Origin of the sequence: Vibrio tapetis subsp. quintayensis (assembly GCF_030409945.1) — a bacterium.
In the GTDB taxonomy this organism is placed as follows: Bacteria; Pseudomonadota; Gammaproteobacteria; order Enterobacterales; family Vibrionaceae; genus Vibrio; species Vibrio quintayensis.
The window spans coordinates 1-57671 of sequence record NZ_JAUFQV010000001.1; the positions used below are offsets into that span (position 1 = coordinate 1).

Annotated in this window: 52 protein-coding genes, 1 tRNA gene and 1 pseudogene (1 of these 54 running past the window's edge); 25 read left to right on the forward strand and 29 right to left on the reverse strand. The window is 44.1% G+C overall.

Annotation, left to right across the window (positions count from 1 at the left end):
• Together QWZ04_RS00005 and QWZ04_RS00010 are read right to left on the reverse strand one after the other, a co-directional pair.
• Nucleotides 1-1651, reverse strand: a 1651-nt coding sequence (locus tag QWZ04_RS00005) for a cadherin-like domain-containing protein (protein WP_290323782.1), incomplete at its 3' end; no start/stop codon positions are given.
• 701 nt (nucleotides 1652-2352) lie between these two features.
• Nucleotides 2353-3396, reverse strand: coding sequence for a GMP reductase (locus tag QWZ04_RS00010; protein ID WP_290323784.1), 1044 nt, complete (start codon nucleotides 3394-3396; stop codon nucleotides 2353-2355).
• Between the two features lie 808 nt (nucleotides 3397-4204).
• On the opposite strand from QWZ04_RS00010, the gene QWZ04_RS00015 reads away from it, so the two are divergent.
• On the forward strand, nucleotides 4205-4744 hold the full coding sequence (locus tag QWZ04_RS00015; protein WP_290323786.1) for a hypothetical protein: 540 nt from the start codon (nucleotides 4205-4207) through the stop codon (nucleotides 4742-4744).
• Nucleotides 4745-4830: 86 nt separating this feature from the next.
• Complete coding sequence (locus tag QWZ04_RS00020) at nucleotides 4831-5388, forward strand: hypothetical protein (RefSeq protein ID WP_290323788.1); 558 nt, start codon at nucleotides 4831-4833, stop codon at nucleotides 5386-5388.
• Between the two features lie 79 nt (nucleotides 5389-5467).
• On the opposite strand, the gene QWZ04_RS00025 is transcribed toward QWZ04_RS00020, so the two are convergent.
• The 4 genes from QWZ04_RS00025 to QWZ04_RS00040 form a co-directional block, all read right to left on the reverse strand.
• Nucleotides 5468-5914, reverse strand: a complete 447-nt coding sequence (locus QWZ04_RS00025) for a PAS domain-containing protein (RefSeq protein WP_290323790.1) — start codon at nucleotides 5912-5914, stop codon at nucleotides 5468-5470.
• Complete coding sequence (locus tag QWZ04_RS00030) at nucleotides 5914-6921, reverse strand: response regulator (RefSeq protein WP_290323792.1); 1008 nt, start codon at nucleotides 6919-6921, stop codon at nucleotides 5914-5916. The genes QWZ04_RS00025 and QWZ04_RS00030 overlap by 1 nt, the downstream gene beginning before the upstream one ends.
• Before the next feature lie 180 nt (nucleotides 6922-7101).
• Nucleotides 7102-7335 (reverse strand): hypothetical protein, encoded by a 234-nt coding sequence (locus QWZ04_RS00035; protein WP_290323794.1) that lies wholly within the window; start codon nucleotides 7333-7335, stop codon nucleotides 7102-7104.
• Nucleotides 7336-7570: 235 nt separating this feature from the next.
• Nucleotides 7571-7933, reverse strand: a complete 363-nt coding sequence (locus QWZ04_RS00040) for an NADH:ubiquinone oxidoreductase (protein WP_290323797.1) — start codon at nucleotides 7931-7933, stop codon at nucleotides 7571-7573.
• A 622-nt stretch (nucleotides 7934-8555) separates the two neighbouring features.
• Here QWZ04_RS00040 and QWZ04_RS00045 point away from each other — a divergent pair.
• From QWZ04_RS00045 to QWZ04_RS00055, 3 genes are all read left to right on the forward strand, one after another.
• The gene (locus QWZ04_RS00045; RefSeq protein WP_290323799.1) at nucleotides 8556-9791 is read left to right on the forward strand and encodes an L-lactate MFS transporter; all 1236 of its coding nucleotides are present in this window, start codon (nucleotides 8556-8558) and stop codon (nucleotides 9789-9791) included.
• Between the two features lie 90 nt (nucleotides 9792-9881).
• Nucleotides 9882-10121, forward strand: a complete 240-nt coding sequence (locus tag QWZ04_RS00050) for a fatty acid cis/trans isomerase (protein WP_290323967.1) — start codon at nucleotides 9882-9884, stop codon at nucleotides 10119-10121.
• A 15-nt stretch (nucleotides 10122-10136) separates the two neighbouring features.
• Nucleotides 10137-10319 (forward strand): hypothetical protein, encoded by a 183-nt coding sequence (locus QWZ04_RS00055; protein WP_290323801.1) that lies wholly within the window; start codon nucleotides 10137-10139, stop codon nucleotides 10317-10319.
• Nucleotides 10320-10471: 152 nt separating this feature from the next.
• On the opposite strand, the gene torS is transcribed toward QWZ04_RS00055, so the two are convergent.
• Nucleotides 10472-13450 (reverse strand): TMAO reductase system sensor histidine kinase/response regulator TorS, encoded by a 2979-nt coding sequence (gene torS / locus QWZ04_RS00060; RefSeq protein WP_290323803.1) that lies wholly within the window; start codon nucleotides 13448-13450, stop codon nucleotides 10472-10474.
• 156 nt (nucleotides 13451-13606) lie between these two features.
• On the opposite strand from torS, the gene torT reads away from it, so the two are divergent.
• Nucleotides 13607-14563, forward strand: coding sequence for a TMAO reductase system periplasmic protein TorT (gene torT, locus QWZ04_RS00065; protein WP_290323968.1), 957 nt, complete (start codon nucleotides 13607-13609; stop codon nucleotides 14561-14563).
• Nucleotides 14564-14747: 184 nt separating this feature from the next.
• Nucleotides 14748-15203: a methylglyoxal synthase gene (locus tag QWZ04_RS00070; protein ID WP_290323806.1), complete on the forward strand. Its 456-nt coding sequence runs from the start codon at nucleotides 14748-14750 to the stop codon at nucleotides 15201-15203.
• 125 nt (nucleotides 15204-15328) lie between these two features.
• Here the strand turns inward: QWZ04_RS00070 and QWZ04_RS00075 are convergent, their stop codons facing one another.
• On the reverse strand, nucleotides 15329-15928 hold the full coding sequence (locus tag QWZ04_RS00075; RefSeq protein ID WP_290323808.1) for a DJ-1/PfpI family protein: 600 nt from the start codon (nucleotides 15926-15928) through the stop codon (nucleotides 15329-15331).
• Nucleotides 15929-15944: 16 nt separating this feature from the next.
• Nucleotides 15945-18011 carry a DNA helicase IV gene (gene helD, locus QWZ04_RS00080; protein ID WP_290323810.1) on the reverse strand — a complete coding sequence of 689 codons (2067 nt, stop codon included), beginning with the start codon at nucleotides 18009-18011 and terminating at the stop codon, nucleotides 15945-15947.
• A 221-nt stretch (nucleotides 18012-18232) separates the two neighbouring features.
• On the opposite strand from helD, the gene yccS reads away from it, so the two are divergent.
• From yccS to QWZ04_RS00095, 3 genes are all read left to right on the forward strand, one after another.
• Nucleotides 18233-20410 carry a YccS family putative transporter gene (gene yccS, locus QWZ04_RS00085; RefSeq protein ID WP_290323812.1) on the forward strand — a complete coding sequence of 726 codons (2178 nt, stop codon included), beginning with the start codon at nucleotides 18233-18235 and terminating at the stop codon, nucleotides 20408-20410.
• A gap of 193 nt (nucleotides 20411-20603) precedes the next feature.
• Nucleotides 20604-20828 (forward strand): sigma-70 family RNA polymerase sigma factor, encoded by a 225-nt coding sequence (locus QWZ04_RS00090; protein ID WP_290323814.1) that lies wholly within the window; start codon nucleotides 20604-20606, stop codon nucleotides 20826-20828.
• A gap of 120 nt (nucleotides 20829-20948) precedes the next feature.
• Nucleotides 20949-21419 carry a hypothetical protein gene (locus tag QWZ04_RS00095; RefSeq protein WP_290323816.1) on the forward strand — a complete coding sequence of 157 codons (471 nt, stop codon included), beginning with the start codon at nucleotides 20949-20951 and terminating at the stop codon, nucleotides 21417-21419.
• Here QWZ04_RS00095 and QWZ04_RS00100 read toward each other — a convergent pair.
• Nucleotides 21412-22362, reverse strand: coding sequence for a TerC/Alx family metal homeostasis membrane protein (locus tag QWZ04_RS00100; RefSeq protein ID WP_290323818.1), 951 nt, complete (start codon nucleotides 22360-22362; stop codon nucleotides 21412-21414). The two genes, QWZ04_RS00095 and QWZ04_RS00100, sit on opposite strands and share 8 nt — an antisense overlap.
• Nucleotides 22363-22717: 355 nt before the next feature.
• Nucleotides 22718-22909, reverse strand: a complete 192-nt coding sequence (locus tag QWZ04_RS00105) for a hypothetical protein (RefSeq protein WP_290323820.1) — start codon at nucleotides 22907-22909, stop codon at nucleotides 22718-22720.
• A gap of 785 nt (nucleotides 22910-23694) precedes the next feature.
• On the opposite strand from QWZ04_RS00105, the gene QWZ04_RS00110 reads away from it, so the two are divergent.
• Both QWZ04_RS00110 and QWZ04_RS00115 read left to right on the forward strand, forming a co-directional pair.
• Complete coding sequence (locus QWZ04_RS00110) at nucleotides 23695-24621, forward strand: cache domain-containing protein (protein ID WP_290323822.1); 927 nt, start codon at nucleotides 23695-23697, stop codon at nucleotides 24619-24621.
• A gap of 201 nt (nucleotides 24622-24822) precedes the next feature.
• Nucleotides 24823-25347 (forward strand): annotated as a pseudogene (locus QWZ04_RS00115) (methyl-accepting chemotaxis protein); the annotation flags it as partial.
• A 229-nt stretch (nucleotides 25348-25576) separates the two neighbouring features.
• Here the strand turns inward: QWZ04_RS00115 and QWZ04_RS00120 are convergent.
• Nucleotides 25577-27511: a DEAD/DEAH box helicase gene (locus tag QWZ04_RS00120; RefSeq protein WP_494338491.1), complete on the reverse strand. Its 1935-nt coding sequence runs from the start codon at nucleotides 27509-27511 to the stop codon at nucleotides 25577-25579.
• A gap of 368 nt (nucleotides 27512-27879) precedes the next feature.
• Here QWZ04_RS00120 and rnb point away from each other — a divergent pair, with 368 nt between their 5' ends.
• Both rnb and QWZ04_RS00130 read left to right on the forward strand, forming a co-directional pair.
• Nucleotides 27880-29874, forward strand: a complete 1995-nt coding sequence (rnb, locus tag QWZ04_RS00125) for an exoribonuclease II (RefSeq protein WP_290323970.1) — start codon at nucleotides 27880-27882, stop codon at nucleotides 29872-29874.
• A gap of 219 nt (nucleotides 29875-30093) precedes the next feature.
• Entirely contained in the window at nucleotides 30094-30930 is an 837-nt protein-coding gene (locus tag QWZ04_RS00130) for an AraC family transcriptional regulator (RefSeq protein ID WP_290323827.1), read from the forward strand.
• Nucleotides 30931-31015: 85 nt separating this feature from the next.
• On the opposite strand, the gene QWZ04_RS00135 is transcribed toward QWZ04_RS00130, so the two are convergent.
• Nucleotides 31016-31375, reverse strand: a complete 360-nt coding sequence (locus QWZ04_RS00135) for a DUF3024 domain-containing protein (RefSeq protein WP_290323829.1) — start codon at nucleotides 31373-31375, stop codon at nucleotides 31016-31018.
• A gap of 179 nt (nucleotides 31376-31554) precedes the next feature.
• Between QWZ04_RS00135 and QWZ04_RS00140 the strand changes: the two genes are divergently transcribed.
• Entirely contained in the window at nucleotides 31555-32367 is an 813-nt protein-coding gene (locus QWZ04_RS00140; RefSeq protein WP_290323831.1) for a phosphate ABC transporter substrate-binding protein, read from the forward strand.
• Between the two features lie 63 nt (nucleotides 32368-32430).
• Here the strand turns inward: QWZ04_RS00140 and QWZ04_RS00145 are convergent, their stop codons facing one another.
• Entirely contained in the window at nucleotides 32431-33111 is a 681-nt protein-coding gene (locus tag QWZ04_RS00145; RefSeq protein WP_290323833.1) for a MaoC family dehydratase, read from the reverse strand.
• A 349-nt stretch (nucleotides 33112-33460) separates the two neighbouring features.
• Here QWZ04_RS00145 and QWZ04_RS00150 point away from each other — a divergent pair.
• Nucleotides 33461-33551 (forward strand) — tRNA-Ser (locus QWZ04_RS00150).
• Nucleotides 33552-33739: 188 nt separating this feature from the next.
• Entirely contained in the window at nucleotides 33740-34699 is a 960-nt protein-coding gene (locus QWZ04_RS00155; protein ID WP_290323834.1) for a transposase, read from the forward strand.
• Between the two features lie 213 nt (nucleotides 34700-34912).
• Here QWZ04_RS00155 and QWZ04_RS00160 read toward each other — a convergent pair whose 3' ends face one another.
• The 7 genes from QWZ04_RS00160 to QWZ04_RS00190 form a co-directional block, all read right to left on the reverse strand.
• Complete coding sequence (locus QWZ04_RS00160; RefSeq protein ID WP_290323836.1) at nucleotides 34913-35563, reverse strand: glutathione S-transferase family protein; 651 nt, start codon at nucleotides 35561-35563, stop codon at nucleotides 34913-34915.
• An 18-nt stretch (nucleotides 35564-35581) separates the two neighbouring features.
• Nucleotides 35582-36781, reverse strand: a complete 1200-nt coding sequence (locus tag QWZ04_RS00165; RefSeq protein WP_290323838.1) for a YbfB/YjiJ family MFS transporter — start codon at nucleotides 36779-36781, stop codon at nucleotides 35582-35584.
• A gap of 117 nt (nucleotides 36782-36898) precedes the next feature.
• Nucleotides 36899-37657, reverse strand: coding sequence for an SDR family oxidoreductase (locus QWZ04_RS00170; RefSeq protein WP_290323840.1), 759 nt, complete (start codon nucleotides 37655-37657; stop codon nucleotides 36899-36901).
• A gap of 38 nt (nucleotides 37658-37695) precedes the next feature.
• On the reverse strand, nucleotides 37696-38880 hold the full coding sequence (locus tag QWZ04_RS00175; protein ID WP_290323841.1) for an enoyl-CoA hydratase/isomerase family protein: 1185 nt from the start codon (nucleotides 38878-38880) through the stop codon (nucleotides 37696-37698).
• Nucleotides 38881-38904: 24 nt separating this feature from the next.
• A complete protein-coding gene (locus QWZ04_RS00180; RefSeq protein WP_290323843.1) occupies nucleotides 38905-39693 on the reverse strand; it encodes an enoyl-CoA hydratase in 789 nt (262 codons plus the stop codon).
• Nucleotides 39694-39722: 29 nt separating this feature from the next.
• Nucleotides 39723-40877, reverse strand: coding sequence for an acyl-CoA dehydrogenase family protein (locus QWZ04_RS00185; protein ID WP_290323844.1), 1155 nt, complete (start codon nucleotides 40875-40877; stop codon nucleotides 39723-39725).
• A gap of 1 nt (nucleotide 40878) precedes the next feature.
• Nucleotides 40879-42153 (reverse strand): thiolase family protein, encoded by a 1275-nt coding sequence (locus tag QWZ04_RS00190; RefSeq protein WP_290323847.1) that lies wholly within the window; start codon nucleotides 42151-42153, stop codon nucleotides 40879-40881.
• A gap of 144 nt (nucleotides 42154-42297) precedes the next feature.
• Between QWZ04_RS00190 and QWZ04_RS00195 the strand changes: the two genes are divergently transcribed.
• The 6 genes from QWZ04_RS00195 to QWZ04_RS00220 all read left to right on the forward strand — a co-directional run bounded on the left by QWZ04_RS00195 (nucleotide 42298) and on the right by QWZ04_RS00220 (nucleotide 47829).
• Nucleotides 42298-42663 carry a MerR family transcriptional regulator gene (locus QWZ04_RS00195; RefSeq protein ID WP_290323848.1) on the forward strand — a complete coding sequence of 122 codons (366 nt, stop codon included), beginning with the start codon at nucleotides 42298-42300 and terminating at the stop codon, nucleotides 42661-42663.
• Nucleotides 42664-42671: 8 nt separating this feature from the next.
• Nucleotides 42672-43841, forward strand: coding sequence for an isovaleryl-CoA dehydrogenase (locus QWZ04_RS00200; protein WP_290323850.1), 1170 nt, complete (start codon nucleotides 42672-42674; stop codon nucleotides 43839-43841).
• A gap of 57 nt (nucleotides 43842-43898) precedes the next feature.
• On the forward strand, nucleotides 43899-45521 hold the full coding sequence (locus QWZ04_RS00205; RefSeq protein WP_290323852.1) for a carboxyl transferase domain-containing protein: 1623 nt from the start codon (nucleotides 43899-43901) through the stop codon (nucleotides 45519-45521).
• Between the two features lie 60 nt (nucleotides 45522-45581).
• Nucleotides 45582-46415 (forward strand): enoyl-CoA hydratase-related protein, encoded by an 834-nt coding sequence (locus tag QWZ04_RS00210; RefSeq protein WP_290323854.1) that lies wholly within the window; start codon nucleotides 45582-45584, stop codon nucleotides 46413-46415.
• Complete coding sequence (locus QWZ04_RS00215; protein WP_290323856.1) at nucleotides 46408-47379, forward strand: hydroxymethylglutaryl-CoA lyase; 972 nt, start codon at nucleotides 46408-46410, stop codon at nucleotides 47377-47379. The genes QWZ04_RS00210 and QWZ04_RS00215 overlap by 8 nt, the downstream gene beginning before the upstream one ends.
• Before the next feature lie 66 nt (nucleotides 47380-47445).
• Nucleotides 47446-47829 carry an acyl-CoA thioesterase gene (locus tag QWZ04_RS00220; RefSeq protein WP_290323858.1) on the forward strand — a complete coding sequence of 128 codons (384 nt, stop codon included), beginning with the start codon at nucleotides 47446-47448 and terminating at the stop codon, nucleotides 47827-47829.
• 8 nt (nucleotides 47830-47837) lie between these two features.
• On the opposite strand, the gene QWZ04_RS00225 is transcribed toward QWZ04_RS00220, so the two are convergent.
• The 3 genes from QWZ04_RS00225 to QWZ04_RS00235 all read right to left on the reverse strand — a co-directional run bounded on the left by QWZ04_RS00225 (nucleotide 47838) and on the right by QWZ04_RS00235 (nucleotide 50340).
• Nucleotides 47838-48062, reverse strand: a complete 225-nt coding sequence (locus tag QWZ04_RS00225) for a hypothetical protein (protein WP_290323859.1) — start codon at nucleotides 48060-48062, stop codon at nucleotides 47838-47840.
• Nucleotides 48063-48159: 97 nt separating this feature from the next.
• Nucleotides 48160-48843 (reverse strand): MOSC domain-containing protein, encoded by a 684-nt coding sequence (locus QWZ04_RS00230; protein WP_290323861.1) that lies wholly within the window; start codon nucleotides 48841-48843, stop codon nucleotides 48160-48162.
• Nucleotides 48844-48909: 66 nt separating this feature from the next.
• The gene (locus QWZ04_RS00235) at nucleotides 48910-50340 is read right to left on the reverse strand and encodes an aminotransferase-like domain-containing protein (protein ID WP_290323972.1); all 1431 of its coding nucleotides are present in this window, start codon (nucleotides 50338-50340) and stop codon (nucleotides 48910-48912) included.
• A gap of 253 nt (nucleotides 50341-50593) precedes the next feature.
• Here QWZ04_RS00235 and QWZ04_RS00240 point away from each other — a divergent pair, with 253 nt between their 5' ends.
• On the forward strand, nucleotides 50594-51463 hold the full coding sequence (locus tag QWZ04_RS00240; RefSeq protein WP_290323863.1) for a DMT family transporter: 870 nt from the start codon (nucleotides 50594-50596) through the stop codon (nucleotides 51461-51463).
• A 220-nt stretch (nucleotides 51464-51683) separates the two neighbouring features.
• Entirely contained in the window at nucleotides 51684-52433 is a 750-nt protein-coding gene (locus QWZ04_RS00245; protein ID WP_290323864.1) for a TetR/AcrR family transcriptional regulator, read from the forward strand.
• Between the two features lie 94 nt (nucleotides 52434-52527).
• Here QWZ04_RS00245 and QWZ04_RS00250 read toward each other — a convergent pair whose 3' ends face one another.
• From QWZ04_RS00250 to QWZ04_RS00270, 5 genes are all read right to left on the reverse strand, one after another.
• The gene (locus QWZ04_RS00250; protein ID WP_290323865.1) at nucleotides 52528-52869 is read right to left on the reverse strand and encodes a hydrogenase maturation nickel metallochaperone HypA/HybF; all 342 of its coding nucleotides are present in this window, start codon (nucleotides 52867-52869) and stop codon (nucleotides 52528-52530) included.
• Between the two features lie 26 nt (nucleotides 52870-52895).
• On the reverse strand, nucleotides 52896-55703 hold the full coding sequence (locus tag QWZ04_RS00255) for an FAD-dependent oxidoreductase (RefSeq protein WP_290323867.1): 2808 nt from the start codon (nucleotides 55701-55703) through the stop codon (nucleotides 52896-52898).
• Between the two features lie 3 nt (nucleotides 55704-55706).
• Nucleotides 55707-56387: a hydrogenase nickel incorporation protein HypB gene (hypB, locus tag QWZ04_RS00260; protein WP_290323869.1), complete on the reverse strand. Its 681-nt coding sequence runs from the start codon at nucleotides 56385-56387 to the stop codon at nucleotides 55707-55709.
• A 25-nt stretch (nucleotides 56388-56412) separates the two neighbouring features.
• Nucleotides 56413-56988, reverse strand: a complete 576-nt coding sequence (locus QWZ04_RS00265) for a HupE/UreJ family protein (protein ID WP_290323871.1) — start codon at nucleotides 56986-56988, stop codon at nucleotides 56413-56415.
• Nucleotides 56989-57199: 211 nt separating this feature from the next.
• Nucleotides 57200-57671, reverse strand: partial view of a chalcone isomerase family protein gene (locus QWZ04_RS00270; RefSeq protein WP_290323873.1) — the 3' portion only. The gene runs 110 nt beyond the window's last position; 472 of the gene's 582 nt are visible here — the last part of the coding sequence; its start codon lies off the right edge, out of view; it ends in the stop codon at nucleotides 57200-57202.

Sequence of the window (57671 nt, forward strand, 5' to 3'; positions counted from 1 at the left end):
CGTTTGTGCCCGTAATGGTAATGGTCAATGTTGTGGTGTCTGTCCCACCAACTTCATCCGTAACCGTCACAGGAACGACGATATCTAGCGTTTCGTCTTTGGATAAACTGTCGTAACTAGACGCATCAAATGTATAGGTTCCATCAGAATTGAGGGTTAACCCTGTAGCCGTACTGGTAGTGGTAAAACTCAACGAGCTACCAGAAGGTAAATCAACGTCCGTTGCCGCGAGTTGACCCGATATACTGGCGTCTTCAGTCACCGCATCGGTTTTTGATACAGCGACCGGATCGTCATTTGTACCAGTGACAGTAATGGTCAGTGTTGTAGTGTCTATCCCGCCAACTTCATCGGTAACCGTCACAGGTATGACGATATCTAGTGTTTCGTCTTTGGATAAGCTGTCGTAGCTAGAAGCATCAAAACTATAGGTTCCATCAGAATTAAACGTTAACCCTGTGGCTGTCGATGTGGTTGAGAACGTGAGGTTACTGCTTGATGGCAGATCAACATCCGATGCCGTGACAACACCCGTTAAATTCGAATCTTCAAGCACATCAGCGGTGGCGATGTTAGCGACCGGATCGTCGTTTGTGCCCGTAATGGTAATGGTCAATGTTGTGATGTCTGTCCCACCAACTTCATCGGTAACCGTCACAGGAACGACGATATCTAATGTTTCGTCTTTGGATAAACTGTCGTAACTAGATGCATCAAATGTATAGGTTCCATCAGAATTGAGGGTTAACCCTGTAGCCGTACTGGTAGTGGTAAAACTCAACGAGCTACCAGAAGGTAAATCAACGTCCGTTGCTGTTAGTTGATCCGATATACTGGCATCTTCAGTCACCGCATCGGTTTTTGATACGGCGACCGGGTCATCATTGGTTCCAGTGACAGTAATGGTCAGTGTTGTGGTGTCTGTCTCGCCAACTTCATCGGTAACCGTCACAGGCACAACAATATCGAGCGTTTCGTCTTTGGATAAACTGTCGTAGCTAGACGCATCAAAAGTATAGCTTCCATCAGAGTCAAACGTTAACCCGGTGGCTGTCGATGTAGTTGTAAACGTCAAGCTGCTGCCTGATGATAAATCTAGATCTGATGCAATAATGTTTCCAGAAATTACATTGTCTTCGAGCACCCTTTCTGATGAGGCTAGCGCACTAGGACTAAGGTTTGTATTGGCCACAGAACGTAACGCATTCAATAGCGCGACACTTTGAATTTCGGATAGCCCCTGCGTTTGCACTCCATCAGTATCAAAAAAAGTACTTGCAAGAACTTGAACACCCGTTCGCTCTATCTCTCCAACAGCTCCAATGCTTGAGCCTTGTGGACCATCGCCAGCAGCAGGTGCGAATTCCTCTGCTAGAGTCGGATCATCTCCCGCCTCTAATGCTGCGAAAATTTGGCCTATTTCATCATCCACTTTAAGGGCATCTAGTTCGCTGTCTTCATCAATCAACCCGCCAGGAAGCACATCTGTATCATTTAACCAAATTGGAGAATCTCCAGAAGTTAAAACTAACTCTCCCGGAAGCAACGTATAATCCAGATCAACAAGTTTAGTATTCCCGTTAGCATCTAGGATAATGATTCGACCTGGTCCTGTAGCGCCCAAATTTAAAAGCAAACGAATAGAACTCATACTTTTCAACTCCATAAAGTACAACAAACCGAGTTAACATTGGCACTTCTCAACAGCGCGACACCAGCACAAAGCGCTCTATTATTATTTAAACAAATTAGCGTGCGTTCATATGCAGGAGCTTGTTACGGTGATGAAATAACACGAACATGTCTTCAATACATGCCAACTATTTCTAAACCACCATAGCGTAACAACTTGTCAATGGTAAATTGTAAGTATATGTATTCACGGGCAAGAATCTATGTCAAAAGTAAGAATCGGAGGATTTAGTTGATATTTTTGTTAATAACAATGGCAAATTAACAACAATGAGACGATTAACTCGAACGTGCACTGATGCAGATGGACTAGACTTTGTGCGTAATTCGGACAGAACAAACTCATGACTATCAAATTGAACTAGAAAGTTGGAGACGCCGGTGCTTACCATTAATAAAATGTGACTATTTTTTATACATACAACGTGGTGATGTTCTTTCCTCGAGGATTAGTTAGGTTGCGAACTGGAGTATAAAAAGCATGCTCGAGAGCCATGAGAGAGGGTGCATGAGATGACAGGTAGAGCAAACATAAAAAACTGCCTCTCATAAAAATGTCGTAGACTTACTTAAGTTTAGACTATGAAGAGGCAGTATCAATTTATCGTCGTAATTGTCGCTTTACGGTTATTTCAGCAACATAATTCAAAACACTAAACGTTACTCTTTACCAAACACATTATTCTCTTGCTCTTGGACGCGGATGAACGTAGTTCGTTTAGTCAACTCTTTAAGCTTTGCTGCGCCTACGTAAGTACACGTTGAACGTACGCCACCAAGAATGTCTGAAATAGTGTCGTGCACGCTACCACGGAATGGCAATAATACTGTTTTACCTTCAGCTGCGCGGTACTTCGCTACGCCACCAGAGTGTTTTGCCATTGCGCTTTCTGAAGACATGCCATAGAACTTCATGAAGCTTTTACCATCTTGCACAACAACCTCACCGCCTGACTCTTCATGACCAGCTAACATACCGCCAAGCATCACGAAGTCTGCACCGCCGCCGAACGCTTTGGATACATCACCCGCACATGAACAACCGCCGTCTCCGATGATCATGCCACCTAAGCCATGTGCTGCGTCTGCACATTCAATAATGGCAGAAAGTTGCGGGTAACCAACGCCTGTCTTAACACGCGTGGTACAGACCGAGCCAGGACCAATGCCGACTTTAACGATGTCGGCACCTGCTAAGATAAGCTCTTCACACATATCGCCCGTTACCACGTTACCAGCAGAAATGGTTTTAGTTGGAAATTCAGCGCGTACTTTTTCTACGTACTCAACCAAATGTTCAGAATAACCGTTAGCGATATCGATACAGATAAAGGCAAGATCATCACTAAATGCCATGATATTTTGCAGCTTTTCAAAGTCTGCGTCTGACGTACCTGAGGATACAAACACGTTGCGAAGAGTTTGGTCATTTGCATTTTTAACAAACTCGCCCCATTGCTCAACCGTGTAATGTTTATGGATTGCGCTCATTACGCCGTGTTCAGCAAGTGCTGCAGCCATTTCGAATGTCGCCACCGAATCCATATTTGCCGCGATAACAGGAACGCCTGACCATTGACGACCGCTATGCTTGAATGTAAACTCGCGGGTTAAATTTACTTGAGAACGGCTTTTTAGAGTTGAACGTTTCGGGCGAAATAGTACATCTTTAAAACCTAACTTGAGTTCTTGTTCGATACGCATGGTATGCAATTTCCTTTTTAACTTGATTGCTTGCCCTAGAAAGCGACTGGCAGGTCTATTTCTAGCGTAATTTTACTTTGGCAAAAGTAAGATCACGATTTTCGGGCACAAAAAAACCGGAGCGTTGGCAGACGCTCCGGTTTTCAGCATTATAGGCACTAAAATTTTCTAAGCAAGACTGATATTTCCATTTTTTTTGTGATACCTTTGAACAGATTACAAGTTCAAAAAGTTCTATCCCCTCCCTATACACCTCAGGGCCTCTTTACTTTGACATAAGATACAAATACCCAAATAAAAACAATACGTTAAGAAATACCATCGTATTACTTTATCCATCAGGTTAATCACCTCCCATCAGATTTCCACCAACCTCAGCACTCCAAACCCAAACATCATTCGGTTAATCAGCAAGCAAACGTTTATATTTGTGATCTCAGCCTTGTCTTTTTCTCTCTTTTTTACGCAATAAACACCGCTGTTTTTGTAATTATTTTCCTCGTTTATTACAAAATTGTCGTATTAAGAGGGTTGGTTTTCGGTGCCCCATTAGCAATGACTTTTCTTGTACGGTTTTAATTCAATCACTAGCCGACTTTTTATGCACATTACTCATCCCAAAACACCTAAAAGTTCGCGTACATATAAAGAAAAGATATGATAAAAAACATTCAATTAGCTGCATTTAGCCAACTTATTGACTATCTTTGTACTATTAACAGAAAATAACGCAGCAAATATCTCTCGATGGCCTTTCGATATGCTTTGCTGATGCACGTTGAGAATGGGGAGCTAGGAAGGGAATCCGATGAAAACAAAACTCATATTAGTCGCAACAACCGTATTATTGTCTCCTCTTTGTTTTGCCGATTCAGGGCCTTACTTAAGCGCGGGGTTTACTGAGATACATGACGGAGATACCAAACAGCCAGCGGCCACCGCTACGCTTGGATATAGTCACCCGGTATCTCCATTTATCTCAGCTGATGTGAGTTACACCACCACACTCTCTGGCGGTGCAACATTTGACAATTCAGATGGCAGCAGCACGGTACTTAAATACAACACTTACAATATCGGAATTAAGCTTGAGCAAGACTTAGGTGGCTATGTATTTGTTAACGGTCGGGCTGGTGGTAGCTATAGCCAACTGGAGAAGACTACAATTACCAGTTCCTCACAAAACACTAACACTGACTCTAGTTTTAGGCCATACGCCAGTATCGGCGCTGATATTCCATCGCCAGTACAAGAAAATTTAAGGCTAAAAGCCGACGTAATTTACCAACAGTTAGCTGTTGGTTACTACACCATTAATTATGTGCTCGGTGCGAGTTTACTTTTCTAATTTATTTATAAAATCTTCTAGACATTGTGTTCATTCAAATTTATCATCCTGGCGATCTTTTAATCAATACGTACCAGGTATTAATTATGGATAAACGCCTCTCTCTACCACTTACGCTCATCATTGCTGTTAGCTCTTCAGGTGTAAGCGCTAAGCAATCAGAATTATATGGTCTTTCTGGATTCGCTGACTTCTCTAATGGACATTCGAGTGAGAGTACCTGGATTACAACATTTGGTTATAGCTACTACTTAAGTTCTTTTTTGGCGCTTGATGTCGGTTACAACTCGACAGTTTTGGGGAAAAAAACGTTTGAAAATAGTGATGTAACCCGTACCCACGCAACGTACAGCGGATGGCGAGCAGGGATAAAAGTTCAACAAGATTTTACCAACTTCTCAGTATTTTCCAGAGCAGCGGCATCCTATAATACCCTTGAAAAATCAAACTATGGCAATAACGATAATACCTTGAGATCCTACAGTGGCTTAAACCCATACTTTTCATTGGGTGCCTCTATGCCTGCTTTTGTAAGAAAGGATCTATTCATTAGTTTCGAATTGAGTCATGAAACGTTGGAACAAGGGTTCAGTGCTAATGGTTTAGCTATTGGGCGACCTATTTCTTCTGATTGTGTTTGCTAGCTTGAAAAATAGGGTAGCCAGTGAATTACTGGCTACCCTATAAAGCTAGAACAAGAATCATCATCCGAGATTATTGTACTTATGATTGCTCCGTGTCACCGGCGATGACCGCTTCAGCTGTGGCATCTTGGATCGACAAGAACAGTGACTTAATTTCCCCTGTTGGCGTTCGCATTGGGTTTAGAGATACGTTCTGGTACATAAAACTTGCTTGTTGAGTAATAGGACGGACGTTTCTACACTTAAACAAATACGGTCTTTGACGCCAAGTAATAAAGCTACGACACCCTAACCCATATACCGGTTTTGCCTTAAGAACAAACCATTCACGGGGGATCTCTGGAAATACGTCAAATAGGGATTTACCCATCACTTCATGGCTCTGTTTGCCACTGTGGTGAGTCATAAATCCATTCCAAACTTGGATATTGTAATCTCGGTCTAACACCACTAAGCCCAAGTCCACATTTTGTACCATATCCACCATCCAGTGGAACTGTTCGAATTCAGCAGGCATATTCAACATTAGAATTCGTCCTCCATAAGGTACGCTAACTTGTTATCCAATAGCGGAAGCGATTCATCAACAAACATAAATAACAAATCACACTTAATACTGGTGCCATCAATATGGTAACTCACCTCGAATGTCATCGTTTTATGGAACGAACCCGTTGTTGATTGGATAACAGAATCAATTGGAATATGTTGACCCAGCAGCACTGGTGAACTTTGGAAGAAACGTACTTCACACTGCTCCCCAAGCCCATTCAAGAATGAACCAACCAAGATATTCGACACATCCATAAGAAGTTCGAGTTCTTCATGGCGAGCGTTTTCTTCGGTCACTTTCATGAACTTGTGTAAGTCAGTTACCGAAGAGTCGCTCAATAATACAAGCGCTTCGCCAGCAATACCCTCACCGCTGAATCCTTGGCATACGCCGGATACCTGATCATTATCGGCTAAATCTCGCAATGCCATGTGAAGTTCACTGACTTCAAAAATATTGACGTTAGGTAAAGGAAGGTGCACGAACACATCGAAATGCCTGGCTAATGCGTCGGCTGCACGACCAATGGCAACGTTTGCGACTTCCATGTAGATATCGCGACGTTTTAGAATAGGAAGCTCAACACTTGATGGCGTATAAAGCTTAGGCTGGGTTACAGGCTCGATTAAATCACGTAGAACCTGCTTCAAAATCTCTTTGTCGATGGGTTTTTGAATGAATGCCTTTGCACCCAAGTCCATCACTTTTTGTTTTGCTTTTGGCTGAATATCACCAGAAACAACCACAACGTTAATATCAATACCGCGTTTTTTAATTTCTTCTAACGTTCCATAACCATCGAGTTCAGGCATCGTTAAGTCGAGGAACATCAGTTTAAATGAGTTCTGAGCAAGCTGCTCAAGCGCATCCAAACCATGGACGGCGAACGTGATATCCGCGCCGATCGAAGCGGGCAAAGATCTTGCCATTTGCTTTCGAGCTAAAGCGGAGTCATCACATATTAGAACGGGAAGAGACATTTATTCACCATAAACCAGATGGGGTTAACAACTACGTTGGGATACGATGAAAGTATTTAAAAGAATTAGAAAAGTTAAGTTCACCATACCTTAATATACAATATAGGAGAAAAATCGACTTAGGAATGGGAATATCGAGCAATCGCTTAATTAATATACTGTTATGCCTAAATAAAGCTCCTAAGGCCAAAATATCAATCCAGCGGTGCGAATGATAACCGCGAAGACCAACAACGCGATGCCGAGTCGATACCACTTGAATTCTGATATCGACATAGGGATTCGCTTATAAAACATGGTTACTACACCTTTCCAATCTTGGCTTCGACGCCCATATTGAAATACACCCATGGTGACAAACAAAATACCCGTTAAAAGAATGCTCTTTTCAATCCAAAAAACTGCGACTTCCATGCCTAACCCTTACTTCGTTGAATTAAGCCTATTTTACTGTGTAAGCCAGTGCATTTCAGTTATACCTTGGTCGTAGTGTTACAAGTCTAAACCCAATGGTCGAATTCAGAGATCTAAGGCTTGCTAAACGCAACCGTCAGACGAATAACCAATCAACAGGCGGACAAAAAGCTTTGCCGCACAAAAAAGCCTTCGACTTCGAAGGCTTTTTAAAAAATTCAGTAACAATGAAAACTTAGACGTTGGCTTCAACAAGTTTTTTTGGTTTTTCTGTTATCGCATCACGGTACGTGAACCATAGGTAAGTAACGACCAAAGAGAAAAACAGATAAGAGAGTGCAAATACAATAGGTGACGTAATAATAGCCGCTTTGATACCGACCATCACGCCTAGCACAGTAATTGTTAATTTTGCAAGTAAGCCACAAACCAGTAAAAAAGCCGCGACTTCTGGAAAACGCGAACTTCTGAACGCAAACCAGTAACAGCTACCAACCGCTAATGCCGCGACGGTTAGCCCTAACATAAAGGAGTTAATGTGGTCTGAAGAAGCCACACCTGCAGAAATAGAAGCAATTATTATCAATAGTAATTTCATAGTCGCGCCTCACTAAAACTCAAAGAAAAGCATCCTTTCATATTTGAAAACTCAGATTCCACGCCATTATGCGCATTTTACGGACACTTTCAAGCTCAAATTTTAACCAAAAATCGTTACTATTCAGAATTAGTTACAGTTTTTACAAGTTTATTACATTTAATAACGAACATCATCTTAAAACCTTTTTAATTACAATCAGTTCAGTCTTGCAATAATGATAGTTAACACATTTATAACAAGCCAAGTTATTTCCACAAGTTTTGGCTAATGTGATGTGCATCAAAATGACCATCACTCGCCTTTTTTTGCATTTAACTCCTATGTAACCTGAGACTACTGATAATTATGTGACTACCAAAAATCTCGCCTCAAATTCCACCACATGCTTAGACATTAAAGTCACTTCAAAACAAAAAAATATGCACTCTAGCCCCTATAAGTTAGCACCTACGTACATCTTGTTACATTTAGTTACACTTATAATTGAAAATGAGATTTCCATCACATAACAATTGGATATAATCCGCGCGACATTTTTTATTGTTTTTGTTGATGAAAGACAAATAAATTTGAATACCCCTAATTTTAACTCCCGTCAGGGAACACACCGAGATCAATAATGAATAAGATTGATAAAGCTATGCGAATTCTGCTTGCAGGATTTTGTATCAACCTTTGTTTAGGTATTTTGTACGCATGGAGCGTATTCAATAAAGCACTCGTGAGTGACTTAGGTTGGAGCGCAGCAGACGCATCTCAGCCATACGCGGTAGCAACTATCACCTTCTCAGTGTGTCTTCTTATTGCTGGAATACTTCAAGACCGTATGGGTCCGCGTAAGATTCTTATCTTGGGTACATCACTTACAGGCTTAGGCATGATCGCTTCAAGCTTTGCAGATTCAGTATTAATGCTTAACCTTACTTTTGGTGTTATGACTGGCGCTGGTATTGGTTTTGGTTACGCTTGTTTGTCTCCTGCGGCAATGAAATGGTTCCATGTTTCAAAAAAAGGTTTAGTGAATGGCCTTATCGCTGCGGGCTTTGGATTGGCTGCTGTTTATTTGGCACCACTAACATCGACACTTATCGCGACTTACGGCATCAACCATAGCTTCATGATGCTTGGCATCGGTGTTCTTGTTATTGCTGTACCACTGGCTTGTACTATCAATAACCCACCATCAGACTACACGCCAGAAGAGCCAAAGGTAAAAGAGGGTCAAACAAAACCTGTGACCGTTAAGCCTGCGGATATTACTTGGCGTAACATGCTTAAAACGCCGCAGTTCTACTCTCTTTGGGTAATGTACGCGTTCGCGGCATCGGCGGGCCTTATGATTATCGGTAACATCACTAACATTGCGAGCATGCAAGCAAACCTACCAAATGCGGTATACCTTGCTTCTATCCTGGCAATTTTCAACTCTGGTGGCCGTGTTGCTGCAGGTATCCTGTCAGACAAAATTGGTGGTGTTCGCACGCTACTTCTAGCATTCGTCTTGCAAGGCGTTAACATGGTGCTATTCGCAACGTTTACTTCAGAGTTCACGCTAATCATCGGCACTGCAATGGCTGCTCTGGGTTACGGTACTCTACTGGCGGTATTCCCATCTATCACTGCGGAATATTACGGCCTGAAAAACTACGGTACTAACTACGGTGTTCTTTACACTTCATGGGGTATCGGTGGCGCAATCGGCGCAGCAGTAGTCGGTTACTCAATGACTCAAGGTGGTGGTTACAACCTTGCGTACACAATCTCAGCGGTAATGATGGGTGTGTGTATTGTTCTAGCGCTTGTTACTAAGCCAATCTCTCAAGAAAAATCAGCAGAACTTAAAGCAACCGCTTAATCTTCGCCTGCAGAATCAACATCTAAAAGCTCGCTTATTCAGCGAGCTTTTTTATTTACGCCATAAATGCCCCCACAACCAAACGCGTTCATGGTGATGATGGAAACCACATCCCAAAAATTCCCCTTCATTAAAAAAAGTACCAAAGAAATCTATTTCGTTAAGTTATTGGATCAATTCGCTATCCGAAGAAGCAACCAAGCCTTTTGGGCATTCAGTGACCACGTGCATCAATGGTATAAACAAGACCAACCTATCGAATTCGGTTTGCTTGACTATAATCGATTTGAGAACCGTTTGGATTTATCCTTTTTACGAGCACATCGCTGAATGGGAGAGTTAACAATGGGTATTCGAGACAAAATAGAAGATCTTGAACAACAAATCTATGTGGCTTGCTCTGAAGGAGACTACGAGCAGATGGATATGTTAGAAAACCAACTTGATCAGCTTAAGTCGCGAGCCGACTTAAACATAGATGAAGATGAGTTGGATTTCGGCGGCTCGTTCAGCCAAAAAGAGCGATAGTTAGTCTACAGCTAAGTCAGACTAACGATAACTTCGGCCTTGAAATCACAATTTGAGCTTATCCAACGTGTGATTCAAGGCCGCTAATCAAGGGCCTTTAAAGTTCTGTATCACCTACTGTTTATCAATCTACCCACCTGAGCGCTTCTATTCTAAGATGAAACAAACTGTTTTAATGCGTGGGCTGACTGTTCTAGAACGTATTTCATTTCTGATTTCTGCTGGGTGAATTTCGCAAGAGGATCAGCGCTTCCTTCAATTTCATGGCAGATATCGAGCAATGGTTTCAAGGCCATACTGCCAGCAGAGCCTTTAAGTTTATGCACTAAAGATTTCACTGCTTGGTGATCGCCTAGTTGTTCTGCTTGCTCTAGCTCACCCCAAATTTGATCGCTCGATTCAACAAACAATTCAACTAAGTTGTTCATTTTAGCCTCGCCGAGCACCTCCAAGTCTTGCGTTAACGTAACTAGGTTCAACCATTGTTGCTTCCCTGTCTTTGACGCACTTTTAAGAGCAGACGCTTCCATACTAACAACAGTCAGATTAACCGCTTCTAGCACATTGCTGGCATTGCTCTTACTCAGTGTTTTGATAATTAGCGCTCTTAGTGCATCTTTCACGATCGGTTTCGGTAAAAAGCCATCAAAGCCTGCCGCGAGGTATTCTGTGATCTCTTCATTAAAGACATGCGCCGACACGGCAATCATCGGTGTTTCAGTTGAGCTATCGTTATTTCGCGCGGCTTCTATCTGTTTCAATCGTTGAACCAATTCAGTACCAGAGCAATCAGGTAGATTGATATCGAGCAATGCCATGTCGTATTCATGTTGGCTAAACATCGCTTCTGCTGCTTGCCCATTCATCACCGTTGTGACTGTGTGACCCAAACTCTGTAAAAAGCCCTCTGCGACAACGCAATTGACAGGGTTATCCTCCACCAACAATATGTTTGCTGCAATATCGATATCGATATTTGCACCAGTACAGCACATCGAAGACAAGTACTGATTTTCACTATGATGAATACCGTGCTCTTCCGCACTACCCACTTGCAATGGCGCTTTAAACCAAAATCGGCTGCCATCACCAAGAGCAGATTCAACGCCAATACTGCCTTTCATGGCATTAACCAAACGCTTACAGATAGCAAGCCCTAGCCCAGTTCCTCCTGTGACCTTTTCCCCACTACTTGCTTGAGTAAAGGCATCAAATAAGTGAGGTTGCTCTTGTTCCGCAATACCTAAGCCAGTATCATTTACTTCAAAACAAACCGTGTTGCTGTTGTCAGGGTCGATACTGACGTAGACATCAATGTCCCCTTTCGTGGTGAACTTAATTGCATTCCCTACTAGGTTGGTCAGGATTTGGCAAAGCCGGGTTTTGTCGCCAACCCAATATTGCCCCACATCCGCTTCAATATGCGTGTATAAACTCAAACGCTTTTCATTAGCTCGGCTCAAAAGCAGTTGCTGAACATCATTGACCAACATATGCAGATCAAACGGCGCATTGTTGATCTTCAAATGACCCGCTTCAATCTTGGAATAATCCAAAACATCATTAATGATTGACAACAAATTAGTACCACTGCGATCGATGATCTCAACATACTGTGACTGATGCGTGTTTAGATGGGTGTCTTTTAGCAGTGTTGCCGTACCTAACACGCCATTTAGTGGCGTTCTGATTTCGTGACTAATGGTGGCCAAAAAAGACGACTTAGCCCTATTTGCTTGTTCAGCATCTTTACGTGCTTTGGCATGATTCAAGACTTCGTGATTTAGCTTTTTATTTGTTGCTTGCAACTGTTCGGTACGCTCGCTGACCACTTCTTCCAAGTGCTCTTTGTATTCTTCAAGTTCTAATTTAGAGGCGGATTCGCGCTCCGCAAGTACTTTTAATGAACGAGCAGTGTCTCTGGCGTTTATAATGGCATGCCCCATGCCAGCCATTTCGTCGTTACCTTTGATGGTCACGCTAATGTCTAGTTGCCCACTAGCAACAGAACGCAGCGCATCCGAATATTCACTCAAACGAATTACAACCGACTGATACACAACGCGCCACACTATCAGTACCACTCCGGTCAAACCGACGATTGAAATTAAGATCAGCGTCCACTGTGCGTAGTTAAGTGTGTTAGAAACCTGCTCAATGGCTTGCTCTGTACTCTGATTAGAGATATCGATCAACTGGCTGACGATTTGGTTTAACTCGGTAAAATTATCCAGTGTTTTTACATTAAGATCCGACGCAAGTTGGTTGTTTTTATGCCTTTGCATCAACCATTCAAACACCACTTCGTGCTCACGTAGATCTGCGATAATTGATCCCATTTTGACCGAACGAGATGGATCTTCTACCGATTTTACGCGTCGAGACATTATCGTCAGGTTACTTTCATACTGTTCACGCAATAGTAATAAGCGTTCAAAGTCAGTAACGGTTTTCACTTCTTCAATTTGAGTCAACAAACGAAACGCCAACAAATGCAACTCATGCAGCCTCTCTGACAAATCGAGGTCCACTTCAACTAAGCTGTCTAAGGCGCGGTAAACAGCATCCTTATTGCCGCCATCTAGCAAGTCATAAATATGAGCCACGTTCGCTACGGCAACCGTACTGGTATTAAGAACTTGAGTTCGAGTCAGACTTTCCAGCTCATTTGCCTGAACTTGCATCCGCAATACTGTAGATTCTATTTCCGAGTTAAGCAGCAATCTCTTCTCAACGGACAGCCCTAACTCTGCAAAATTATCGATGATTTTTTGAACGTTGTTTTCTAACTTTTGTAGCAATGCGCCATCAAATGAACCAGAACCGAGCGATTGAATATGATCGAGAAGCCGATCAAGTTGATTAAACAAAATAGCGCCCGCTTGCTTACGTTCAACGTCATCTTTTGCGTTAGTCAGTTGTTGAGAGGAATTGATGATGCGCGAGCTTAATTCCGATACTTGCCTCGCTTCAATCATAGAAGGAATGGCATCGTTAACCACCCGTTGTTCTGTTTTAGCAACAAATGAGAAACCTGAAATACCGATGAGAGAAGCGGTGATCATTAATACTGTGATAGCTAAGAATGAATAAAGCAGTTTGCTTCCAATGCTTCGGGGCGATATGCGCATGCATGTCCTCTTATGATAATAGATACCACTTTAACAATAGTGATACCGCTGTATTTTGCTATGATTAGCACTTCTATGCCAATGCCCAAGATCAAAATGCGTAATAAAGACTGTTTTTCTCGCTTAAATTTCCGCTTCCATACCACTGTCATCGCCATGTTTTGTGTAATGACGGCGAATTTCGCGTTCGCGAATGAAAAACTGTGCGCTATCTATCCCCATTTAAAAGACTCTTACTGGCTGTCTGTCAATTACGGCATGGTTGATGAAGCGAAAAAACTCGGGCTAGAGCTCAGGGTTCTTGAATCTGGTGGTTACCCAAATATAGAAAAGCAGCAGCAACAATTGATTGAATGTAAATACTGGGGGGCTAGCGCCATTATTCTAGGTACCGTGTCGCCCAATAGTTATCAAGGTGATCTGCGAGAAATGGTGGGTGATATTCCTATCTTTGCAACGGTCAACCACCTCCAATCCAGTCGAGAAAACAGCTTATCCATTAAAGGCCAAGTGGGCGCTGATTGGTACTGGATGGGCTACAAAACAGGTAAATATTTGGCGAAGCGCCACCCAAAAGGCACTGGTAAGGTCAACATTGCGTGGTTGCCCGGCCCCAAATATCGTGGTGGAACCAAACCCGTCGCCAATGGGTTCTTAGACGCCATTAAAGGAAGCGACGTTAACATCGTGCTGTCTTTATGGGCTGACAACGACAAAGAGTTACAGCGTAACCTAGTTCAAAATACAATGGAACGCGATGATATCGATTATATCGTTGGCAGCGCCGTTGCGATTGAAGCCGCCATCAGTGAATTACGAAACGCTGGCAAACAAGACCAAATTGAGCTGCTATCGGTCTACTTAAGTCATGGCGTTTACCGAGGGATCAGGCGCAACAAGGTACTCTTTGCGCCAAGTGACAAAATGGTCTTACAGGGTCGTAAATCTGTCCAACAAGCCGCCTATTATTTACAAGATTCTGATAAGTTCGAAGCTGATTACCAACCAACGATTGAAGCGCTCACTCCGAACCACTACCCACGTAAAATCATCGACGATTCTTTGTCTCCGCCTGAGTATCGACCGGTTTATAACGTAACGCTTCCTGATTAAAGTGTTATTTAGCTAACGTTTATTACAAATAGAGCCTGGTTTGACAATAAAAGTATGCATTATTGATCACCATTGGGCATTATAACCAATTGAAGAAATTAACGAATGTACGTTCAGGGATCGTGCATTGCCTACCATGGCTTTCTTCGCATCACGCCATTGGTAGCACTACAAGGAGTACTCGATGCAAACCACAACAAGAACATTGCCGACTCATAAGCATATTGCACTTGTCGCGCATGATAACTGCAAACCTGAACTTCTTCGCTGGGTAATTGAAAACAAAGAAAAGCTACAAGGCCATTTCTTGTACGCGACAGGCACAACAGGTCACCTGCTGAGCACTAACACGGGGCTCGCAATTAAGAGCTTAATCAGTGGTCCTATGGGCGGCGACCAGCAATTAGGCGCACTAATTTCTGAAAGCAAAATTGATATGATGGTGTTCTTCTGGGATCCACTTAACGCCGTTCCCCATGACCCTGATGTAAAAGCCTTGCTTCGTATCGCTAGCGTTTGGAACATTCCCGTAGCAACGAACCGTGCCAGCGCGAAATTTATGTTTGAGTCACCATTGCTAAGTGAAGAAGTGGATATCGAAATTCCGGATTATGAAGCGTACTTGGCAGAGCGCACATAAGCGCCGAATTGGCTTAGATACTTAACAAATTTCTCGATTATAAGCCGAACATTAAGCCTGATTCTTCAGTACTTGAGTTCGGCTTATTCAGTTACGACCAATACTTGCAAACAACAAGTGATCAATTAATAAGCGACGACGTGTTCTTCCCGCCAATCAAAACCGATTTGATGCGCTGTTTTCTTCGCTAAGCTGAGTTTAGATAACCGAGCAACGATCTGCAAACTCATATCAATCCCTGCTGACATGCCGCTAGAAGTCATCACCTCACCGTCTTCAACCCAACGCACATTCTTAACCACAGAAAGCGATGGATACTCTTGCGAGAGCTGTTCGATGTCTTGCCAATGGGTTGTCACTCGCCTGCCTTGCAATAAGTTAGCTTCCGCGAGTAAAAACGCGCCCGTCCCAACTGATGCGATGAATTTCACGTTCTTTGCTTGTTTCTGGATCCAATTGATCCCATTGCGATTGTTCATCTCGTGCTTGTACGCACCACCAACAACAATGAGGGCGTCAAGATCCGGGTGATTATCAAAGGAGCGGTGCGGTAGCACCTGAAAGCCGTGGCGAGCAGAAATAGCACAACCCGCTTCACTGATTAAGTAAGGAGTAAATTGCACTCCGTATTCGCTTGCGTATCTATTTGCACTTGCAAATACTTCGTATGGTCCTGAAAAGTCGATAGGTTCTGCATAATCGTATATGTAGATGCCAATGTTCATGTTTGATCCTAGCCTGTTATTTTTTTATGACAGGGTAGTCTCCTGTTCGTAACTCTTCTATAAAACTAGATGGATGAGCACCATACAGAACCCACGCTTTGTCTTTGGCCCGAGTTAGCGCCACATAAAATAAGCGTCGTTCTTCCGCATTAGGAAAATCATCGTGTGATTGCAGCAAAGCACCATCTAAATGAAGTTGTCTTTCGACACAGGGGAACTGCCCTTCATCAACGTTTAATATAAATACGAAATCGGCCTCTTGGCCTTTACTCGCATGGCACGTCATGAACTGCAGTGACAAGTTACTAAAACGCTGCTTCCATTCATCCATTGTAGAGGGGCAATGGTAATGATTACGTCCTAGTAACAGCACATCTTTCCGTGTTGTCGCTTTATCATTTAGTTTTATTAGCGACTCTTCAAGTATAGTCATCGGGCTAACATACACTGACTTTTGTTTTATAATCTTTGCGCTGCTCAACTCTTTATGCAACTGGTTGTCGTTCTGCATTATAAATGTGTTAGCAACATCACCAATTCTGCTATTAAAACGATAAGTGGTATCCAAGTAATGCACCGATGCTCCCGAGAAGCGTTGGCTGAAGTCGGTCGTTAATTGTACCTCTGCCCCGGCAAAGCGATAGATCGCCTGCCAGTCGTCCCCCACCGCATACAACGATGCTCGATCGTTAGATTTCGGTTGCAGACATAATGCCTCTAACAGCGCCAAGCGGCTTGGTGAAATATCTTGATACTCATCCACCATCACAAATTGCCACTCGGGTTTGTATTTTCCCGACTCTATGTACTTTGTGGCCCGGGAAATCATGGTGTGGAAATCAATTTGATTTTCTTCTTTAAGCATCTGCTGCCACGCTTGATAGCAAGGCCAGGCTAATTGCAATTCGCTGTTTAAACGCGGGTATTCTTCATTTTCTACAATTCGTTGCTGGAGTTGTTTCTTATTCAACTGACACGCACACAATTGTTCCAGCTGTTTCTCTAGCCAGGCAATCAATTTCGGGTTTTCAGATTGTGAACCAAGCTCTTCGTCCCCAGTTAGATAAGCGATCGGCCACTGTGATAAGTGCTTTTGCCAACGCTTAAAGTTATTGTTGGTCGCCCAATGGAATTTTAACCACTCAATACACCATGCCTGCTTGGCTTTATCACTTGTGGCAAGAGGAGTGATTGAAACGGGCTCTTTTTCAACGTGCTTAATAATATCCAGCCCTAAACCATGGAACGTTTTCACGCTAACATTTGCAGCAGCACTACCGAGTTTGGTATCTAATCTCTGTTTCATCTCTTGTGCGGCATTACGGCCAAACGCAACGAGTAAAATCTGCTCTGGCTGTGCTTGATGGCTTTGCAATAAATACGATACACGAGCACTGAGCACGCTGGTTTTACCACTCCCAGCCCCCGCTAAAATCAAGTTATGATCATTGTTCATTAGTACGGCTTGCTGTTGTGCGAGGTTCAACGGGCTCGACTCACATTGCTCAAATAAAACTTGCCAATATTGACGCTCATTTTCAAGCCATTCTTGATTACGTGTTTGAGCAAGATCTTCTGGTTTTGCCAACCAACGGACAATGTCTTCCATCTGTTTTGGCATCATTTGCTGCGCTTCGTAAACCGAAGTATTAAGTTCTTCCAAACCTGACGAAACTCGATGGTTCCAGTCGTTAACTTGAGATGTGGCTAAAAAAGCAGGTTGATGTTGTAAACGAACCAATGCTTCCTGCCATTGAGGTAACAAAGAATTGAGCTTTTCACATTGGGTATGATGCCAAGTTTGATAGCACTTTTGGGCATGGCGAACAAATCGACGGCAAGACTCCCAAGGTAGCCCTTGAACTAACCAGCACATTTCTTTCCCCTCATGAACATGGGCATGAAACATGAGTTTCCCCCATACAACGCCACGTTCTATGGTGATCTTGCCGTTCCAAATCGAAAACGGTATGTGCTCTTCACTGAAGTCAGACGCCAAAATTAGCTTGTCGTCTTCGATACTAACTTCATTGTATTCGTGCTGCACAAAAAACTTGGCTGAGGGGGTGGCGCAAAGTTGCATGGGATGGTCCTTAAAATCTAACTATTCGCATCATAGTTATTATGCCTAGCCAGCACAAGTCACCGATTCGTTTACTCTTTTCAGGCTGTGGGTTCGAAGACAACCTATAATTCCTTAAAGTCGCTTACTTATCGGTCATTCAGCCAAATTTTTATTTTTAATCATGAAGTTCACACGTGAGTTTTGCTACACTCTATTTTTTGAAAATTGAATAATTTAACGTGTCGATTCGTTCCGTGTTACGTAGATATTGGACCAACAAAACCATCAACTATAGTGTCAGGGTTGCCATTGCGCTACTCGGCGTTGTATTTAGTTGCTGGTACTTAGAACAAAGCGCTGCAATCATCCCACTCATACTGGGAGTTATTGCCGCAGCTCTGGCTGAAACAGACGACAGCTTATGGGGTCGTTTGAAGGCCATCGTACTGACCTTTTGTTGTTTTGCATTTGCAGCTTTCTCTATTGAGTTTCTGTTCGATAAACCTATCTGGTTCGCCGTTGGACTGTTTACGTCTACGTTTGGCTTTATCATGCTTGGCGCTATTGGCCCTCGGTATGCGAGTATCGCATTTGGCTCCTTGCTGATCGCTATCTACACGATGTTGGGTGCTCATGAAAGTACCAACCTTTGGTCTCAGCCTATTCAATTATTACTAGGCAGTGCTTGGTACTATCTTATATCGATGGTTTGGCAAATATTTTGGCCAATGCAACCTGTTCAGCAAAGCCTAGCGACCGTGTTCAATCAACTGGCAAATTACCTAGAAACCAAAAGTGAACTGTTTCACCCAGTTACCGATTTGGTGCCCCAGCCATATCGGATCAAAGAAGCCAGCCTAAACGCGTCAACCGTCACGTCGCTTAATAACACCAAGAGCACGCTTTTATCACGTTCACGTCGTGGTCATATCGATGGGCCAAGCGACCGTTTCCTCAATATCTATTTCATCGCACAAGATATTCATGAACGAGTGAGTTCAACCCATTATCGCTACCAAGATTTAGCCGAGAACTTCCGTTATAGCGATGTACTTTTCCGCTTTAAACACACGATGAACGTTCAAGCTAAAGCGTGCCGAACGGTTGCGAACTCTTTGAACCTAGGGGTTCAGTATGAGCACCAAGCAGAGTGCTCCACGGCACTAAATGAACTCAAAGACTCGATTACTCACCTAGCTGAAATTGATAACCCTAAGTGGCGTCAATCGCTCAATCAACTCGCGTATCTTTTTCAAAACTTAGCCACTGTTGAAAAGCAGCTCAGTAATGTTTGTAACCCAGACGTTAAGCAAAACGAAAACGACAATATCCTAGACGATACTGCCGCTCATACCCCCAAAGCAATGTGGTTGCGCATCAAGAATAACTTAAACACCGATTCTATTTTATTTCGCCACGCAGTAAGAATGTCACTCGCGTTGACGGCTGGTTACGGCATCATACAGGGCTTTGATATAGAACATGGCTACTGGATTTTGCTCACGACACTCTTTGTTTGCCAACCCAACTACAGTGCAACCAAACAAAAGCTCAGTGCCCGTGTTATTGGTACTCTTGCCGGTTTGCTTCTTGGTGTACCGTTGCTTACTTTCTTCCCTACCGCTGAAAGCCAACTGGTGCTGATTGTTTTGTCCGGTATCCTGTTTTTTGCATTTAGGATCAATAACTACGGATTCGCGACTGCTTTCATTACCCTGCTGGTGTTGTTTTGTTTTAACCAACAAGGTGAGGGCTATGCGGTGGTCGTCCCTAGGCTTGCGGATACCTTGATCGGGTGCGGCTTAGCGGTACTTGCGGTCATGTACATTTTGCCAGACTGGCAAGCCAAACGACTTCACGCAGTTATGGCCGATTCTGTTGCCGCAAACCAAACCTATTTAGCACAAATCATTGGTCAGTATCGTATCGGTAAAAAAGACACGCTCGCTTATCGGATAGCGCGACGCGATGCTCACAACAAAGACGCAGGCCTAAGCTCTTCGATCAGTAACATGTTGATTGAGCCCGGCAAGTATCGCAAAGCCGTCGACGAAAGTTTTCGCTTCCTAACACTGAACCATGCGCTATTAAGCTATATCTCTGCGTTGGGTGCGCACCGTACTCGCATTGAAGACGAAAAAACGCACCGATTGGTTTTGGAAGCGCATAGTGTGATATTCAAACACCTTAAAGTGCTCCACGAACAACTTCAAAACAACAGCGCTGAGTTTTCTTTGGATCACATAGAAGAAAATACGATGGAGCAAAGACTAAGCGAATGGCGCGATGAGGATGAGAATTCCGTCAAGTTGGTTCTGCAGCAACTCCATTTGATCTACCGAATGCTACCGGAACTTCATGAGCTAGCGAGTAAGTTTGCACAGTGTACCGAAAAGAGCAAGTCTGAGACCCATTAGCCCATATCCTTCCCTTTACTGATTCACGTTATGCTCAAAATTCTCATTCATAACGTGGGTCAGGATATTGTGATGCACATCACAAATAACCTCGATTCAAAAAAACTTTACACAGATTGAACAAAAGCGGCTATTTGTACTCTTATAGTAACTTACATAGTAGAAACTTAGACATTTAACAAGGAGCCTCGCTATGACGTATTGCGCGAATGTTCTTCCTACGAATCATTCTAATGAGATGAATAATCCAATGCATAAGCTTCAATTTGAGCAGTTAAGAACGAGAATACTAGAATTGCCTCCGCAGCAGTTGTTGACCCTTCGCACTGAAATTGAAGGAAAGCTGCATGAAGAGCCCGCGGAAATCATCCTGACAGATGAAGAACTTCAGATCATCAGTGGCCTTTTCCGTGAGTAATTTCCGCACTAAGGCCCCTTAACTTGGCTAACCGCCGTATTCCCTAGACTAATACCGTTCAAAAGTTGCACTTTCTCTGGTTAAATATTAATCTATATATAGGTATAACGGAGAAATATCATGGCAGTCTCCTCAATTCAATCCGGCCGTAATATCATCCTTCAGTCGCAGGATATGGCCAAACGATCCACGGAAGAGCTGAACGCCAATGCTCGAAGTGAACAAGCTCGCCTAGAAGAAACCCGTTCTGAACAAAAACGTATCGAATCTGCTCAAATGGAAGAGTCTCGTCTTGAGTCTCAACTCGAACGAGCAAGGCAAGAGACGGCGCGATTAGAAGAGTTACAATCGCAACAAGAACAAAACGCTGACTTTGGGTCAGCAGACAAAAACCAAGTAAATAATCTGCCTTCCGCGCAAGAACAACGCGATCTTAATGCGCAAAAAGAGCAACATGAACAACAAAAGACCGCCTCCGCAACCGAAGCGGCCGTTAAACTTGAGCAAGCCAAAAGCTATAACCGTGTTGGTACATCAGTCGTTCAACGTTCTAACGACATGATAGGCACAATGCTCGACATTTCTATTTAGCTTTCAGTTTCTCTGGAGCGTTGTTCTTAAGCATCGAAGCTACAACCGCAACACTCATCACGAACAACAACACCGATAAAGAGATCCAGGTCGGAATCGCCCACGCTGTTTCTACTAGGCTCATTTTTATACCAATGAACACCATGATGAAAGCGAGCGCAGTTCTAAGGTATACAAATTTATCGATCATGCCTTGCAGTACAAAAAACAACGAACGTAGGCCAAGTAACGCAAAAACGTTTGCAGCGAGTACCAAAAATGGTTCTCGGGTTACCGCAAATATTGCTGGTATTGAGTCGAGCGCAAAAACCACGTCCATCATCGCAATCACCGCGATCACAATTGCCATCGGTGTAAGCCATAGCAAGCCATCTTGTTTTATCACTAACTTATGGCCCTCGTAACCATCGCTAACCCGGGCTACGCGCCTCAACCAACGTTCTGGCAGCGGGCTGATTCCATGATCCTCTTTTTCAGGCTTAAACAGCTGAATACCAGTCCAGACAAGAAAAGCAGCAAAGATGTACATTACCCAATGGAAGTTCGTTAGTATTTGAGCACCAATGACGATCATCACTGAACGTAATACCAACGCCCCAATAACGCCCCATAACAAAGCTCGTGGCCGCAGGTGATCTGGCACCATGTATTGATGAAATATAATGGTAAACACAAATAGGTTATCGACACTCAGCGATTTCTCTAGCAAATAGCCCGTCAGAAAAGCTGTCGTCGCTTGCTTAGCGGTATAGTCACTATTCGGTGAATAAAACGTCCAGAAATAGTAGATGGATATAGCAAAGGCAAATGCAATCGCTACCCATATCGCACTCCAAATAGCCGCTTTTTTAACGCTGATTTTTCCGCCTCTCGTTTGCCAAATATCTAACGCAACAAGAAGCATAGTGAACAGGCCGAAGCCATAATAAGTGAAGGGACTCATAAATCTTCCTCAGCACGGAAGATCTCGTCTAGGGGACCTTCCGCATACAAAAAACCTCGCTAAACGATGTGTTATACATTCGTTTAAACAAGTTCAGATGCGTTGGTCTCGTTAAAGTGTTTCCACCTTTGCATACCGGAAAAGCTTGAAGCTTAACGGGATGACGATATGCAAATTCTCATCAACTACTCCCCAAAACGAGCTGATAATATTCCCAAAGATCCGTTGAGTCTATCAATATTTTCACAATTTCAATTAAAAAGAAAATGCGTTAAATTCTCGGCGCGATTTAGACTAAGTTTGTTACTGGCAAAAAAAAGCCCCACCAGATGGCGAGGCTCTTCATTGATAATTCTTAACGGTAAATACCGATATCTCGCTGCATGTGAGATGAAAGATCACTAGCGTTGTAGTTTTGCTCTGGTTCACTAGATACAAACAAGATATCGAGTAGATGAGCAATCAATCCTTTGAAATTTACTGAATAAGTTTTCTTATCCATTGACGCTGGAATTGCGATTGTGTTGATTTGCATTACCTGTGCCATGATTGCCTCACAAAATTGGGTTTAATGTTTTCGTTGAAGCAATAATAGGCATTTTTGATGTGATTAAATAATGACAAATCTTCTTGCTTCGCATTAGTTATTCTAATAAAACACATCATTAACAAAGGCCTTTATCAAGGTGTCACTTTTCGTGCATTTAAATTCAAAACTGTGTGTTTATTCCGCATAATATTTCAACGTACTTTAGGAGCGCCATTCAATCTTAACAAATAAATTACAATTATTTTTTGCTTTTAATTCACACTACTCATGAACAGACATGAACCCTAAGTTACTAGCGATAAACGATATATTTTCTTTATCACTAATTTAATAAACCAATGGTTTAATGACCTTACTATAAGCACTATCGATAGCTTGAACATTTAATCCACCCGACTGATGCCGCCTGACATATTGTGCCGACAATGCCCGCTTTTGACGGACGATTTACTAGCAAGCAAACTAATCCAAATGCTTCTATCGTCAGACCCATTTACTACACTGCCCAACATGATTAGTTAGCATTTTATTTTTGTGACCACAAATGGCCAAGAAATTTCAACTACCACCACCAACTGTGCCTGTCGAACATTCAACTAACAATTTGTTACACACCCAAACCTAAAGATTAACCCATAATATACAACGAGTTAAAGTGATAATTAACATAATAGATACGCAATCCTGTATTGATCGATTTCTTTTTTCTGCAAGTTAAATAATAGTCATTCGCAAAAACCAACCAGGGATACGATACGTCGTGATTTACCAAGGTAATTATTGTGATTAATAGAATACTCAATCAGTTCAGTGTTTCGACCAAAATACGTTTCATTATCGTGTTTGCTAGCATGCTCATTTTGGGCGCTAAAATTGTGTCCGCGTATTCTCTTAAAGAACAAATATTGGAAGAACGGAACTCAGCAGCAAAAGCCTTAGTCGAGAGCACCATCAGTCAAATAGACAACCTGACAAAATCCAGAGCGGTTCCATTGTTCAAGGGCCGTGAGTTATCCTTTGAACAACTTAAAAACCTGGCCCTACAACAGATTGGTTCCACACGATATGGGGAAAACGGTTACCTTTGGGTTAATGACCTTGATGGCAACATGTTGATGCACCCAATTAAGCCCGAACTTAATGAGCAAAACATGATTAAAAGTAATACCGATTACGTCGCGTATGCGTTTAAGCAATTTGTTACGATTGCCGACCTAAAAGGCAGCGGGTTTGTGTCCTATCAATGGCCTACCCCTGGAGAGAAGTCACTCCAAAACAAGGTCTCTTTTGTTGCTAAAGCCTCTTTCTTGCCTTGGGTCGTTGGTACCGGTGTTTACATCGATGATGTAGAAGACGCTTTTCGACAAGAACTGATTTCCACCGCTACGTACACAGCGCTGTTTGTCTTGGTCCTGTTCATCGTTTCTTCCGTGATCGCTAAAAACATCACCAAACCGTTGCAGCGAATAACTAAAACCATGACTCTCATAGCTGAAGAGAAAGATCTTAGCATCTCGATGAAAAACACCGGGCGAGACGAACTGTCGTTTATGGCGAAAGCATTCAATAAAATGAATAGTAATCTTCGCGATGTTGTCATTAAGATTCACAGTAATACCGACTCCCTCGCCTCACAAGCAGAAGAACTCTCATGCGTAAGCCATCAAATACAAGCAGGCATTGAGGAACAGAAAAAACAAACCTTGTAGGTAATAGAACGTGTCGATGTACTTTCCAAATCATCTGCAGGCGTCTCAGACAAAGCCAAATACGCCCTCGCAGCGACCAATGAATCGCACCAAACGGTGTCGGATGGGCACGATGATGTGGCTCAAAATATTAAAGCCATTCAAAGCGTTTCTAACCATGTAAAAGATGCTGTGAGTGTTGCCGATAAACTGGATTCATCTTCTCAGCAAATAGGCAATATTCTTGATGTCATCAAACACATTGCTGACCAAACGAACCTCTTAGCATTAAATGCAGCGATAGAAGCGGCTAGAGCGGGCGAACAGGGACGAGGCTTTGCCGTAGTGGCCGATGAAGTTAGAACGCTTGCACAGCGCACACAGGAGTCTACGGGTAACATCCAAACCATTATTACCGAGCTGCAAGAAGGCGTGCAACAAACGGTGCTCAGCATGAAAGCCTGTGAAGAAAAAACGGAAATCGGCATCGCCAGTGCAACACGTTGTGGTCAAGCCCTTGAAAGTATAAAAGCTTCTGTCAATTCACTGAACGAAGTGGCCGGCGATATTGTTTGTTCTACGGAGCAACAGCAGCAGCAAATATCCAGCATCAGTAATAGCGTCAGTAGCATTTCAGCGGTGACGGATCAAACCCAATCAGGCACTCACCACACAGCACAATCGAGTGAGCAACTCAGCAACATGGCGCAGCAACTCAATGGTTTAGTTAACAAGTTTAAGATTTAGTCTATCGAGATTTGTTTTTGACTTTTAACGCCTTCTGAAAACAAACAACATTTAATTACGTTATCTGGTTATCAAATCTCATTCATCGAAACGAACTCACATGGCTATTCATTTCAACTAAAAGATGGGCCTTATGAATCTTGATTTTCTTAAGCAACAAATTGTAGAGCTTATTTTAGATACAAAAAAACCGAGCCTAAGCTCGGTTTTTATTATTCAGAATTCTGAATTAGCCTTCGCTACGTGGAGAACGCTCACCACGGTGGCTACCACGGTGATCACCACCACGGTTGCGATCGAAACGACGCTCGCCGCCTTCACGATTGCCGCCACCTTCGCGAGAACCACGACCGCCTTCACGATTGCCACGGTAACCGCCACCTTCACGGTTGCCGTCACGTTGACCACGATGGCCTTGACGAGCACCATCACGGTTTCCACCACGAGGGCCACCGTCACGACGGCCACCACGAGATTCGCGGAAGTCATCAAAGTCACATACTACAGCGCCAACTTCTTTCTGACGAATACGTAGCTTGCTTAGCTTGCCCGTTACTTCAGAGTTCATTGTTTTTGGAAGCTGCACAAACGTATGGCCTTGAGCCAGTTTGATTGCACCAATAGAACCTTTAGTTAGGCCAAGCTCGTTCGCTAGAGCGCCAACGATGTCTTTAACTTGAACGCCTTGCTCACGACCCACTTGCAGTTGGTAAGTAGCCCAATCAGCAGTGTTGCCGCCGTAGCTACGGCCACCATCACGACCGCCGTCACGGCTGTCACGTGGATTATCACGACGTTCTTTACGACGCTTCTTATCACGCTCGATTGCTTCGATCATTGGGTCTGGACCTTTGTAGAACAAAGGACGCTTGCCTTGTTGACGTTTAAGAAGCATTGCAGCAAGAGTAGTTGCATCGATTTCTAAGTTAGTTTGAAGCTTCTCGATAAGCTCAACAAAGCTTTCTAATGCTTTGTGCTCTTTATCTGCTTCTAGTTCAGCACCTAGTTTAACTAGACGAGCTTCAGCTACTTGATCACGAGCTGGAAGTTCAACTTCTTCCATTTGTGATTTAGTAACACGTTCGATAGTACGAAGCATACGGATTTGGTTAGTGCGAACAAGAAGAATCGCTTTACCTTTACGTCCAGCACGGCCAGTACGACCAATACGGTGAATGTAAGACTCAACATCGAATGGAATGTCGTAGTTAAATACGTGAGTGATACGTGGAACATCAAGACCACGAGCAACAACGTCTGTTGCTACAAGAATATCAATAACGCCTTGTTTGATGTTATCAACAGTACGCTCACGGATAGACTGAGGAATATCACCGTGCAGTGCAGCAGCTTTAAAGCCACGTGCAGATAGCCAATCAGCTAAACGCTCAGTATCTTGACGAGTACGAACGAACACGATTGATGCATCAGTTTCTTCAGTTTCAAGTAGACGAGACATTGCTTCGTCTTTTTCTACGCCTTTCACTACCCAGTAGTTTTGCGCTACTTTGTCAACTGTGTGGTTAGTACCAGCCACGTCAACGCGAGCAGGGTTACGTAGGTAACGGTCAACAATAGTCTTAACCATTGGAGGCATAGTTGCAGAGAACAATACACGTTGTGCAGATTCTGGCGCTTTCTCAAGAATCCAAGTAACGTCGTCTACAAAACCCATTTTAAGCATTTCATCTGCTTCATCTAGAACAAACGTATGAGCTTGGTCTAGGTGTAGGCGTTCACGAGTTAGAAGATCTTTAACACGACCAGGAGTACCAACAACAATGTGAGCACCACGGCTTAGAGCGCGCATTTGATCAACGATTGATGCACCGCCGTAGATTTCTAAAACTTTAAGGCCTTTAATATCACGACCGAGGTTTTTGATTTCTGCAGCAACCTGAATAGCAAGCTCACGCGTTGGCGCCATGATGATTGCTTGAGGTTTATGTTGGTTCAGATCGATTTTGTTAAGCAGAGGAAGAGAAAACGCTGCTGTTTTACCAGTACCTGTTTGCGCTTTACCTAACGCATCTCTGCCTTCTAGAAGCAAAGGGATAGCTGCTGCTTGAATTGGAGTTGGTGAAACGAAACCCATGCTATCAAGAGCTGAAAGGATGTTTTCGTTAAGGGCTAATTCATTAAATTGAATTACAGATTCGGACATTGGGATCCCACTATATATCTAAGTAAACAAAAGGTCCCACGTGCTCTACCACTTCCAATACCAATCCAATATCGAGTACTGATTCCATTCAAATGCGGAAAAGTAAAAAACGCATCAAGCCGCTTGGGACATATCAAGGGAGCAGGATTCTGCCCTAAAAGCATAAGAAAAGCTAGAAAAAATTGAATTTCATCACAATTTTGGGGATTTTTTTCCATTTCAGGTCATAAAAAGGTCATTTTGCATAAGAATCGCCCTACAAGCTACGTCACGTCTCATTTTATATGGTTGCATAATGATCACTTTGGCTAGCATTGCCGTGCTTCTCGCATTATAGTGATGCAGCCCATTCTCAACGACCGAATATGATGTTTCAAGATAATCCTTTATTAGCTCAGCTCAAGCAACAAATCAAACAAACCCTTAAAACAAAAGAGGGTACGATAAAAGCGACCGAAAAAGGTTTTGGTTTTCTAGAAGTAGACAGCAAACACTCTTTCTTTATTCCGCCTCCATACATGAAAAAATGCATGCACGGCGATAAAGTCGAAGCCATCATTCGTACCGAGAATGAAAAAGAAGTCGCCGAACCCGACAAACTCGTTGAGCAAGGTCTAAACCGATTCATCGGCCGAGTCAAAATGTTCAAGGGCCGTCTCAACGTAACCCCAGATCATCCTCAGCTTAAAAAACTGTCTTTAAAAGCCAAAGCAAGAAAAGGGCTCAACCCTGAATTGCTTGAAGAAGGTGACTGGGTCGTTGCGCACCTTACTCAACACCCTTTAAATGGTGATAAAGACTTCTTTGTCGAGATCTCAGAGAAAATCACCGACGCAAACGACAAGATTGCACCTTGGTGGGTTACCCTTGCTCAAAACGATTTACCTAATTCAGAACCTGAAGGTATCGACAATTGGCAACTAAACGATGACGCTGACTTAGAGCGTGTCGATATGACAGAAACGCCATTTGTTACCATTGATGGTGCATCCACCAAAGACATGGACGATGCATTACACGCTAAAAAGCTACCTTCTGGTGATTTCGAGCTAACCATCGCCATTGCTGACCCAACCGCTTATATCTCTGTTGAGTCAGATATGGACAAAGTGGCGCGCCAACGTGGCTTTACTATCTACTTGCCTGGTCGCAATATTCCAATGCTACCAAGAGACCTAGCCGACAACCTATGTTCGCTTATTGAAAACGAACTGCGCCCTGCCCTATGCTGCAAAGTAACGGTAAGCAGTGACGGCGTGATCGGTGAAGACATCCACTTCTTCGCAGCGAATATCAAGTCTCATGCCCGTTTAGCCTATGACCCTGTATCTGATTGGCTAGAAACAGGTGAAAGCAGCGAGTGGACACCAAGTGAAGAAATTGGCAACGTTGTTCAAGACCTTTACGAATTTTCTAAAGCCCGTGCAACATGGCGTAAAAATAACGCCGTCGTATTCCCCGACAGACCTGACTACCGCTTTGAATTAAGCGAAGACAACGACGTTGTGGCCATCCACGCTGATATGCGCCGAACCGCTAACCGACTAGTAGAAGAGTCGATGATCACGGCAAACATCTGTGCTGGTAAAGCACTTAAAGAGAAATTCTCTATGGGTGTGTTCAATACGCATTCAGGTCTAAAAGAAGATAAAATTAAAGACGCGCTTGAGTTGGTCAACCCTGAAGGTGATAAACCCTTCACCCTAGAAAGCCTTGCAACGCTAGACGGGTTTAGCGCATTACGACGCTGGTTGTCTGAGCAAGACACGCCTTACCTAGATAACCGTATGCGTAAATTCCAAGCCTACAGTGAGATTGGCAATCAGCCACTCGCTCACTTCGCCATGGGTTTAGATATCTACGCCACGTGGACGTCACCAATTCGTAAATACGGCGATATGATCAACCATCGCATGTTGAAAGCACTGATCCTCGATAAAGAGCCTGAACAAACGCCGGATGAAACCGTAGGTGAAGAGTTAGCACTGCACCGCAAGCATCACAACATGGCGGAGCGAAACGTAGGTAACTGGTTATACGCTCGTACCCTTGTGGATTCACCTAAAAACAAAACTGTTTATGAAGCCGAGATTTTTGATGTGAACCGAGCTGGTGCTCGTGTGCGCTTAATTGAAAACGGCGCGGCTGCGTTTGTACCAAGTTCTCAGATCATGGATAACCGTGAGCGTATCGAATGCAATGGTGAAAAAGGCCAGATCTCAGTAGATGGTAACCTTGAATGGCAGTTGGGCGATACGCTTGAAGTGTGCTTAATCGACGTCAACCTAGAGAATCGTAACCTTGTGGCTAAGCCAACTAAGACATTTTCTGAGCCAATAACTAAAGAAGATATTTCCGAGTAAAAACAGCTCATTAGCGAGTACAGGTCTCTGTACTCGCTCTCTACTTCACCACTTCCCCTCCGCTTCCATTCTAAATCTACACATCTATCAATAAGTTAAGCAACTCTGATAAACTTGTCTCATTAGTTGGTATCAGTCATAATTCGTTGCATCTTTACTTGCTTTAATCGAAGTAATCTAAATAATTAACCTTATGTCTTCTAAATTTCGAGATGCATCATGCCGAATGTAACCCTTCAACGATTTTCACATTTTTACCAACGTAATCGTGATAAGTACCACTCGACTAGTCCTGTCGTATTTTATGTGCAAAAAGGCAGTGCGTCTTTTCAATTCCCTGATGGTTTAATAGGCCAGTTAGACGAAGGTGATTTCACTCTACTGGATATTTCTATGCTCACTGAGGTCGAAACAACGGCTAGTGATGAAGAGTTTCAAGCGATTGGTATCCATATTGATACAGCTCTATTACAAGGTGTTAAAGCAGGTAACCAAGAGTACGTATTTGGTGAGAGCGAAAATGGATTCGCTAAATTAAATTACAGCAACAGCGTAGCGCATTCTGTTCTGGATCTGCTCATTTCAGCTCTCGACAATAATGATCAAGCACCAAACCCAGAAACCATGACTTTCTTAGCAAAATCGCTTGTGAGCGAAATGCTTTGCACTCATCCGGGCTTACGCCGCTTAATCCACAATTCATTTGAATTGAAAGTCAGCCAACGCGTCATTCAGTATATTGAGCAGAACATTAAGAATGAAATTTCACTTGAGGGAGTATCTCGCACATTAGGGATGTCTCCGGCAACACTAAAACGTCGATTGTCCGCTGAAAACCTGTCTTTTTCTAATCTACTGAAAGAGAAGCGCATAAACTACGCAGCAAACCAACTTCGTGCTTCCCATGAATCCATTTGCGACATCGCCTTTCAAAGTGGCTTCAAAAGTGCAGCTCATTTCAGTACAGCCTTTAAGAGCGTTCAAGGGATTACTCCTAAAGAGTTCCGTTCTCGCATAAACTGGAACCGTGAAGAACTTCGTCATTTAGCCGTTTAAGATTCAATCAGGTTCAAACAAAAACAGGAGGCCAAGTGCCTCCTGTTTAATTTCTGTTTATGACGTGTGTTTGCGAATCAGAGAATCAGAACCAAATACAATTTTCGTGATCACTTTCTACGACCGAAATAAGCTTAGAAATGTCTTTATCAAACGCCAATAAAGGGTGTGGCTGCCATAGCTTAACTAAACTCTCATCTTCCCTTTCATTCACGTACAACTTCCAAAGCTTAGATTCTGGGTCAAATTCAAGTTTTGCGACCTGAATTGAATAGTCTGCGCCGACTGAATCTAATTTGAAAAATGCTTTACTAAAAACAACGCCTGACTCAATTACTTGAAACGAAGCTTTACCGTGCTCTATAGGCAAACCTTGGTTCCTATGAATGCATAATCGATGAGCCAATTTTTCTAAACGTTGGCGGTCAACATCACATACCAACATAGCCTTGCCTCCACTTCTATATTATTGACAATAACTATAATACGGAATGCCCAAGCTATCCCGTTAGTTCGAGTAATAATCAGACCGCAATCATAAAACAGACCATTAACGACTTTCACAAAACTGTCATCATTACGACATAAGATAGGCGGCAATTACTATTGAATGGAGTTTTACCTATGTCTCGAGTTGCGTTAGCTGCTCTACTTTCTTTGCTTGCCTTTTCCGCAACAGCTAAGGAAGTGAATATTTCTGGATCAACCTCTGTAAGCCGCATAATGGACGTACTTGCAGAACAATTTAACAATACGCACCCAGAGACCTACATTGCTGTTCAAGGGATTGGCTCTACCGCAGGCATCACAATGGTAAACAAAGGCGTCAGCGAGCTTGGCATGAGCTCTCGTTACCTAACTGAGGCGGAATTTAACAAAGACATGATTGTTAAGCCTATCGCTTTTGATGGCTTAGCCGTCGTCATCAACAAATCAAACCCGATTAGCAACCTGTCTCGTGAGCAATTAACCAATATCTATTTAGGTAAAGTTAAAAACTGGAAAGACGTGGGTGGAGAAGACAGAACCATCGCCGTTGTAACTCGTGAAGGTTCATCAGGTTCTCGTTACAGCTTTGAGAGTTTGTTAGGGTTAACAAAAATCGTAAATAACCGCTTAGTATCGAACATTAACCCCGAGAACTTAGTCGTGAATAGCAACAGCATGGTCAAAACCATTGTTAACCACAACCCTCAAGCCATCGGCTTTGTTTCATTAGGTTCTGTTGATCAGTCTGTTCGCCTTATCTCTTTTGAGAACATAAAACCCACTTCCGCAAATATTTCGAACAACAAATATGAGTTAGCTCGTCCTTTTCTCATTATTTATCACCAAGAAGACTTAACAGAAAGTGGTAAGCAGTTTGTCAGCTATATAACTTCTGACGAAGGACAAAGTATCATTCAAGATTACGGTTATACACCAATCAAAAAGTAAACCTTCATCAACAAAAAAGGAGCTGATATCAGCTCCTTTTTTTAATCTACTCAATTCGACTCGTTAGATCACAAGGCGAATGACCGATACGGCAATACAACCTGGTCTGCGTACGCCATCGATTTCAACTTTAATTTCACGCTCGACTTCTAAGCCTTTCGGAACCGGTGTTACCTTTAATAACTTACTTCTCGCCCTAATCTGGCTGCCGGCTTTCACTGGATAAGGAAAGCGAACATGGTTAAGGCCAATGTTCACCGTCATTTTCGCAGTAGGAAACTGAGGTTTCTCGGGATCTACGCTATCAGTGAGCTTTGGCAACATCGACAACGTCAAAAAGCCATGGGCTATTGGTGTTTTGAAAGGCGATTCTTGCTCTGCTCGCTCAGGATCAGTGTGGATCCACTGCATATCTTCCGTCACTTTTGCAAATGCATCGATACGCGCTTGATCAATCATAACCCAGTCGCCCACATGAATTTCTTCACCCAGTTTCGACTGTAAATCAAGATACAAGGCTTCGCCCTCTGGACTTAGCTCAATAATAGGCTTAGATTCATTTACTGCGGGGGTTTGATAGTCTTTGATCCACGGGAAGATCTGCTGAGCATGTGAATTGTTCACAAACTCACTCCAGTACTCTCTTAATGTAGGATTCATCAGATCGCGCAACTCTGGCAATTCAAAATGATGTTTCCGCGCAAGAGATTCACTCTTGTGCTTGAGAATATCAACGACTTTCATACCTAACCTTCATAAATAAAACGTCTCTAATTAGAGCCTTACATCACAATTTTGACCCACTTCTCATATCCAGGCAATCACTTTCGGGCGAACACGCGTATTCCGAACGGCATATAAATGATAAATATCATAATGTTAGATAATAAAACAATATTTTATTAACAGTTTGAATAGTAAGAATGTCTTTAAAAAGAAATCCAGAGAAAGGTTACCTTGGCTGAAATAGCAAAAATTAGCCTAAACCTGTTCAGCATTCAAACATTACGCACAAGTAATGCTCGACCGAACATATTTTTTAAATTCTTACTTTACAAGCTTCCTCACCACTTATAATATGCGCCTCAACAACGGAGAGATGGCTGAGTGGTCGAAAGCACCGGTCTTGAAAACCGGCAGTCGTTTGTAGCGGCTCTAGGGTTCAAATCCCTATCTCTCCACCAATTCGAAGAAACCGCTAATTATTTAGCGGTTTTTTTTCGTCTAGAGATCGAGCTCCCCTCCAACGGACACACACCAAATAGTACGACTAAACGACTGAGTTTACGCCATCACCACTCCAATTCTTTAAACCTAACTTTTCCTATCTCTAGCAATTGCTATCTTATAAGAAAATTCATTGGAAAAAATCATGGCCACCGCGAGAAAACAACTCATTTCCGTTAATGCAACCCCTTATTATCACTGCGTTTCAAGATGCGTAAGGCAAAGCTATTTATGTGGCCAAGATACCAACACCAGCAAGAGCTACGAACATCGCCGCGAGTGGATTGAACACAAAATTCAATCACTCTCCCATGCCTATTGTATCGATGTGTGCGCCTATGCGGTGATGAGCAATCACTATCACGTAGTGCTGCATATCAATCGCGACAAGGCTCTTGGATTATCGCTTGATGACGTGGTTCAGCGCTGGGGCTATGAACATAAACTTCCGATACTGATCCAGCGTTGGCTAAGTAAAGAGCTAAGAACAGAAGCTGAAGAAGATAAATGTTTAGAGATCATCGAAATATGGCGAGAGAGATTATGGTCATTGAGCTGGTTTATGAAAGAACTCAACTACGATATAGCCTGTAAGGCTAACCAAGAAGACCAATGCTCCGGTCACTTTTGGGAAAGCCGCTTCAAAAGCCAGGCGCTCCTTGATGAAAAAGCCTTAGCCGCAGCCATGGCGTATGTCGATTTAAACCCTGTTCGAGCAGGTATAGCTGCATCCCCTGAGCAAGCTGATTTTACCTCAATCAAAGTAAGGCTAAAGGCACTTACCGACAACCTTGAAACAGCGCCTTGTTTATACCCATTTATTGGCAATTCAACTAAAAAACTTATAGACGGAATACCCTTTAGACTACTAGATTACATTGAACTAGTAGACTGGACAGCAAGGCAGTATCGAGACGGCAAAGCCGTAATGGCTTCAAATCTACCTCCAATTTTAGAAAAACTTAACTTTAACCAATCAAGTTGGTTGGAAGTTTGTACCACACTCGAAAAAAAGCGCTCCACTGCAATAGGCTCACCCAGCAGCCTTGAGCAAGCAAAAACCGCGCTAGATAAATCAAGAATTCACTATTACGCACTCGAATAGAATGTTACCCACGCTTTATATGTCCAAACACAACGCCAGCATTGAGTTGGTTAATTGCGCTTGTTTCAAGCTAACAACAATATGCCGCATTGGCTAAACTTCCCTCTCCATTTAACTTCGCTGGGCGAATATCACCATCATCATGAAAAAATAACTGATTTAACTGTCCTTTTATTTTGGTGTGTGTCCAATTAGTAGGAGCTTCAGCTTTATTTAGGGAGATACTTGGTTAAACAGATCAGCATAGCTTGGCTTTGCTGATAGTCTTTCGATACTCATTTGTGACAGCACATTGCAAAAGGGGGAATTGCGCATAAGCCTAAGTATATGGTGGTGTACCACCTCATCCATTAAGGACCCATGGCGAAATTGGATATAATCTAACGCTACATGGAGATAGAGCCTCGCTAGATCAGGCTTACAATAGTGCTCCAAACCCTGCTGGTCTATTTCTTCATTCATTCTCTGTAATGCAGTTTTTATTCCGTCTTTGCCTCGTTGAATCAGTACGTTCTCTGCATCGCTAAAACGAGCGAGAGCAGCCGTTCGAAATGCAATTTCCATCATGGTTTTAGCCGTACCTAGCTGGCTGGCTTGTTGACCGCTACTTAGGGCGACCTGCTGCAGCGTTGGAGGCTGGTAGGTTTCAATCAAGTATTGGCAGATACACAAACTTTCCGTTATCACCGTTCCATCATTAAGCTCCAGAGCCGGGATCAAACAAAAAGGGTTTACCGTCTTCAAATTATCTGGTGAATTCCACGGGTCAACCCAAACGAATGACAGAGATTTACAGCCTGATAAAAGTGCCGTAGCAGCGACCACACGAGAAAACGGGGATGTATCATTAAGGTACAATTTCATGAATATTCCTTTATTCAATTAAGTCGACAGCACTACTTGTTCATTCATATTACGAGTATTCGTAAACCAAATACACGCAACAGACATGAACAACGCGCTAGCACTGATCATAAACAACACATTGTAAGGTCCAAACTGACTCAAATAGTAAGCCATCAAAAAACCAAAGAAACCCTGTGATAGAGCGAAAGACAACGTCATTCTGCCCCATGCCTTGGTATGCAACTCATACCCAACACACTCTAAAGCATAGGTAGATACCAAGGTCACCGTTCCCGGAGTAAAAACCCCAACCAGTAACGACGAAATAAACAAAGCGACAGGGTGGGTACTGATGAGTGGCAAGAAAACTCCCAGTCCCTTTAATCCAAATGCCATGCACAGCGATCGTTTAAGACCCAGCTTGTCCCCACAAAATCCGGTAATTATTGGGCCGATTGCTGCCCCGATACCAAATGTTGCCCAAAAGAACCCGCCAGTTTCTAGCGACATGCCCAATTCACGAACAATGTAATCCACCCAAAAGAGTGTGTGAGGCAGGTAACCAATAGCGTCAAATGTATACGCCAACAAAATTAAAATGACACTTCTTCGTTGCGTAGATGACAGCTGAGAAAATGACGCTTGAATGAAGAGTGCATTGGAACCTGAAGACTCAGATCCCCACGAATGCCAAGTAAGCAATGTCGTGACAAGAGCTACAACACCCATTCCGACCCACGCAGTCGTAACGCTAAAATAGATAAGAAAAGGGATCAAGGTACCAGAAAGCATTGCGCCAATACCAATACCAGAGAAGATGACCCCACTAATACGGGCCTTAATGCTTGGGCTGTACTTCCGAACGATGACCGGTGGAGCGACCACCATTAATAGGGCACCCGCGACGCCCGCTAACGTACGCCAAGCATAAAACCAACTTAACGGTGCTTCTTGCACTGCGCAACCAAGATAACTAAAACTGCTGACTAACATGGCCGCGCGTATCAACGACCCAGCACTAAAAAACCTCAACAATACATTAGCGGCCGGCGCGCCCAATAAGTAACCTAGCAAAGTGGCAACGCCAAGATACGAAGCATCACTTTCACTAAACCAACCACTTTGAATCAACGCTGGCATCAGGGCAATGTATGCGAACCGGCCAATTCCGTTGCCGATCAGTGTCGCACCCACTCCCGCAAGGCTGTCTCGATTAACTATTTGGCTATTCAGCATTTTTTATTAAACATATTCTATGTAACTTACGGGTAAGAAGCATGACCGAATAGTCACACGATATAGAACGCATCGCACTTATACCTTAGTCTCATAGCAACAAGAGCATTCCATGCTTTACATCCTTAACCCACCGTCTACCTCTAAAATTCTTCCTGTGAAATAGTCGTTTTCAAAGATGAACTTTGCCGCGTGGGCTATTTCAGCCGGAGCGCCGATCCTACCGACTGGCACCATTTTGTTTAATCTTTCTATTGCTTCAGGTTTAAGTTGATCGGCCATAGAAGTTTGCACAATACCCGGTGCAATTGCGGCAGATCGGATGCCATAACGTGACAGTTCTTTTGCCCAACCTTGTGCCATGGTTGCGACTGCGGCTTTCGAGGCCGCGTAGTTCGTTTGGCCGATATTCCCCTCTCTCGCAACACTGGAAATATTAATGATAACTCCTTCTCGTTGAGTTTTTATCATTTGGGCCGCAGCTTCTCTACCGCATAAAAAGGTGCCTGTCAGGTTTACGTTGATCACCGAGTTAAATTGCTCAAGAGACATTTTACTCATCTCGCCATCTTTCACTTTTACTAATAATCCATCGCGAAGGATGCCTGCGTTGTTAATAAGCCCATCTAACTGCCCAAAATCTTGGACTATGCTGTCGAATGTGGTGACGACATCTTGTTCATGGGTGATATCGACTTCATAAGTTAACGCTTTCACGCCAAGCATATGACATTGATCTTGGGTTTGCTTCAAGGCTTGCGGGTTTACATCCAACAAAGCCAATTCCGCCCCCGACTGTGCCAAGGTTATTGCCATCATTTGCCCTAAACCTTGCCCCGCTCCTGTAATAGCAATCACACTCTCTTTGAGATTCATTCTTTTCAATCCTATTATTTGTCAGCCAGTTTTGTAAGTTATCTCATATCGGCATCTAACCAAGCGAGTGGATGCTGTTTTGCATTCCATATTGGTTCAAACAACCCATCTATTACCTCAGAATCTACGTCTAAAACATGTTGATACAACCACTTGGGTTGGCCGTCTTTATCTATCAACCGCGCCCGAACGCCTTCTTGAAACTCACCAAGAGTCGCACAGCGAACTGACAAGTTCAGTTCCAACCGAAAACACTCAGCTAACGACAACACATTACCGTGTTTGATTTGTCGAAAACAAATGTGAGCCGTTATAGGGCTACCTTGTTGTAAATTGCGCTTGGCGTTATCAAGCCATTTACTTTCTTTTTCAACTTGCCTATCACTTACCGATTCAGTGTCATTCGCCTGACTAGTTATCGAATGAATACTTGCCACAATTTGGTTCAACTCTTGCTGCCGATAAACGGTTTGGATCTGTTCTAGGTAGTGAACTAATATAGGTTCAGGCTTAGGTTCCGAATTTAAAATAGACAAACCTTCTAGTAACTCAGTAACTATGAAGTCTCTATCTTGCTCGTCTTGCCAGTCACATATTTGAAGCTGCTCAAGTACCGTTATGCGCTGACTACTCGCAAGGTAATGATTCGCCATCTTGACCTCGAATGCGTCACCTCCATTTATTTGCGCGCCTGTCAACCCAAGGAAAAGCCCTACACTTGGGTCAATGCGATTTAGAAACCACGTCGCCCCAACATCTGGATACAAACCGATGCTTATTTCTGGCATCGCCAAACGAGACTGGGAAGTCACCACTTTGTGACTTGATGCCATATACAACCCCATGCCCCCTCCCATCACTATGCCATCCCCCCACGCGATAACAGGTTTGCTAAAGGTATGAATAAGATAATCAAGTTGGTACTCCAATGTGAAATAACGAGTGCAGAATTGCTCTACCTCCGTTTGAGTCTGCTCCGACATCACTTGATACATGGTTCGCACATCGCCACCAGCACAAAAAGCTTTGCTACCTTCCCCCTCAAGCCAAACACATGCAATGCGGCCTTCGTTGTTCCACTCGGTCAATTTTTCATTCAACTCATGTAGCATGTCAAACGTGAGCGCATTGAGCGAGGAAGGGTTAGTTAACGTCGCAACACCAACCCTGTGATAGCCGTTAGCGCAAAGACGTTCTTCAAAATTCACATGACCAACTTGCATCGTTTCCTTCCCTATTTTTCTAGGCTATTGGTTTTTCCAAATTGGCTTACGTTTATCCAAAAATGCTTTCACGCCTTCCGTTTGGTCTTGGGTATCAAACAAATTGACAAACAGCTCTCGCTCTTTGATTAACCCATGTAACGGAAATTCACTTCGCGTGTTCTGTATTAAGGTTTTACATGCTTTTACTGAAGAAGGTGACTGATTGGCAACTGATGCAGCTAAATCCATGGCCGTTTCTAGTGCTTTACCTTGCTCAACCACCTCTTCTACCAGCCTTATCTGCACTGCTTTTTCACCGCTCACTTGTTCGCCACAAAGTATGATTCGCTTTGCCCAGCCCTCTCCGACTAAACGCGTTAAGTTTTGGGTGCCACCCGCGCATGGCAACAGCCCCACTTTAGCCTCTGGCAATGCCAATTTCGCCTGCTTTTCTGTCACCCGTATATCGCACGCCAATGCCACTTCTAGCCCTCCTCCCATGGCGTAACCGTTAATGGCCGCTATAGAAACGCCTCTAAAATTTGACAAGGTTTCGAACGCCTCGCCAAAGGCTTGCGCCATATCAAATGCGATGGATTTATCGCCATTCGCAAACAAGGTTAAATCAGCACCCGCTGAAAAGAACTTGCTCCCTTGGCCAGTTAACACCAACGCATAAATTTCTCGATTGAGGTTTAGATCTTCTACTAAGCGTTTTAGCTCAATGAGACTCTGTTTTGTCCAGGTATTGGCTGGAGGATTGTTTATGGTGACCAGAGCTGTATTGCCATGAACCTCTAACGCTAATGGATCGTCGTTTTTCTTGGGCATCTTAGTTCTCCTTAGCCATTTTTAGGGCGCTACAGCAATACAGCCCCTTGTGCCAATAAGCGTCGAGCGATGATCAACCGCATTATCTCATTGGTGCCTTCCAAAATCTGATGCACTCGAACGTCTCGGAAATAACGCTCTAAAGGATAATCTTTGATATAACCATAACCACCATGAAGTTGCAGTGCTTGGTCACAGACTTTAAAACCAACATCGGTCGCGAATCGCTTCGCCATGGCGCAATACGCGCTGGCTTCTCGGTCTTGATTATCGAGTTTACTGGCGGCGTAACGCACTAACTGACGAGCCGCAACCAGTTCAGTTGCCATATCCGCCAATTTAAATTGCAAGCCTTGGAATGAAGCGAGGTCCTTACCAAATTGCTGTCTTTGCTGCATGTATTGCATTGCATCATCGAGTGCCTGTTGCGCCGTCCCAACTGAACATGTCGCAATATTAATTCGACCACCGTCGAGCCCTTTCATTCCAAGGTTAAACCCCTCACCTTCTTGCCCTAACAATTGGTTTTTCGGCACGATGACGTTATCAAACACGATGCCTCGGGTCGCTTGGCTATTCCAACCCATCTTTGGCTCTTTGCGGCCATAACTTATGCCTTGGCTATCAGCCTGCACGACAAAAGCCGAAATTCCTTTTGCCCCTTGCTCACCCGTTCTTGCCATCACCACCAGCACTTGAGTATCCCCTGCGCCTGAAATAAACACCTTTGCACCATTGAGCACGTAGTGATCATCCACTTTGTCAGCCGTAGTAGTTAACGAGGCCGCATCTGAACCAGCATTAGGCTCGGTCAAGCAATACGAACCCAACCACTCGCCCGAAATAAGGCGCGGGCAGAAAACAGACTTAACCTCATCAGTAGCAGAACAAGCCACCATCCAACTCACCATATTATGAATCGTCATATAGGCAGTGGTTGAGGTACACCCCATCGACAATTGCTCGAAAATTATGGAAGAATCGAGCCGAGATAACCCAAGTCCACCGGCATCTTCGCTGGTATAAAGGCTAAGAAAGCCGAGTTCTCCTGCTTGTTGAATAACGTCTTTTGGGAAATGCTGTTCTTGATCCCAAACCGAAGCCATAGGGGTTAGCTTGTCATCAGCGAACTGCTGGGCAATGGCAGCAAAGGCTCGTTGATCTTCATTCAATTCAAAATCCATCTCAGGCTCCTTCAATTTCAATAGCAATCGCCGTCGCTTCCCCACCACCAATGCACAGCGTCGCGATTCCGCGCATCGTTTTCGCTTCACTTTGGCCTTGAGATTTGTTGTTACTCTCGGCTAAATCAGTGGCTTGTTTGCACCTCAAGGCATGTATCAAAGTCACGATAATTCGTGCACCGCTAGCCCCGATTGGATGACCTAACGCACACGCACCACCATTCACATTCACTTTTTCGATATCCAGTTTTAACTGCTGCACCGCTATTTGAGTCACCACCGCAAAGGCTTCATTGATCTCCCAAAGATCCACATCCTCAACAGACCATTGTCGCTCTGTAAGTAATTGTTCAATGGCATAGATTGGCGCAATGGTAAATTCACTTGGACTGCGAGCATGGGTGGTGTGCCCTACAATTTTGGCGAGTGGTTTCAAGCCATGTTGTTTCGCATAATCAGCATCCATTAACACCAGTGCGGCCGCACCATCAGAGATTGAGCTAGCATTGGCGGCAGTGACGCGACCGTTTGGCGAAAATGCAGGGCGAAGGTGTGGGATTTTGTCCGATTTAATTTCTCGAGGATGCTCATCAAAATCTAAACAGGCGGCACTTTGCCTATCCGATTTGCTATTAGACGCAGAAACACAATCTGAAACAACAGGCGCTATTTCAGTTGAAAATCGTAAGCTCTGCTGCGCCTCTAACGCTCGGCTTAACGACAGCAATGCCCACTGATCCATCTGATCTCGACTGATGTCGTATTTCTGCGCAATGCTATCAGCATACACGCCCATCAATTCGTTGCTATAGGCGTCTTGCAGCCCGTCTAAGAACATATGATCAAACGTTTTTTTGTGGCCAAGACGCAAACCAGAACGGGCGTCTTTTAGTAAATAGGGAGCGTTGGTCATGCTTTCCATGCCACCAGCCAGAACGCCTTTAGCGCTTCCAGACTGAATCAAATCATAAGCCAACATCACCGACTTCATCCCAGAACCACATACTTTGTTAATGGTTGTACACCCAACGGAGTACGAAAGCCCCGCCCCCATCGCCGCTTGACGCGCAGGTGCTTGGCCACACCCTGCAGGTAACACGCAACCCATGAAGACTTCTTGAATGAGATCGAATATTGCCCGATCACTGGTTAAATCATTGAGAGCGGATTGGATGGCAACTTGCCCTAACTGGGGAGCAGTGAATTCTTTCAGCATGCCTTGAAAGCGGCCAATAGGTGTTCGTTTTGCAGCTACTACCCAAATGGTTTTATCCATTGCTTTGCCCCCGCTAACGATGTGTTTATTTGTGCCGACCTACCTTGACGTTTACGTAAGCATAGCACTAACATTTACGTTAACGTAAAGAAACAAAAATTTAACAATCGTCCGCAGTGCAAGTCGATGTAGAGGAACGGATTTATGGAAACGTTCAAAATTAGTGAGCTTGCAAACGAGTTTGGTGTCACGACAAGAAGCATTCGATTTTACGAAGACATGGGACTTATCCACCCAGAACGACAAGGCAAGATCCGACTTTACCAACGGCGAGACAAAACCCGACTCAAGCTCATTCTTCGAGGTAAACGACTGGGTTTGTCATTAGCGGAAATCGGCGAGTTACTAGAGCTTTACGATACCAATCATGGCGAAGTTCAACTAAAAAAAATGCTCGACATCATCGACAACAAACAAGCGCTATTACAGCAACAGCTTGATGATATTAACGTGGTTATGGCAGAGCTGGATCAAGCTCGGGAACGCTGCCAACAGGCGCTCGCCAATTAGGAGGATTTATGAAAAATGCTTTTTCTCCGCTCAATTTCGCACTGGGTGAAACCATCGACATGTTGCGCGAGCAAGTTAACGGGTTCGCGACGCACCACATCGCGCCTATTGCCGCTGAAGTTGACAAAAATAATGAGTTTCCAAATCACCTTTGGCCGTTATTCGGCGAGATGGGATTACTCGGCGTCACCGCAGGCGAACAATATGGCGGTGCGGATATGGGGTATTTGGCTCACGTTATAGCAATGGAAGAAATCAGCCGAGCTTCGGCATCAGTAGCCCTAAGCTATGGGGCACACTCCAATCTTTGTGTGAATCAAATCTTTCGTAACGGAACACCAGAACAACGCGATAAATACTTACCCAAACTCATCGATGGTAGCCATGTGGGTGCATTAGCCATGAGCGAGCCCAATGCCGGGTCAGATGTTGTCAGCATGCAGCTCAATGCCGTTTTCGATGGTACTCATTACGTGCTTAACGGTACCAAAATGTGGATCACCAACGGGCCTGATGCTCACACCATCGTGGTCTACGCGAAAACAGATCCAAATGAAAAATCACACGGTATTACGGCGTTTATTGTTGAGAGCCAATTTGCAGGGTTTAGCCATGCCCATAAACTAGACAAACTCGGCATGCGCGGCTCCAACACCTGTGAATTGGTGTTCAACAACTGCAAAGTACCAAAAGAAAACATTCTCGGATCACTTAATCATGGAATTGAAGTGCTCATGAGCGGATTAGACTACGAGCGAGTGGTGCTAGCCGCAGGCCCAGTTGGCATCATGCAGTCTTGCCTTGATCTTGTTATTCCCTATGTACATGACCGAAAGCAATTTGGTCGTTCCATTGGTGAATTCCAGCTCGTGCAAGCCAAAGTCGCCGATATGTATACCCGCACAAACGCGGCCCGTGCATACCTTTATGCCGTAGCGGCGGCGTGTGATAGAAGAGAGGCAACCAGAAAAGATTCCGCTGGCGTGATTCTATATGCCGCCGAATTGGCGACTCAAATTGCATTAGACGCCATTCAGCTTCTAGGCGGTAACGGCTACATCAACGAGTTTCCGGCAGGTCGATTACTGCGAGACGCAAAACTATATGAAATTGGTGCTGGCACCTCAGAAATTAGGCGAATGTTGATTGGCCGAGAGTTGTTTGAAGAGTCTCGCTAACTTAACTCCTAGCTAAATCAACTCACAGCTAAGTGTTCAACATGAAAAGGATGAGTCATGACCATTATTCAGACAAAAGCAAAGCCGAGTGACCCACACTTTATCGCTAATGAAAAAGTCATGACCACAATGTTAGAAAACCTCCAATCGAATCTAGACGTTATCAAACAAGGCGGTGGCGCGTCGGCAATCGAGCGCCAAAAAGCCAAAGGAAAGCTTCCCGTTCGCGAAAGAATTACCCACTTGCTTGACCCAGATTCACATTTTCTAGAAATCGGCCAATTCGCGGCATGGCGGGTATATGAAGATGCGCTTCCTTGCGCAGGTGTTGTGGCTGGCATTGGCCTGATTCATGGGCTTGAGTGCATGGTCATCGCCAACGATCCATCAGTAAAAGGCGGCACCTATTTCCCATTAACCGTAAAAAAACACCTACGCGCACAAGAAATTGCCGAACAATGCCATTTACCTTGCGTTTACTTAGTGGATTCTGGCGGGGCTAACCTTCCCCATCAAGACGAAGTATTTCCAGATAAAGAGCACTTTGGCCGAATTTTCTACAATCAAGCACGCATGTCTGCCAAGGGAATTCCTCAAATCGCAGCTGTATTGGGTTTATGTACAGCAGGTGGCGCTTATGTGCCCGCTATGGCTGATGTATCCATCATCGTTAAACAACAAGGCACCATATTTCTAGCCGGACCACCACTCGTCAAGGCCGCTACAGGGGAGATCGTAACCGCAGAAGCACTAGGCGGTGCGGATGTGCATTGTAAAAAATCTGGCGTTGCCGACTATTACGCAAACAACGAAGCCCATGCATTAACCATCGCAAGGCAAGCGATCAGCAGTTGCAACCAAGCCTCATCGGAATCAATGACTGCCACTAAGCTGTCAAAACCATCCATCGCCCCACCGAGATACCAAGCCAAAGAACTATACGGCATCGTTAACGCCGACTTACGCCATTTATTTGATGTACGAGAAGTCATCGCTCGAGTGGTAGACGACTCAGACTTCGACGAATTTAAAGCCTTATATGGGCAAACGCTAGTCTGTGGCTTTGCCAAGTTACATGGCAACCCCATCGGCATCGTCGCCAACAACGGCATCTTATTTTCAGAGTCTGCACAAAAAGGCGCGCACTTTATAGAGCTGTGTGCAAAGAGAAAAATCCCTCTGCTTTTCTTACAAAATATCACCGGTTTCATGGTGGGTCAGAAATACGAGTCTGAGGGCATTGCCAAGCATGGCGCAAAGTTGGTCATGGCGGTGGCGTGCGCTGATGTGCCAAAGTTCACCGTCATCATTGGCGGCTCTTACGGAGCAGGAAACTACGGAATGTGTGGCCGAGCTTATAACCCAACCATGATGTGGATGTGGCCTAATGCCCGAATTTCCGTCATGGGTGGAGAACAAGCTGCGGGGGTGATGGCTCAAGTAAAGCGAGATATTAAGAAGCGAACAGACCAGCCATGGAGCGAGCAGGAAGAAGCTCAATTCAAGCAACCGATCATTGATCAATATGAACAACAAAGTCATCCATTTTACGCCAGTGCTCGCCTTTGGGACGACGGGATCATTGACCCCAAAGACACGAGAGAGCTCGTTGGATACGCACTCGCGGCAGCACTACGAGCCCCTATTCCAGAAAGCACATTCGGTATTTTCCGTATGTAGCGATCGCTATATCGCTTTCACTATGGACGTTGACAAACAAACCACAAATAAGGAGATCAAATGACTAATGAGGCAGAACAAATGGATCATCGTGCCGAGGATGTGCTTTGCCATATCGATAACAGAGGGGTTGCATCGCTGACACTCAACCGCCCCAGCAAATACAACGCCTTTGACGATGTAATCATCAATCAACTGCTCACACACCTTCAAACACTGGCTGATAACCCTGCAATTCGCTGCCTCATATTGCAAGCCAACGGTAAACATTTCTCTGCTGGAGCGGATCTTTCGTGGATGCAATCCATGGCGAATAAATCAAATGATGAAAATCAACAAGATGCACATAACTTGGCACTTTTACTTCACTCACTAGATAACTTCCCACACCCCACCCTTGCCGTCATTCAAGGCAGCGCCTTTGGTGGCGCGCTTGGTCTCATCTGCTGTTGCGACATGGCCATTGCTTGCCAAAGTGCTCGGTTTTGCTTAAGTGAAGTCAAACTCGGGCTGATCCCGGCCACAATTGGGCCCTATGTGAATCGAACGATAGGAACACGTCAAGCTCGGCGCTATATGCTTACCGCTGAAACCATCAGTGCCAACAGAGCACTTAAATTGGGGATCATCCATCGTCAAGTTGAAGCGCATGGTCTAACCCGCCAGCCATCAACACCCATCAGCCAGTTTATTGATGCCATACTTGCCCATAGCCCAAATGCTTTGACTCAAACCAAGCAGCTATGTGCTCATTGTTACGCTCATCCCATTGATGACGATCTAGTAACCCATACCAGCCAATTGATTGCTGATGCGCGAGCTTCAAAACAAGGAAAAGAAGGGTTACGTGCGTTTTTCGACAAACGACCGCCTAAATGGTCTTCCGATGAGTAATCGCCTCCCCTTTCCCGCGCTTACGAGCGCTTCTGTGGTTGCTAGCAGCTTACCAAGCCATGTTCGCGTCGTTGAAATGGGCGCTCGAGATGGTTTGCAAAACGAAGCCAAAGTCAGCGCTGAAACCAAAATCGCTTTGATCAATCAACTTTCAGCCACCGGGTTAACCCATATCGAAGCTGGCTCATTTGTTTCTCCCAAATGGGTGCCACAAATGGCAGACTCTTATCAAATACTGCAACGCATACATCGAACGCCCAATGTGGTTTATTCTGCATTGACACCCAATTTACAAGGGCTAGAAAAAGCCATTGTTGCAGGAGTAGATCAAGTAGCCATATTTGGCTCCGCTTCTGAAGGGTTTTGCCAACACAATATTAATTGCTCGATTACCGAAAGTTTTGAACGCTTTATTCCACTCATTAAGCGAGCCAGTCAACTCAACATCCCGGTTCGTGGTTATTTGTCCTGCGTGATGGACTGCCCTTACGATGGCGCAACCGAGCCTAAACAAGTCGCACAGATTGCAAAGGAGATGATTGATCTTGGTTGCTTTGAGGTTTCCCTCGGCGACACCATAGGAACCGGAACCCCAGTCCGTACCGCTAAAATGTTAGAAGCCGTTTTGTCTCAAATACCAAACCAAAACATCGCGGTTCATTTTCATGATACTTGGGGCCAAGCTCTAGCCAATATATATCAGTCACTACTCATGGGTATTGAGGTGATCGACAGCAGTGTTGCAGGATTGGGAGGTTGCCCGTACGCACAGGGAGCAGCAGGAAACGTAGCGACCGAAGATGTACTGTATTTGTGCCATGAGCTTGGCATACACACGGGAGTCGACTTGATGGAAGTCGCGAAAGCGGGTTGGGAAATAAGCCAGCGACTAAACCGTCAACCCAGTTCAAAAGTCTCGTTAGCTCTTTACGCACGTTCTGTATCCAAGACGAAATCTAAATGAGACAGGCACGTTATACGCTAGGCAGATTTATACCGGACAGACACCATAAAATTAAAGGAACTGACAATGTTTGAATGCGCCATCAAACCACGCTTTACCGATACTGACGCATTAGGCCACATCAGTAATACCGCATTTCCTATTTGGTTCGAGCACGCCAGAACGCCGATATTCGAAATTTTTCACCCTAGCCTAGACCTAAAAACCTGGCCTTTGATCATCGCTCGAATTGAGGTTGATTTAAAAGCGCAGTCTTATTGGAACAAACCCGTTGAGATACGCACCACGATAGGAAAACTCGGCAACTCTTCTTGCCAAGTTGTACACACCGCGTGGCAAGACGGTATTGAGGTGGCATCTGGGATAGCGGTGCTCATTTACTTTGACTACAAAAGCAAAACGTCTATTGCCATACCTGACCAAATCCGTACTGAATTATTGGCTGTTTGATGATCAACTCATTCAGCTTCAGTTTTGTCTTCATCTTCACTTTTAACCGCGTAATAAACACTACCGACGCTCAACATTAATAGGATGAGCGGAATGGCTGCTGCGGTAGCCTCAGTCCATGGGAGATCGGCAAAACTTTTGGCTAAAATTAGGTGACCGAAGATCACTAAAAAGGCACCTACAATCGTGACCGCAAGAAGCCTTAGTTCATGTTTAGTTTTTGTCGTTTTCATCAAAAGAACCCAATTTATGAATGAGTTCCCATTGCAACACGCCATTAACTGTTACGCATAGAACAGATTTAACGATAAAAAACAGAACAGTTTAACTTTATGCATGGCCTAGCAACCTGAAATTCCAGTTTTCAACCTGATTGGTCTCTAAACGAATCAATACTTTACTCATCCAACTGTCTGACAGTCTGCTCTGCTGTTTCAGCATTTCTAAACCATCTTTGTTTAAAGGGTCACCAAAAAAGGCATCGCATACTTCACGTATAGACATGGCGCGTTCTGGGCGATCTATCAAGTTTAAAGGGGTATTTTTACTTACTTTACCCGGAGTGATAACACGGTATAACCAGCCACAACGGCTAATGTCTTGCATACCAACCGACAAACCATCAACACCCCAGCGTTTATTCAGCTTAAAGCATGGTGAGCGCGGCTGGCTCACTTCAATAACCGCCTCGCCCCATTGATAGCGATCACCAATGCATACCGTGTCTTCAGTCATACCGATAGAACTCAAGTTTTCCCCCATACCGGGAGCCGACCAGTTCATATCGTCACCATACTTTTGTTTCCAGTAAGCATAATGTTCAGCTGGGTATTGATGTAAAGCACGCTCGACACCACCATGGTGCTTCTTATCGGCACATTCATCACCGTCTAGGCCCAACGCTGACAAAAACACGTCACCCTCAATTGTGCTTTTGTCTATTGCTGTTTCTAAGCCATGGCTCTGTTGGATTTTTCCACGGTAAATTCCGTTTAGGTAAATTTGCTTTGTCATGTTCAATCTCCGTTTTGCAGAACCCTAGCAATTTTAGTTACCTAGGTAAACCGGCACAGGGATAATTTATAAAATACTCATATTGTACGCCACTTGAGCAAGTCGCTTTATTGCTTCCAGAACCTTGCCTTCACATAAGTAAGAATAATTAACTCGAATATGTCTTGTGTGGTTTTTCTGGCTACTGAACAGTGTGCCTGGCGCGATAGCCACTTGTTCATTTAACGCGGCCTCGTAGAATGTTGAACAATCGAAATCGTTACCAAACTCTAACCAAAAGAAGTAACCGCCACTTGGGTCAGTAATGCGAACTGACGGTGGAAAGTACTTTTTAATGGCATTCCGCATCTGATTTTTGCGCTGCTCTAACGTTCGTCGAAGCTTTCTTAAGTGAGCATCGTAAGCGCCGTATTGCAGATAATGGCTTATTCCTAACTGTATTGGCACGCTGGTCGATAACGTCGACATTAGCTGTAACCTTTGTATCGATACACTCCTTGGCCCCGCAACGACCCAACCTAAACGGAACCCAGGAGACAAACACTTAGAAAAGGAACCACACAACATCACATTATGATGCTCATCATAGGCTTTAGCTGGCTTAGGTTTTTCTGCATCAAAATACAGCTCGGAGTACACATCGTCTTCTATCATGGGGACGTTGTGTTTGTTTAGTATCTTGACTAAAGCTTGTTTATTCGGCTCTGACATGCAGTAACCCAATGGATTTTGGAAATTAGTCATTAGCCAACAAGCTTTGATTGGCAACTCAGTGAACGCCTGATCGAGAGACGATATATCAATACCTTTAGTTGGGTGAGTAGTAATCTCGACCGCTTTCAAGTTAAGTCGCTCTATCGCCTGCAACGCTCCATAAAAAGCAGGGCTTTCTATCGCCACGAGATCGCCCGGTTTGGTCACCGCTTGCAAGCTCAAATTTAAGGCTTCCATCGCACCAGACGTAATCACAATGTCTTCAGGAGAAACACTTAACCCCTGCTGAGAATAGCGTTGAGCGATGGTCCGCCGCAAACTGTCACTGCCCGGCGGCATGTTCAGTATGGCGCTATTTTCCGGCATTTTTCGACTGGCGCTGGCTAAATTTCTCGCCAACGTTTGTTGCGGAAAAAGAGAGGGGTCAGGAAAGGCAGAGCCTAGTGGGATGACATCGGGTTGCTGGTTTTTCTTTAAGACACCAAACAACAAATCGTTAATATTAACGTCACGGACTTTAGGTGAAACAACCGATGTAGAAACAGGCTCAGACTGTGAAGCAATCAAATCTTCTATTTGTGGAGCAACAAAGTAACCAGATTGAGGCTTGGCTACCACCCATCCTTGGCTTTCCAGTAATTGATAACTCTGTAATACGGTAGAAATGCTATAGCCTGTGCTCTTACAGCTCGCTCTTACAGACGGGATTTTGTCGCCAGAACGCCACACTTTTTGCGTGATCTGTCGCTTTAGATCTTTAGCCAGTCGTTCGTAACGCGTCATTAAAATGTCTTCCACCATTCCTTGGCCGAACACTGTATCACCAGATGTAGTCCAGTGGAAATTCAGCACAAAAGCGTTTGAGTTGTCGCTTAATCACCGATTTAACTATTGTCCGAATACGTACAGAACCACGCTCAAGGTTGCTATTTTTTGGTTTGGGCGTATGCTTCCGCGACATCCATATTAGGCGTAAACTCCTTCACTTATGCCTAATGAGTGTTTGATAAGTCATTAACGATAAAAAGAGACAAACATGCGCGGAGAACTCTATCTATTTGTTGCAACCATTCTAGCCGCCATCGGCTGGATTGCATCCAAAATGGTGATTCAAGACGTACCGGGCGACACATTCATTGCCACACGGTTTTTGCTTGCAAGCTTGATTCTTTTGCCTTTTTGCTATAAATCCATCATTAAGTTAGGTCTAAAGAGAATCGCAGCGTCTTGTGGCGTTGGCCTATTTTTGGCGATCTCACTGCAGGTATGGATTTACGCCTTATCAATAAGTGAGGGGTTGTCTGAAGGCGCATTCATTATGGCGCTAGCGATGATCATTGCTCCAATGACTGCGTGGGTACTATTCCGCAGCAGACCAAATCGCTCATTTTGGTTTGCTTTACCAATCAGTATTCTCGGCATGGCTTTGCTTACGTTAGGCAATGGTTGGCATATAGAAGAAAGCCAATTATTTTTTCTGCTTGCGTCAGCCCTGCTCTCTGTCCATTTTGTATTAAACAAAAGAGTCAGTGCCAGCGTAAAACCGTTAGTGACCATCACCTTGCAGTTGTTTACGGTAGGCGCAGCGGGCACCGTTTTCGCACTGCTTAGTACCACAGCTGAATTTGAGATCACCAATCAAACCATTTTTTGGTTCACGGTTTCAACCCTTGTCGCTACATCGATTCGCTATCTGTTTCAAACCATGGGGCAATTTACGGTCAAAATCGAAACGGCATCATTATTAATGATTCTAGAACCCGTTTGGACCATGATCATGAGCTTTACCCTTCTAGGCGAACAACTAGACGCACAGAAGTTGATTGGCGGAAGCGTGATTTTACTGTCTTTGTTTATTTACGTTCGTTTTACTCAAATTCAGAAAATACTTGGCTTTCGTTCTTAAATTATATGAAACTTTTCCGGTACTCCTCTCGCGGAAACACAAACTAAGTTGCCAATAACAGTGCAAGACACGCGGGAATATAAGGGCTAAGCTAACCACTATTGAAATCGATCGAATCACAACTTACGTCAAACTTCTAAGTGATTGCTTGTCCTACCATTAGACGCTATCTTAGCTGGTAGAATAAAAAATGTATTTTTAATGTCTGTTTGGAAAATGAATGAAAACCCGTGATAAAATCATCTATGCAAGCCTAGAGCTGTTCAACAAGCTCGGTGAACGTTCCGTTACGACTAACCATATCGCGGCACACTTAGGAATAAGTCCGGGTAACCTTTACTATCACTTTCGAAATAAAGAAGACATCATTCATTCCATTTTTGAAGAATATATCTGTTACATGGATGAGTCATTTTTACCTGCATCTGAAGACACGTCCGCGGCAGAAACACTACGACAATATTGTGACCAGATATTCGATAGTATTTGGCGATTTCGTTTCTTTCACGCCAGCATGCCTGACATTCTACTTAAAGACGAAAACCTGCATCAAAAATACTTAGGCGCCCATAAACAGCTTAGTGAACGAGCCCAAACCTCGCTGTATAGAATGAGAAAAGAGGGGGTTATCGCCATCGACGACGATGCTATCTATGACTTGGTGGAGCTGATGCGTTTGGTGGCCGGTTTCTGGCTAAGTTCTTGGATGGCGAATACTCGCAATCAAGAAATATCGCGTGCTGCAGTATATCAAGGCGTATTAAAAATGATTGCCTTAATGAGCCCATACGCCACCACAGAGGGCAAGCCTACCCTTGATGCTCTTAAAGCAAAATACGAAGAATTGAGAATAAGTCACGAAGATCACACTCTAGATGCAGCGCAAGGCAAAGCACCGCTTAATTCATACCGTACCGACCAGCGTTCATTAGTACGACGTTATGACGAACTATTTGGCAAAGAAGACTAAATAGCAATAACTCGAATTGAATGAAAAGAGCCGATAATCTGATTGAGATTGTCGGCTCTTTTTCTTTAGGTGAATTTATTGTTGTCTAGCATGACTAACATGCAATGATTTCTTTTATCGTAAACTCTTTCCCTCCTAACAGCCCCCATTCCGCACTGTGACATTCTGGACAATGAGAGCGATTCTGAATCACGTTGAACACATGGTGGCATTGCTTGCACATCGCATTTGCAGGCAGAATTTCAATCTTCAATTTGGTCTTTTCAAACGCCGTACCATCGACGGCGGCAGGGTAGCATTCTTCTATAAACCGAGGGATCATCGATGAGAGTTCTCCAATTTGCAAAACAATAGTGTCAACTTTAGTTACGCCGTTATTGCGTGCAAAATTGCTCACCGTTTTTACCACCTCAATTACCACTCCAAGTTCGTGCATACCCTAGCCCCCTCTGTTTATGACCTTTAATTGCCCATAAAGAACATTGATTTAATCCGCTTAATCGGTTTATTAACCGCAATTCTTACTTTACGCTTTAAAGCATATTTAATGATGGTTTTCTTCGCATCACGTAGGTCAACTCCCTCAGCGTCATAAGCCCTTACTAGTGATATAGCGTCAAACTTACATTGTGTAGTGCACGCCCCACAACCGACACACATAAACTCATCTGCCGTTGCCACGCCACAGCCCAAACATCGCTGTGTTTCAACTTTAACTTGATCTTCCGTGAACGTGTCGCGTAGATCTTTAAATGTCGTTTTGGCTTTTGTCCCATCAACATGGTTGGTCATTTGCCGGTTACTATTGTCGTAACCCGCAAGATCTAGGCTTTGTTTATCAAAGGAGCGATAGTTTCGGTTAATACGCCCGAGTACTAAGCTTTGTCCATTTTGAACAAAACGATGAATCGAAATCGCGCCCTCTTTACCCTGCGCAATAGCATCTATCGCGAACCTTGGGCCGGTTAACGCATCCCCGCCAACAAACACGTCAAGTTCATCACTTTGGTAGGTTGTGGCGTCCGCTTGCATGGTTTGGTTTGGGTTGAGTTTGATCATACTGTCATTCAAAAGCCCTCCCCAATCCATTGCCTGACCAACTGAAATCAGCACATGCTCGGCCTCCACTATTTTGGTTTCACTTTCATCAAAAATCGGGCTGAACTTTCCTGTTTCATCCAATACCGATAAACACTTTTTGAATTCGACCGCTACAACGCGACCGGACTCTGAAATGATTCGAGCTGGTCCCCATCCATTACTAATGCCGATGTCTTCCTCAAGCGCCTCATCTATTTCCTCTTGGTGAGCAGGCATCTGTTGTCTTGATTCCAGACAGAACATTTCTACGCTGTTACTGACGCTAGCACTATTACTGCCCAAACGCGTTGCCGTTCTCGCCACATCAATTGCAACGTTACCGCCACCAATCACAATTACGTGGCCGGTTAATTGTTTACTGTTGCCTAAGTTCACTTCACGTAAAAAATCGACCCCCGTTGTAACGCCAACGCTGTGCTCGCCGTCAATCCCTAGTGAGCGCCCGGCTTGTGCACCAATCGCCATGTAAAATGCTTGATAGCCTTGCTCTCTGAGATCGCTAAGACTGAGTTCTTTACCAATTTCGACACCGGTTTCAAAATTGACACCAAGCTCCCGGAGCACATCAATTTCTGCATTGATGACCTCTTTTTCTAAGCGATAAGATGGAATTCCAAGCGCAAGCATTCCGCCGAGTACTTTTTGCTTTTCGAACACTGTGACAGCGTAACCCTCAACAGCAAGATAATACGCGCATGACAAGCCAGCAGGCCCACCGCCGACGATGGCTATTTTCTTATCAAAGCTGTTTTTACGGCTTGGTACAAAACGCGTCTTCGCATCGAGATCTTGTTGCGCAATGAATTTTTTAATGTCGTCGATGGCGACGGGGTCATCGATATCACCACGAGTACAGTCCGACTCACACTTTTTAGGACAGATACGTCCACAAACCGCAGGGAACGGATTTTCGTGTTTAATGAGTTCTAGTGCTTCCGTGTATTTTCCTTGGGAAGCGAGTTTGATATAGCCTTGAATACCAATATGTGCAGGGCATTCCGCCTTGCAGGGGCTTGTTCCCCCCTCAACCACCACCGCTTTATTGGTTCGATAATCAGGGTTCCATTTGTCGACCCCCCACTCGGTATCGTAAGGCAGTTCGGTTCGCTGCTGCCCATTGGAACTTAGGTGTGTGTCCGGTGAATTCAAGTGTGTGTCCGATGAAGTGCAGAGCTTGTGGCCCAGTTTTAGTGCGTTGGTTGGGCAGGCTTCGACACACTCGCCGCATGCAACGCACTTTTCTCGGTCAATTTTCACAATGTAGTTAGAACGTACCATGTCTGGGTTTTGCCACTGTTCAGCTAACCTCAGTGCAAAACAACCGCAACCACAGCAGTTACAAATTGCGTGCGTTTTTCCTGAGCCGTCCAAATTCGGAATACTGTGCATCAGCCCGTTGTCTTCCGCTTTTTTAATGACCTCGAGCGCTTCGTCTCGTGTAATTTTTCTACCACGACCTGTGCGCACGTAATACTCAGCAGCGTGGCCCATTTGGATGCACATTTCTTCTTTTAGATGCCCGCAACCTTCCCCCATCGCTTCTCTTGACGTTCTACAGGCGCAATCAGAAATAGAGAAAGTGTCATTATCATTTAGGTACTTCGATACTTCTTCGTATGAAACCGTTTTGGTGTCGCCGTCTATCGAGGTTTCAATAGGAATTACCCGCATCGGCCCTGAACCCACAGGGATGTTACCCGCTGCCAATGGGCCTTTTTTCTTACCAAACTCATCAAAAGCGGCACCTAATTGTGGAAACTTCTGAATCAGATCTTTGTTATTGACGATCATTTCCATGTGGCCGGGAACCCACACATCTAACCAGTACTTATCTACCCCATCTTTTTCATTGACGAAAGCAGTACCCGCCACAGCCGACTGCCACAACAGTACTTCAGTTTCTTCGACCGTGCGACCACACAACTTGGCCACTTCAGCTGCACTTCTAGGCTCACGCAATGCCAAGCAAAGTGTTACCTCTGCCATATCTTCTGTAAGAATTGGCTCCAGTATTTTGTACTCCGGATCATCGATTGTTATGCCCGATTTTGAACCTCGCTTTGTCCGGCTGATCTTGTTCGCCAGATCAAGTACTTTGTCTTTCACTACTCGCTGTTTAGGCAGCGCATCCACATCATGATTTGTTAACTTGGTTTTATCTTCCGACATAGCTTATTCCTCACCAAGACCTTTCCATACCGCGACTTGTGTTCGCAACCAATCCGCCCATTCATCAATGCCCTCTCCCGTTTTAGCCGAAATCGGAATCACTTTGATATTTGGGTTTAGTCTTGTCACTCGCTCAATGACTGCGTTCAAATCGAAGTCAAAATAGCCCATCGCGTCGATTTTATTGATCAGTAATACGTCTACGATTGAGAACATAAGTGGGTATTTTAGTGGTTTGTCGTCCCCTTCTGGCACGCTCAAAATCATGGCATTTTTAGAAGCACCCGTATCAAATTCGGCTGGGCAAACTAAATTCCCAACATTTTCTAGAATGGCTAGATCGACACCTTCAACCTCCAACCCTGCAAGGCCTTGCTTAGTCATGCAGGCATCAAGATGGCACATACCGCCAGTATGAAGTTGGATGACTTTGGCGCTTGTTTTCGCAATGGTGTGCGCATCGACATCCGAGTCTATGTCCGCTTCCATAATGCCGATGTGCATTTCGTCTTTCAGTGTTTCAATGGTCTTAACTAATGTGGTTGTTTTGCCTGATCCTGGAGAAGACATCAGGTTAAGCAAAAACAGTTGCTTCTCTTTTAGCTCCGCTCTCAACAATTCGGCTTGCTTGTCGTTGTTATCAAATACGCTTTCTTTGATTTCCAATACTTTAAAGTTATTCATACATTGCTACCTTATTTTTATTTGATTAACCTAAAAGTGCTAAAAACAAACCACTTGAAGCGACGATGCCAGCGATGACTTTTTTCGGAATGAAAGTGGCAGATTGATATCCGACAAACAAAAGTAAAGACGAGCTTAATAGCATGCCGGGAATAAACTGCATGAGGGCAGCGCCGTGTAATTCTGCGCCATGAGCCCAACCATGAAATAATACAAGGCTAATAGACAGGCTCATCAGTGCGTTTGTTAACGCGCTGCTGCTATTACGTGCTTTCCAAATTGTGCCTGCTGCAACAAATGCCGAACCAAGGATCAAGAATTCCAAGCCGCTGACCGCTCCTGCAATTTTCCCAACCATTGTGCCTAAGAACATACTGCCAATTACACCAAGCACAATTAAAGCCTTACCCTTTTTGCTCGCCGCTTGCTGCGCCACGACACCCATCGCGAGTAACACCAATAGATGGTCCAAACCAAAGATAGGATGCAAAAAACCCTGTGAGAATGAATTGATAAGACCATGGTCGCCAACGTGGGCCAACGCCAATTGAGGGGTGAAAACCGCCGTTATTGCTAACGCTTGAATACTGCTCTTTTTCATGTCGCTTTCCTTAATTAAAGTTAAAACCAATAACCCCAGTCATTCATTTCGATGGACGGTGTTTATTGGTTTTAACTCTGATATTGGTTTGAACTCAGATTTTCTATCTCAATGTGTTTCGCTATCTGTCTCGTCGTATTAAGGCTAAAAATAAAGTCAATAAAACAGATGAACACCGATTTGCATCAAGTGCCCACCTGTGAGCCTAATGTTATGAGTGGTCAAGCATGTCTTCTTTGAGATCGCTGTCTGTTGGTTTATCTCCTAACCAAATTGACAAGACAGCACGTCGGAATTGCTCACCGGATGTAACCGTCAGCTCCTCACCGTTTTTAAACGCGACAATGCCTTTGGTCGGCACACTCAAAAATGTGAATTGATCCCCTTCTTGAATTGGCTCCGAAAAGGCCGTAATGAAGGTATCAACACTTTCCTTTATCGGAGAAATATCACCGTTCATCGCCAACTTGAAACCGTCGTATACTGCTTCCGTCATTTTTTCTGACGTGATCATGCCAGAGGTAATATTGAGTCGAATCGCAACGGGCTCTTGAACTGCAATAACCTCGGTCGCATTCGACATCACTTTTGGCGTAAACAACGAACCTACGTAAAGATCCATAAAGAACTTGCTTCTTACACCAGCGCCATTAAAGACCATTTGTGAGCCTTGCAAATCAATG

Coding starts and splice junctions, on each gene's coding strand:
- QWZ04_RS00010 (WP_290323784.1), bottom strand. CDS start 3,396: ATGCGTATCGAACAAGAACTCAAGTTAGGTTTTAAAGATGTACTATTT.
- QWZ04_RS00015 (WP_290323786.1), top strand. CDS start 4,205: ATGAAAACAAAACTCATATTAGTCGCAACAACCGTATTATTGTCTCCT.
- QWZ04_RS00020 (WP_290323788.1), top strand. CDS start 4,831: ATGGATAAACGCCTCTCTCTACCACTTACGCTCATCATTGCTGTTAGC.
- QWZ04_RS00025 (WP_290323790.1), bottom strand. CDS start 5,914: ATGTTGAATATGCCTGCTGAATTCGAACAGTTCCACTGGATGGTGGAT.
- QWZ04_RS00030 (WP_290323792.1), bottom strand. CDS start 6,921: ATGTCTCTTCCCGTTCTAATATGTGATGACTCCGCTTTAGCTCGAAAG.
- QWZ04_RS00035 (WP_290323794.1), bottom strand. CDS start 7,335: ATGGAAGTCGCAGTTTTTTGGATTGAAAAGAGCATTCTTTTAACGGGT.
- QWZ04_RS00040 (WP_290323797.1), bottom strand. CDS start 7,933: ATGAAATTACTATTGATAATAATTGCTTCTATTTCTGCAGGTGTGGCT.
- QWZ04_RS00045 (WP_290323799.1), top strand. CDS start 8,556: ATGAATAAGATTGATAAAGCTATGCGAATTCTGCTTGCAGGATTTTGT.
- QWZ04_RS00050 (WP_290323967.1), top strand. CDS start 9,882: ATGGTGATGATGGAAACCACATCCCAAAAATTCCCCTTCATTAAAAAA.
- QWZ04_RS00055 (WP_290323801.1), top strand. CDS start 10,137: ATGGGTATTCGAGACAAAATAGAAGATCTTGAACAACAAATCTATGTG.
- torS (WP_290323803.1), bottom strand. CDS start 13,450: ATGCGCATATCGCCCCGAAGCATTGGAAGCAAACTGCTTTATTCATTC.
- torT (WP_290323968.1), top strand. CDS start 13,607: ATGTTTTGTGTAATGACGGCGAATTTCGCGTTCGCGAATGAAAAACTG.
- QWZ04_RS00070 (WP_290323806.1), top strand. CDS start 14,748: ATGCAAACCACAACAAGAACATTGCCGACTCATAAGCATATTGCACTT.
- QWZ04_RS00075 (WP_290323808.1), bottom strand. CDS start 15,928: ATGAACATTGGCATCTACATATACGATTATGCAGAACCTATCGACTTT.
- helD (WP_290323810.1), bottom strand. CDS start 18,011: ATGCAACTTTGCGCCACCCCCTCAGCCAAGTTTTTTGTGCAGCACGAA.
- QWZ04_RS00090 (WP_290323814.1), top strand. CDS start 20,604: ATGACGTATTGCGCGAATGTTCTTCCTACGAATCATTCTAATGAGATG.
- QWZ04_RS00095 (WP_290323816.1), top strand. CDS start 20,949: ATGGCAGTCTCCTCAATTCAATCCGGCCGTAATATCATCCTTCAGTCG.
- QWZ04_RS00100 (WP_290323818.1), bottom strand. CDS start 22,362: ATGAGTCCCTTCACTTATTATGGCTTCGGCCTGTTCACTATGCTTCTT.
- QWZ04_RS00105 (WP_290323820.1), bottom strand. CDS start 22,909: ATGGCACAGGTAATGCAAATCAACACAATCGCAATTCCAGCGTCAATG.
- QWZ04_RS00120 (WP_494338491.1), bottom strand. CDS start 27,511: ATGTCCGAATCTGTAATTCAATTTAATGAATTAGCCCTTAACGAAAAC.
- rnb (WP_290323970.1), top strand. CDS start 27,880: ATGTTTCAAGATAATCCTTTATTAGCTCAGCTCAAGCAACAAATCAAA.
- QWZ04_RS00130 (WP_290323827.1), top strand. CDS start 30,094: ATGCCGAATGTAACCCTTCAACGATTTTCACATTTTTACCAACGTAAT.
- QWZ04_RS00135 (WP_290323829.1), bottom strand. CDS start 31,375: ATGTTGGTATGTGATGTTGACCGCCAACGTTTAGAAAAATTGGCTCAT.
- QWZ04_RS00140 (WP_290323831.1), top strand. CDS start 31,555: ATGTCTCGAGTTGCGTTAGCTGCTCTACTTTCTTTGCTTGCCTTTTCC.
- QWZ04_RS00145 (WP_290323833.1), bottom strand. CDS start 33,111: ATGAAAGTCGTTGATATTCTCAAGCACAAGAGTGAATCTCTTGCGCGG.
- QWZ04_RS00155 (WP_290323834.1), top strand. CDS start 33,740: ATGGCCACCGCGAGAAAACAACTCATTTCCGTTAATGCAACCCCTTAT.
- QWZ04_RS00160 (WP_290323836.1), bottom strand. CDS start 35,563: ATGAAATTGTACCTTAATGATACATCCCCGTTTTCTCGTGTGGTCGCT.
- QWZ04_RS00165 (WP_290323838.1), bottom strand. CDS start 36,781: ATGCTGAATAGCCAAATAGTTAATCGAGACAGCCTTGCGGGAGTGGGT.
- QWZ04_RS00170 (WP_290323840.1), bottom strand. CDS start 37,657: ATGAATCTCAAAGAGAGTGTGATTGCTATTACAGGAGCGGGGCAAGGT.
- QWZ04_RS00175 (WP_290323841.1), bottom strand. CDS start 38,880: ATGCAAGTTGGTCATGTGAATTTTGAAGAACGTCTTTGCGCTAACGGC.
- QWZ04_RS00180 (WP_290323843.1), bottom strand. CDS start 39,693: ATGCCCAAGAAAAACGACGATCCATTAGCGTTAGAGGTTCATGGCAAT.
- QWZ04_RS00185 (WP_290323844.1), bottom strand. CDS start 40,877: ATGGATTTTGAATTGAATGAAGATCAACGAGCCTTTGCTGCCATTGCC.
- QWZ04_RS00190 (WP_290323847.1), bottom strand. CDS start 42,153: ATGGATAAAACCATTTGGGTAGTAGCTGCAAAACGAACACCTATTGGC.
- QWZ04_RS00195 (WP_290323848.1), top strand. CDS start 42,298: ATGGAAACGTTCAAAATTAGTGAGCTTGCAAACGAGTTTGGTGTCACG.
- QWZ04_RS00200 (WP_290323850.1), top strand. CDS start 42,672: ATGAAAAATGCTTTTTCTCCGCTCAATTTCGCACTGGGTGAAACCATC.
- QWZ04_RS00205 (WP_290323852.1), top strand. CDS start 43,899: ATGACCATTATTCAGACAAAAGCAAAGCCGAGTGACCCACACTTTATC.
- QWZ04_RS00210 (WP_290323854.1), top strand. CDS start 45,582: ATGACTAATGAGGCAGAACAAATGGATCATCGTGCCGAGGATGTGCTT.
- QWZ04_RS00215 (WP_290323856.1), top strand. CDS start 46,408: ATGAGTAATCGCCTCCCCTTTCCCGCGCTTACGAGCGCTTCTGTGGTT.
- QWZ04_RS00220 (WP_290323858.1), top strand. CDS start 47,446: ATGTTTGAATGCGCCATCAAACCACGCTTTACCGATACTGACGCATTA.
- QWZ04_RS00225 (WP_290323859.1), bottom strand. CDS start 48,062: ATGAAAACGACAAAAACTAAACATGAACTAAGGCTTCTTGCGGTCACG.
- QWZ04_RS00230 (WP_290323861.1), bottom strand. CDS start 48,843: ATGACAAAGCAAATTTACCTAAACGGAATTTACCGTGGAAAAATCCAA.
- QWZ04_RS00235 (WP_290323972.1), bottom strand. CDS start 50,340: ATGACGCGTTACGAACGACTGGCTAAAGATCTAAAGCGACAGATCACG.
- QWZ04_RS00240 (WP_290323863.1), top strand. CDS start 50,594: ATGCGCGGAGAACTCTATCTATTTGTTGCAACCATTCTAGCCGCCATC.
- QWZ04_RS00245 (WP_290323864.1), top strand. CDS start 51,684: ATGAAAACCCGTGATAAAATCATCTATGCAAGCCTAGAGCTGTTCAAC.
- QWZ04_RS00250 (WP_290323865.1), bottom strand. CDS start 52,869: ATGCACGAACTTGGAGTGGTAATTGAGGTGGTAAAAACGGTGAGCAAT.
- QWZ04_RS00255 (WP_290323867.1), bottom strand. CDS start 55,703: ATGTCGGAAGATAAAACCAAGTTAACAAATCATGATGTGGATGCGCTG.
- hypB (WP_290323869.1), bottom strand. CDS start 56,387: ATGAATAACTTTAAAGTATTGGAAATCAAAGAAAGCGTATTTGATAAC.
- QWZ04_RS00265 (WP_290323871.1), bottom strand. CDS start 56,988: ATGAAAAAGAGCAGTATTCAAGCGTTAGCAATAACGGCGGTTTTCACC.